Genomic DNA, 57,671 nt, shown 5'->3' with positions numbered 1-57,671 from the left:
CTTTGTCCATAACGCAGGCACCCGCTCTTACAACATTGACTCTCAGCACCACCACCATCGCTTATGATCTGCCGGTGACGTTCACCGCCAACGTCGCCTCGACTACCAGTGGAATACCGACCGGAACGGTCAACTTCTTCGACAACGGGACCCTGCTCAATTCAGCGACCGTCACAAATGGTGTTGCGACTTATTCCACTACCTCACTTCCAGTGGGAACACACACTATTACCGCCGTCTACAGTGGAGATCTCAACTTCAGCTCAAGCACCGCATCGGCCGCCTCCGGTGCCAACACGATCACCATCCTGCCTCTGGATTTCACCATCAAGCTCACCAGCCAGGCAACAGTTGAAGGAACCTATGGCACCACGCGACAGTACACGTTCCACATCACTCCTATTGGAGGAACCTACCCAGGAACCGTTCAGCTCTCCGCCAGTCCGACCGGTCCAATCCTGGCTACCTACACCTTCTCCCCTTCTGAGATCGATAAGTTCGGCGGACCAACCGACATTACCCTGACGGTGGCCACGCGAAAGCTCGCATCCCTTGAGTCACCGCAGGATCGTTCAAGCAGACTCTCTCACATTGCTTTCGGACTCTTCCTGCTACCGCTCCTCGGGCTACGCTACTCTCGCCGCTCAGGCCGTAAGCTGACCCGCCTCATCATTCACTCGCTCCTTATCCTCTCTTCTCTGGGAGCTATCGGGACTCTTACCGGCTGCGGCGCCGGCTACTTTGACCGCACTTATCCCATCACTGTTACCGCGGTCAGCAACGGAATTCAACACTCCGTGGCCGTAGACTTCCACATCGATCAATCCCCACAGTAAAAATCGCAGCCTCAAGAGAGACTACAAGCATGCCGAATTACTCGATCTCAAAAAAAGTACCGAAGGTAGCAGGAGACTGCTTGAGGCGACTAAAGCTCGCTCTCTTGGTCTTCGTTATCGGAGTCACCGGATGCCGCTTAAATGCGCAAGCCCTCCCAACGGCCACCGCAGCTGGAGTTTTGCAGATAGGCGGCACGTTCAACTACGCAGACTCTGACTATGCTCCGGAAAAGATCAAAGGCGGAGGCTTCTACGCCACCTTTGACTTCAAGTATCACTTTGGAATCGAGGGAGAGTTCCATCAGGTCAATGACCCAGAGCCGACCGTAGCCATTTACGAACGCACCTACGAGATTGGGCCCAGATATGTCCGGCACTACGGCCGCCTCGATCCCTACGTCAAGGTCATGTATGGCCGTGGAGTCTTCAACTATCCGCCCGTCTTCGACGATCCCAAAGGAGGAGCGGCGGCCAATTTGGCGTACAACCTGGCCGCAGTCGGGGTAGGAGTGGATTACCGCTTGCTGCGCTCCGTAAATGTAAGGGTGGAGTACGAATCTCAACGATGGTTCGGCTTTCCGCCAAACGGTCTGACACCCAGCCTACTGGGGATCGGCGCTGCTTACCGGTTTCATTGAGATTCAACAACAGCCCTCTTCACCTCCGTATCTTTGGCAAGCAGTTCTTAGTCATCTCTTTGTTCTCAGGAGACGTACCGCATCACCTTATCTTTACCGCGCAACAATCTCCAATTCACCACCTTCAGCCTTCTCAGGTAACGAGATCGTGAGCGAGCGAGAAGATACATCGAAATGGAATTTACTAATTGGCGCGCCGCTATAAGTAATCTTTCCCGGCGTCGCGTCCCAATTAAATATTGTTACTTCTATGTCACTCCACCACGGCTGAAAATGCCCTTCGCGCGTTCCTATATGCAGACGTAGGCTATCTTTCCCAGATTCACAATCGTACTTCACTCGAAGATAATCTTTGTCCCTGTACGCGAAGCTGATTCCATCATCCTGATAGAGTGAGCCCTCACATTGATCTCCTGGATAGACCTTCAACGTAAGAGGACCATTTGGCTTCTCTTTCGTGCTCTGTACCAGCGGGGCAAAGGGCAGGATCGAACCTCCACGCACAAACACAGGCAACACCTCTAATTGTGGCAGGATCTTAACTGACTGAAGCTCTCCAATACCGAGAGGCACCCCTGTGCTGACCGCCACCGCTTTGTGAGGTCCGTCCGTAATTTTTTTCCCAGTCCAGTAGTCGTACCAACTGACAGGTGGAAGTGTCACAAGGTAGCTGTCAGGCTGCTCAGGATACGGAGCCGGGGCGACTAGCAGACTTTGCCCCAGCATGAACTGATTTGGAGCATCGAGATCAAGCGGGTGTTTGTCGGCGGTGGCATCCGGAAACTCAAGAAATAGTGGCCGCATCATGGGGAGGCCCGTACGCGAGTTCTCCTCGGCGAGCGTGTAGAGATATGGCATCAGACGATATCTGTCTTCAATGTACTTGCGTCGGACCGCCTCTGCCTCGGGAGTGCCAACCCACGGCTCTTGATCAGCCGTAAACTTCTCGCTGTGGTCGCGATAGATCGGATTAAATGCTCCAACCTCCAACCATTTCGTCAAAAGATCGGACGTTGTGGAACCGGCATACCCTCCGATGTCATCACCGGCCATGGAAAATCCACTGAGGCCAAGACTCAGAAGCATTGGAGTACTCATGCGAAGATGATTCCAGGTGCTGGAATTATCCCCGGTCCACGTCGCTGCGTATCGCTGCCCACCGGCGTAGGTCGCACGAGTCAACACAAACGGTCGCTGCTGCGGCTTCAGCCGAAGCAACCCTTCATAGGTTCCACGCGAATTCTCCATCCCATAGAGATTGTGAATCTCTTCATGACTTGCAAACCTAGAGACAAAACCAGGTTCCTCAATACGGTGCAGCAGACCAAGAGGCATGGTCTTCGACGGAACTTCAAAAACCGATGGCTCATTCATATCGTTCCAGAACCCAGCAGCTCCGTCTTCAGAGAACTCTTTGTAGAGACCACCCCACCAGTCGCGAGACTCTTTCCTGGTGAAGTCGGGGAAGACAGACGGTCCCGGCCATACCTTGCCGACGAACACTGATCCATCAGGGTTCTTAACAAAATGATTGCCGGCGATCCCCGTATCATAAGGTGCATACCCCTGATTAGGCCGATCCGCTATATGGAGATCCGTAATCATCACCAAGCTGAATTGCTTAGCTTTCAATTCCTGCACAAAATTGGGAAAGTTAGGAAAGGTCTCCTGATTCACGGTGAACGGAGCATTGCCAGCCTGGTAGTCGATATCCAGATAAAGTGCATCGCATGGAATCCTATCGGCACGCATACGGTCTGCTATCTCACGCACCTTCGCTTCGGTCATATAGGAGTACCGTGACTGCTGAAAGCCGAGCGACCATTGTGGAGGAAGCGGCGGGAGACCAGTCAGCCAGGCATACCCTTCAACCACCTGTTTTGGTTTTGGCCCATAAATAAAGTAGTAGTCCACTGGTCCACCATCGGCTCCGAAAGAGTAAGCCTTCGAATCTTCCTTACCGAAATCGAAGCTCGTCCTCCACGTGTTGTCCAGAAATACTCCGTAAGATCTTCCGGCATTATCAGCGAGAAAAAATGGAATAGCTTTATATAAGGGATCAGTGCTCTCCTGGAAGCGATACTGATCTGTGTTCCACATCTCGTATGCTCCGCCTCTACGGTCGAGCGGTCCCGTCTTGTCTCCCAAACCAAAATAGTGTTCCTGCCCAGGCATCCGCTTGTAGACCCTGAATCTATCGTCGTAAAACTCGATCGGCGCTGCATCCTGCAGCAAGAATCTGCCGCTTTGATCGCTGATCGTCATACTTAAGGTCGATCGATCGATCAAAACCTTGAGAAGTTTAGTGTGAAAGCCCACAGTACCGCCTTGGGCATCATAAGTCGTCGCGACAGAGCTAGTCCTAGCGCTGGGCAACACGGCCCACGAGGCATCTTCAGGCAACTTCTCTGTCTTTGAAATTCGGATTCGAAGGACATCTTCGCGCAATGCAGTGATCTGCATACTCGCTTTACCAGCCTTGAGTTCCACTCCGTTCGACAACGCTGCGGCCCCCGTAACATGGTCAAGCAGAGTCACACCGACTCTTTGAGCCTTTGCGCCCTGCGCAAACAGTTGCGGAACATTAAGTGGAAGGCACGACAGGCCCAAAGCGGCAACTAGCTTTCCGAATCGTCGTCTATTCATATCTTCCATTCAATCAACAGGAGTGGGGATTAGATTTTACAAAAGCTTCCGAATCGTACAGAAACATTATGCAACGCTGATCCAGAGCATGCCGACCGACCCGGTGGTCGAGGAATGAAAGCATAGAGAAATCAGTTCTTTGTGAGCCTCAGGGCACGGTATAACATCTCGAACATCACCGACACCGACGCGATGCTCCGCATAGCGGCGTACTATCGCAGATCGACGATAAGAGTGTCTGAGCAGTCTTTACTGTAGTTACAACATTATGGGTTGTGGAATTTCGGCCTGAAGCCGCTGTCAAGGGCCGCGCTCAGCATTTTTTACCATCAAAGATATCGATCAACGACTCGCTGACGCGAGGCCATCACTAAACGGTAGTGAGTATCTTCGAAGATACTTACTAGGTGAACGCTCTGGAGACAACTGCAAGGAGACAGATCAGAAGCTACATTATGGCTGCGTATGTAATTCGAGCTTATCGAGAGTCATCTTGTCTCATGGAACGACACCTTGCGTTGATCGAACTAGTCGGACCTCATCGCAAAGGAGAAAGATGATCCAGATCCATATTCAATAACAATACGTTCACCCGCGGCTCTCCTAAAAACCCAAACTGCCGACCTTCCGTATGCTGTGCCACAATGCGACGCACCGCATCTTCGCTCAAGTGACGTTCCTTAGCGATTCGGACCACCTGAAACTCCGCAGCCGCCTGCGTAATATCTGGATCTAGCCCTGACCCTGAAGCGGTAACAAGGTCGATTGGTACATCAGCGTTTGGATGATCGAGCTGAAACAACGCCACATCTCCAGCCACCCGGTCGATCAGCTTTTTGTTAGTTGGACCAAGGTTCGAGCCGCTCGAGTTGGCAGCATCGTACCCGTTGCCAGCTTCGGAGGGCCGTGAGTGAAAATATTGCGGAGCCGTAAAGGGTTGGCCGATAATCCGTGAGCCCATCAGTTGTCCATTTTTGTAGAGAAGCTGTCCGTTTGCCTTGTCATGAAACAACGCCTGTGCCAGTCCAGTCACGACAAAAGGATAGATCAGGCCAAACAAAACTGTTGTGATAAATGTGTAAAGCACTGCGGTAACTAAATTGCGACGCATAAAAGTTCCTTAGGCCAGATGAATGGCAGTAATGAGAATGTCAATCAGCTTAATGCCTAGAAATGGAGCCACCAGCCCGCCAACACCATAGAGAAGCAGGTTGCGGCGCAGCAGCGATTCCGCAGACATAGCTTTGTAACCAACGCCACGCAGTGCAAGCGGAATCAATCCGACAATAATCAACGCATTGAATATCACCGCAGAGAGAATCGCAGACTCGGGCGTCCGCAAATGCATGATGTTCAGTGCATTCAACACAGGAAACGTAGCCGCAAACATGGCAGGAATAATGGCAAAATACTTCGCAACGTCATTCGCAATCGAGAATGTTGTCAGCGCGCCACGCGTCATCAGCAACTGTTTTCCTATCTCCACGATCTCGATCAGCTTCGTCGGATTAGAGTCAAGATCAACCATATTCCCCGCCTCTTTCGCTGCCTGCGTTCCTGTATTCATCGCAACGCCTACATCTGCTTGCGCAAGCGCTGGAGCGTCATTCGTCCCATCGCCAGTCATCGCGACCAGCTTGCCCTCGGCTTGCTCGCGGCGGATCAGGTCCATCTTGTCTTTGGGCTTTGCCTCTGCCAGAAAGTCGTCGACACCCGCTTCTCGCGCAATCGCCGCAGCAGTCAGCGGGTTATCGCCTGTAATCATGATGGTCCGAATGCCCATCGATCGAAGCTGAGCAAACCGTTCTTTCATCCCACCTTTCACAATATCCTTCAGGTGAATCACACCCAACGCCTGCCGATTCTCGGCCACCACCAGCGGCGTTCCTCCACTGCGAGCAACCGTCTCCACCGCCGCACGAACCTCATCCGGTAAACTTCCGCCATTCTCCTTCAAAAATGCAGCGATGGCATCGGTCGAACCTTTTCGTATGATCCGCCCATCAAGATTCACGCCCGACATTCTTGTCACTGCGCTGAACGGCACAAACTCGGCCTGTAGTTCACTCAGCTCTCGCCCGCGAAGACCATACATCTCCTTCGCCAACACCACAATGCTGCGACCTTCTGGCGTCTCATCAGGCAGCGAAGACAACTGTGCTGCATCGGCAAGCTGATCCTTGCTTACTCCAGGAGCAGGAATGAACTCTGAAGCCTGACGGTTGCCCAGCGTAATCGTTCCCGTCTTGTCCAGCAGGAGAGTATTGACATCTCCAGCCGCTTCCACAGCGCGTCCTGACATCGCCAGCACGTTATGCTGCACAAGCCGATCCATTCCTGCAATCCCAATCGCTGAAAGCAGCCCGCCAATCGTTGTCGGAATAAGACAAACCAGCAGAGAGATTAATACAAAAACTGATTGTGGCGCAGTGGAATAGATCGCAATCGGCTGTAGCGTCACTACGGCTAGCAGGAAGATAATCGTCAATCCCGCAAGCAGAATATTCAGAGCAATCTCGTTCGGAGTCTTCTGCCGCTCTGCTCCTTCCACCAATGCAATCATTCGGTCCAAAAATGTCTCGCCAGGATTCGAAGTAATCTTCACCTTGATCTGATCTGATAAACACCTTGTTCCGCCTGTCACCGCGGACCGGTCTCCCCCCGCCTCCCGAATCACCGGAGCGGACTCACCCGTAATCGCAGATTCGTCCACGGAAGCGACACCTTCAATCACTTCACCATCGCCTGGAATCATATTGCCGGAGATCACGAGAACCTGATCTCCCGCCCTCAGATCCGAACTGGCGACTTCTTCCGTAGTACCGTCCATGCGAAGCCGCACCGCCGTCGTCTCCGACTTCGCACGTCGCAGCGCATCAGCCTGAGCTTTGCCTCGACCCTCAGCCATCGCTTCGGCGAAGTTCGCGAACAGTACGGTGAACCAGAGCCACAGCGTAATCTGCAGATCGAAGCGAAACGAACCATGATGAGATACCGTGTCACGAAGCAGATAGATTGTTGTAATGACGCTGCCGATCTCAACGACGAACATGACTGGATTTTTCATCATCGTGCGTGGACTCAGTTTCGCAAGTGCATCAATCAGAGCACGCCGTACGATTTTGCTATCCCATAAGGAGCGTTTGCCGGTATTTGCCATAGTTTGTCTGCTTTTCTTCTGGACTAGAAACTCTTGCCAGCGTGCATCATGAGGTGTTCAAGAATTGGTCCAAGGGAGAGTACGGGGAAGAAAGTAAGTGCCCCGACGATGAGGACGACGCCGACGAGCAACACCGTAAATAGAGGCGTATGCACAGGAAAAGTTCCCGGAGAGGGAGGTACCAACTTTTTCTTTGCCAAATTGCCTGCGATCGCAAGCATGGGAACGATCATCAGGAACCGCCCGATCAACATCGCAGCAGCCAAAGACAAGTTGTACCAATGAGTATTCGCATTGAGGCCCGCGAAAGCGGACCCGTTATTTCCTGTTGCCGAGGTGTACGCGTACAGGATCTCTGAAAGTCCGTGAGGCCCGGAGTTCGTCAGAGAGGATAGGCCTAGTTGCGGCATCATCAGCGCCACCGCTGAAAGCCCAAGAATTGACAGGGGAAAGATAAGCACATACAGCATCGCCATCTTGACGTCATATGACTCGATCTTCTTTCCCAAGTACTCGGGCGTACGCCCAACCATTAGCCCTGCAATAAAGACCGCCAACACAACGAAGATCAACATCCCGTAGAGTCCAGCTCCCACTCCCCCGAAGATGACCTCGCCCAGCATGATGTTCACCATTGGAACAAGGCCCCCCAAAGGCATAAAGGAGTCGTGCATTCCATTGACGGCGCCGCAACTGGCGTCGGTCGTCACGGTCGCAAACAATGCAGAATTCGCAATCCCGAATCGTACTTCTTTACCCTCCATGTTGCCGCCAGCCTGTGTTGCCGAAACATGCTGGTCAACCGAATGGAGGAGAGGATTTGCCTGTGCCTCTGCGTAGTACGCCACGAAGACCCCGACAAAAAAAAGAGCTGCCATCGCTGCGAATACGGCCCATCCATGTCTCGGAGATCGAGTCATCCTCCCCAGGGCCACCGTCAATCCAGCAGGTATTAGAAAGATCGAAAACATCTGCATCAAATTCGAAAGTGGTGTCGGATTCTCGAAAGGATGAGCACTGTTCGTGTTGAAAAACCCTCCTCCATTCGTCCCAAGCATCTTGATTGCCTCTTGTGAAGCAACCGGGCCCTGCGCAATGCTCTGCGAAGTCATAACTTGCGTCGATACTTTTCCATCCGTCCCTGTCACAGTGACCGCTTGTGACTGCACGAGCTTCGCTTGGTCGTAAGGCCGAAAATTCTGAACTACACCCTGCGAAACAAGTAACAGAGCATAGATGAGGCACCCAGGCAGCAGTATCCAGAGGGACGCTCGCGTTGCATCTACCCAAAAATTACCGAGTGTCTTAGATTCTCGCCGGGCAATACCTCGGATGAGTGCAACCGCTAGCGCCATGCCCACTGCGGCTGAGAAGAAGTTATGATAAGCAAGTGTGAGCATCTGGGTCAGATAACTCATCGTTGTCTCTGGCACATAGGACTGCCAGTTAGTGTTTGTCGTAAAAGATGCGGCAGTATTGAGTGCAAGATCAGGAGCCACCGCCGCGAGATGCTGCGGATTGAGCGGCAACACATTCTGCAGGCGCTCTATGGCATAGGTCACCAGCATAGAAACCACACTGAAAATCAACATTACAACGGCATACTCGGTCCATGCCATCTCGTGTTTCTCGTCTATGCCAGTTAGTCGATAAAGGAGCCGCTCGATCGGCCTGAAAATACTATCTGCCCAGGTGCGTTCCCGCTCGAAGACGCGAGCCATGTAAACGCCCATTGGTTTTGCGCACACGAGCACCAAGGCAAAAAAGAAGAAAATCTGAAACCAACCATTCGCCGTCATGATGACTACTTCCTCTTAGAACTTTTCGGGGCGCAGCAGCGCATACACCAAATAAATCAGTAGCAGCACGGTTGTAAGACCAAGCAACAGTGTCTCGATCATCCTTGTTTCTCCTTGATGCCCAACCGTTCGCATACCATCGCATAGCCGATTGCGATCATGAAAAACAAAACGCTCGCGCTAACGCATCCAAAATCCCACATCGCTCGACCTCCGGCCGAAGTCCAAATTCATTGCAGATTGCGGTTGAATTTGAGCTCACTGCGTTACTAATCATTCAAGCAGCCGATAAATAAAGAAGTTGTAGAAAAACCATAAAGAAGTCATATGTGTCACCTCTGTATGGGCTTTCGGACTGCTTTTCCATGAAGTCCTAAAGTTCAATCGCTCACTAGGGGCATGCTGTAATTACGCGATGCCTCCTACATTCACCTCCTATGCGCCTTACAAAATAAAGAGAAAACGGGGCAGAGCTCTCGGCTAGACTGGTTCTGGATCAATGCCCATGCAACGAGAGAAGTCTCCCCTGTCACCTGACGGTCGCCGAGTAAGCCTGAAGATGCTGGCGGAGCATTTGGACTTGAGTCCAGCTACGGTTTCATTTGTCTTGAACAATGCGCCGGGCCGCTCGATACCGCCGGCCACCCGGGAGAGGGTGAAGATAGCGGCAAAGAAGTTCGGCTATCAGCCTAGCTTCATCGCACGATCGCTACAGGGCTTGAAGACACATACCATTGGTATCCTCATTCCTGAACTGGGTGAGGGATATCATTCGCAGGTGCTTAGCGGCGCCGCAGAGGTTTTGATGCAGGAGGGTTATTTCTTTTTCACAGCACATCATCGCCATAAAAAGGATCTAGTTGCAGAGTACCCCAGGTTATTGCAAGCCCGCGGAGTGGACGGAATTCTGGCGATCGATACGCATCTTGAGGAAGCCCCCTCATCCCCCACAGTTTCTGTCGCCGGCCACTTCGAATTGCCGGGGATCACAAATGTGATTCTCGACCATCATCGTGCTGCAGAACTTGCCTTAGGACATCTGTACCGTCTCGGGCATCGACGGATCGCATACATGCGCGGACAGCCATTCAGCTCTGATTCACAGAAACGATGGGAATCAACCGTACAGGTTTCAAGAGCACTTGGCCTTTCAATTCCTAAGGACCTCGTCATTCGCCTGAATAGAGATATGAACTCTCCCGAGCTTGGCTATCCAGGAATCCAACAGCTACTGATGAGGCGCAGAGACTTTACCGCCGTGCTCTGCTTCAATGATGTCTCTGCAATCGGCACCATCCGAGCCCTACATGATGCAGGATTGAAAGTTCCATCTGATGTCTCGGTCTTTGGCTTTGACGACATTCAGGCAGCGTCCTATGTCGTTCCTAGCCTTACGACCATCAGACAGCCCCTGCAATATATCGGCGCTTTGGCTGCGAGTTCGTTAATTAAAAAACTTGCCCAAGAAAAGGTACCCGGAGTTATCAAAGTTGATCCTGAACTAGTAGTACGCGAATCGACAGCATCAGTTCCTATTTCGAAATAGAGAGCCGTTTGAGGACTGCACACTAAAACCGACGATAGCCTCGAACTTCTAGTTCTAGTGCTGTCTTTCCGTACCAGGTGCCGGCGATGCCTTTTCTGAGACAGGATTAGGAGCGGCTGTGACAACAGGCTGCCGAAGATGATCGAAGTTTAAGATCGCATTGAAGACCAGGGCATAGCTTCCGATGGTCTCACCGCGATAAACGGGATTATTCGCAAAAAGCAAAACATTACCCGACCCAAGATGAGCGTTGACTACGATGGCATGCTCTGCGATGGAGGCCGCTTTGTCCAACAGACCGGAGAGCAGGAGGTTTTTTTGATCTTCGAACCGAAGAATTACCTCGGGACGCAAAGGAATGGGGATGACCTGCAGATTATTACGTATCTGATCCTCATTCAAGGGTTTAGGCTGCCATGGCTGTTGTTTTAGAAGAGTTTCAGGCTCAGCTGGCTGGCGACCCTGCACAATATCGTTTTCGTCTGGACCACCACGACCTGTAGGGCGGTGTTCGTAAGGATCCATCAGCGTACGGCCACCTTGATGACCGAGCGTATCGCTTACATTGAAGGCCGTACCATTGGCGCTCATCACAGGCAACGTCGAGCCATAGCCATTCGCAATCGGGCTTGTAGGAGCGACGAAGACGCCGCTGAGGACGCTTCCCACAACGCGAACGTCATCGTGTGAAGCCATACTAACCCCTGGCGCCAAGCCACTATCGATCGCAAACTGCGCAGTGTCTTCACAAGTGATGAGCAGGCCGCCATGCTCGACAAAAGATCTGAGATGCGAAAGTCCCTCATATCCAAGTCCCGGACGCATATCAGGAGTTGAATCGAGCATGCCGAGATTTGGAGTTAGTTCAGTTTTCTGCCAAGGAAGAGCATTTCCCCACTGAGGCATCCCGTCAATGATCTCTCGCGAGGAGCTGCGGCCTACTGGGGCGAAGACAATGACATCGTACTTATCGTGCAGGTCGCTCTGGGCTGCGGCTTGAGTGCTGATATAGCTGTAAGGGATACCCGCCTTATCAAATGCCAGTCGCCACCAGCCTTCCGTTTGGGTATCAAGCCAAGTGTGCATAAAAGCAATCCGGGGCACACGTACCACGTGTTTTTCTACATCAGGCAGCGAACCCAGCCGAACGGCGTCTAATGAAAATCTTTGCAGGCACGCAACGAGACGCTGCTCATCCACTTTAGTGATAAAAAGAGTGCCACCAGCAAAATGCCTTCCCTCCGCGTCGAAGGATCTGTCAGCTGTTTCGATGCGTGCTTCTTTCAAATTATAGATAAAGGGCAAGATTGAGGTCTGGCCTGTATTCGCGATAGCGTAGACCGTGCCTGCCCCGGTTATCTTTCCGGTAGACTCCGAAAGGTTCTCCATCGAGGTCATGGGCGCATGGAGGATGGCGGGATCTGTGAGACGTACAGCTTTCACGTTGAAGAGTTGGCTGAACGACCACCCAGTATCGTCGTAAGGATGTCTCTGCGGGTCATCCGGCGCCCAGTATTGCCTATCGAGCAGAGCATCGGCGACTCTAGAGAACGGTTGATCGAGTCGGATGACATAGCTTCCCTCCGGGAACGTCTGGGTCGTGGGTTTGTCGTCGCGTTTCGCCGCCGGAACAGAGCTAGTAACAGACGAGGTGAGCTGCTGTACTTCAACATGCTGCAGCTTCAGGACCGCAAGAAGCTGCAGTTGACGATTGAGTTCGGCAGGATTAGCCGGCAAGAGATACGCGGAAGGACCGTCCAGAATAGGCTTTTGGATGGCGCGCTTGCTCTTAAAGTAATAGTTCTCTAAAAAATGATGCGTGTTGTGTGAGAAGTACGCCAGCGTGGAGAGGAGAGCACTCTCTTCGTAGTTATTATTGTCACGCTGTGACCATACGACCGTAGGTAGTGGCGGATTCTGACGATACCAAGTCCTGGAGTATTCTTCTGGCTGAAGAATCCGCTTTTCGGTATCTGCGCCTCCGTTGCCAAAGGTCTCATAGAGACGACTGATGCCATTATGCAATCCCGCAAGAAACATGAGGTAGCCGGGGCTCCAGGTGTCGAAGTCGCCGTGAGTAAACACGCCTGGCATACCAAAGGACTGCATCTGGGCAACGTTGTTCCAACCAAGTTCGGCCCATTCGTCGGCGAGCGTGGGATCGATCCAGGCGTTGTAGGGTCCGTCGCCGACTGTGTTGTCATAAAGAAATGGGACCGATTCATGAAGATCGTGCAGTACCTGCGCATGCCAGCCGAGGTAAGTATTCAGCACATTCTTGGTGAGATTGAGCGTCATGCCCATCGCATCTCGATTGTTGTCATGAGCCACATAGTGGCCCCAATACGCAAGGCGCGGCCAGTCTTGTCCAGGATGAGCCTTATGCCACCTGTATGTGTCGACCATGCGGTCCCTGCCATCGACCTCGACTACTGGCGTGATGAGAACAATCATGTGTGAACGAATGTATTTGATGTAAGGAGCATCATCCACCGCCAGGCGGTAGGCCAACTCCATCAGGGCTGTCGGAGCCCCCGTCTCCGTCGAATGGATCGTTCCCGTAATGTAGTACACAGGATAAGACTGGTCGATAAGAGGCTGCGCTTTACTATCATCGAGCCCCAGGCTTCGCGGATCGGCCAGTTTCGCCAGCCGAGCATCATTTTCCTTCTGAGTTTTTAGCAGGGATTCATCTGCAATCGCGACAGCTATCATCTCCCTACCCTCTTCTGACTGGCCGACGGATACGACTCGAACCCGTGGAGAAGTTGCCTGGAGCTGACGGAAGTACTTGTAAACCTCCTCAGCATAGGGCAGCATGTCAGGGGCGCCCGCAATATCCCCCAGAGCCTTAGCCGGAGTCGGTACCTTGTCCGAAGCAGGAAGGTAGTCGACTAAGTGCGACAAAAAACGAAGGTCGGTTGTGTATTTACGAATGGCGTCGGTATAGGACTGATCAACTCTTTGATGGCTGTCTCTGGCGAAAGTATCGTTCAGGCTGGCCTGAGCATCAGCATCAGAAGTGGCGACGAATAGTATCACCGCGAGGAATGGAGAGGACAGCTTGAGGGTCGGTCTCATAGTTTTTCAGAGAAGCTGTGTCAATTCTATTTCGAATCCCGCCACCGACAGCAGGCGAAAAGAATTTCCAATAGGGAAAGATCTCTTCGAACTCATGCACTGGATCTAATCTCCGATCAGACTCCGCCGACGAGGGTCTAATTCGAAAGCGCGCCTAAGCTGCAGCAAGTTGACATTCACTTGTCACCTTCTCGTGCTAAATCACGGATCGATGCCCTCCCTTTGTCGTGTCATAAAGATCCGAATCCTAAATCTTCATCGTACTGAATGTAAGGAAAAAGGATTCGAAAGGCTCTTCATAAATCATCAAAGATAAATAAGCGATTGTCGCGGGGCAAGGAAGCGCATCAATAGGCGAAATGACTCAATGAAGAAACAATCTCATAGCGTAGTAATCGTTGGAGCAGGTCCCGGTGGACTAGCAGCGGCCATGTTGTTAGCCAAATCCGGAGTTAAAGTTACCATCGTTGAAGCGCGCGGTCAGGTTGGCGGCCGAACTTCGACACTCACGCAGGATGGCTTCAACTTTGACATCGGCCCTACCTTCTTTCTATATCCAAAGGTTCTAAGAGAGATCTTTGCGGCTGCGGGCTATGACCTAGATATCGAGGTTCCAATGGCTCGACTCGATCCCCAATACCGACTCGTCTTCGGAGCTGGCGGAGAGCTTCTTGCTACCCCGGATGTTGCCCGGATGGAGCAGGCAATCGCCGCCATCTCCCCCGCAGATGCAAAGCAATTCAATAGCTTCATCGTGCACAACAGGGCAAAACTGAAAAAATTTCTCCCCTGCCTGCAGTCTCCTTTTCAGAGTTGGAAGGATCTGGCAAAGCCGGAGATGTTGAAGCTTCTTCCCTTGCTGGCGCCCTGGAAATCTCTAGATCAGGATCTCCAGTCTCACTTCAAGGATGAACGAATTCGGCTAGGCTTTAGCTTCCAGTCAAAGTACCTCGGAATGTCTCCGTTCCGGTGCCCAAGCCTATTCTCCATACTTTCGTTTCTCGAGTACGAGCATGGTGTCTTTCATCCAATCGGTGGCTGTGGAGCTGTAACCAGAGCGATGGCAAGGATAGCAACTGAGATGGGCGTCAAGATTCTTCTCAATGAGCCAGTCGACCGAATCATAGTTGATAATGGCAGAGCAATCGGCGTCAAAACATCAACTCGAACCCTCCCATGCGACGCTGTCGTCGTCAACGCAGACTTTGCTGGAGCCATGAACAAAATGGTGCCCAACCATCTGCGAAAGCGGTGGAGCGATAAGACCATCGCGAGCAAAAAATACTCCTGTTCCACCTTCATGATGTATCTCGGAATAGAAGGAAGTTATGAGAATCTTTCTCACCACACAATCTATTTAGCTGAGAACTACAAGGAAAACCTACGCGACATCGAGACCGTGCACCAACTCTCAAATAACCCCTCGTTTTACGTGCAGAATGCAGGAGTGACGGACAACACCCTTGCCCCGCCTCACCACAGTACTTTGTACGTACTTCTTCCGGTCACACACGAGACTTCGAAGGTGAACTGGGTTACGGAAGCGCCGCGATACCGTGCCCTTGCGCTAAAGCAGTTGGAGAAGATTGGCGTCACAAATGTTGAACGTCGCATTCGGACTGAGCGAATCATGACGCCGACTGGATGGCATGACGAATTTAACCTTTACAAAGGTGCTACCTTCAGCATGGCTCATTCGCTCGACCAGATGCTCCATCTTCGACCACAAAACCGTTTCACTGACATTGAGCAAATGTATCTGGTTGGCGGAGGCACTCATCCCGGCAGTGGGCTGCCTGTAATCTTTGAGTCGGCAAGGATTTCTTCCCGACTTTTGCTAGAAGATCTCGGAATCGAGCCTCATTGGGAGACCAACGTTGAAATATCTCGACCAATATCGCAAGACGAGTTGGTCGGAGTCACATCCTAGAAATGCGAGCGGCGATAAAAGGCAACACAAACCCAACGGCAATCGGATCCCCGACATCCGCTCACCATCGGGAACGTTATGATGCTGATGGTTTGAGGATCCACTTGAGCGAAACGCAGACAACTTGGGCAGCCACGCCGGTCGTGGAGCGCCTCAAAGTCATTAAGGCTACCCGTCACGCTATAGCAGAGAGGACTGATCAATTTTGCACGGCAGTTACGTCTAACCTTGCGCGAAATCATGCGGATACTCTAGCTGCGGAACTACTGCCACTCCTAGCGGCGGCACGCTTTTTAGAGCGACAAGCAGCGAAGATTCTGAGAGCTCGGCATCTTGGACGTCGAGGACTTCCGTTATGGTTGGGCAGCATCCATAGCGAAGTTCATCGTGTTCCTTTTGGAAAAATTCTCGTAATCGCACCCTCTAACTACCCTCTCTACTTACCCGGAGTCCAGGTGCTGCAAGCTCTCGCTGCGGGAAACTCTGTCATCTGGAAGCCGGGAATCGGTGGTGCTCCGATCGCTCAGCTCTTTGCCTACACCATGAAGGAAGCAGGACTACCGGAGAACCTCCTGCGCGTGACCGATGAATCCGTAGATGCAGCGAAGAATGAGATAGTCGAAGGAGTCGATAAGGTCTTCTTCACTGGCTCTACGAATACTGGACGCGCACTCCTCCATCAACTTGCAGAGACCCTGACGCCCTGCGTAATAGAGTCGTCAGGGTGCGATGCAGTAGTGGTCCTTCCATCGGCAAATTTGTCACAGGTTATCAAAGCCCTCACGTTTGGAATGCGCCTCAACGGATCAGCAACCTGCATGGCCCCGCGTCGTATTCTGCTTGTCAATCTAGAGGAAAAAAGACGTGCGCTGCTTGTCTCTCAATTGCAACAGGCATTTTTAGACACTCCTGGGATAACAATTCCACTAAATGCGAGACAACAACTGACAGCGCTGGTAGAGGAAGCAAAGGCATTAGGGGGCAAAGTATTGGGAGAGCTACACGCTGAAAGATTGCAGCCAATCCTCATAGTCGGCGCCAACCCTTCGATGGAGATCGCGAACGCAGACATCTTTGCCCCGGTACTGATGTTGCTGCCGGTCGAGGGCGAAGGAGGAGTATTGGCCGTACAGGAAAGCTGCCGTTTTGCTCTCACCGTTTCTATCTTCGGTGACGAGCGCGAAGCAAGAGCACTCGCATCGAAGATGATCGTCGGGACAGTCCTAATCAATGACCTTATCGTGCCTACGGCAGATCCACGCATCCCATTTGGCGGCCGTCGTCAAAGCGGATTTGGTGTAACCCAAGGTGCGGAAGGTCTGCTGGAAATGACAGCCATAAAGACATTAGCGGTGCGCAAAAGTGCAAACAATAGTCACTATGAGCCAACCACCGAAATGCACCAAAGCTTATTCACCGGCACAATCCGTGCAGCCTACGGCGGCAAGTGGCGGGATCGACTTCATGGCCTACGGCAAGCACTCGCAACAGCACGGAAATTGAAGGGTCAAGGGGATCATTGAGATGGCGGAGTCTAAGAAAAAAGTTGGCGTCGTGGGTTCGGGCCTTGCTGGGCTGGCCGCAGCTTGCACGCTGGCGGCACGTGGACATAGTGTCTCAGTCTTTGAGAAGAATCCCTGGCTAGGAGGTAAGGCAGCCCAACTCTGCGAAAAAGGTTTCCGGTTCGACATGGGACCGACAATTTTGATTCAGCCTTCAGTGGTGGAAAAGATCTTCCACGAAGCCAATCGCAAACTAAGTGATTACATAACTATGGTGCGGCTCGACCCACAATGGAGATGCTTCTTCGATGATGGCAAACGAATGGATCTAAAGGATGATCCACAGGAGATGGCTGCGTCATTGGACGCCCTTTGGCCTTTGATGGGTGCCGGCTATCTGAAATTTCTTGAGACTTCGAAACAACTTCACTCGATCAGTGACCGGTTCTTTTTTTGGCGATCGATTGGCTCCATGAAAGACACCATGGATATAGGCGGAGCTTTCGACATTAGCGTGCTAAAAGACGTGATGCGAATGCGGCTTGGCAAGACTGTCGCCGGCACAATTCGAGAGTTCATCCCAGACCCCAACACAGCACAGATGCTGGATCACTTCGTCCAATACGTCGGCAGCTCGCCTGACGCATCTCCCGCTATCCTTTGCGCCATTGGTCATATGCAGATGGAGGAGGGAATCTGGTATCCGATTGGGGGGACTCGCGCTATACCTGAGGCACTCATCAAGCTGGCAAAAGAGCTCGGAGTTATCTTCCACACAGATACAGGTATCTCACAGATCCTCACCAACAATCCGACCCACGGAGGAGCTCCCGGCGGCGTTGTTACAGGACTCGTCACAACGCGTGGCATCGAGCATCGGTTTGATGCAGTCATCTCAAACTCAGATGCTGTCCGCACCCATCGTGAGCTCGTTGGCGGAGCAGCAGCTCGAACCTTCGATCACAAACGCAGTTATGAACCCGCATGTAGTGGGGTCGTGCTCTATCTCGGTTTAAATAAGAGGTACGAACATTTTGCCCATCACGACTTTGTCTTTTCAAGAGATGCTCACGAAGAATTTCATCACATCTATGATCTTGGCGAGCCCGCACCCGATCCAACCTGTTATCTCGCTGCAACGGCATCCACCGATCCAACTTCCGCACCTGCGGGTGGGGAAGCTTTGTACGTCCTAGTGCACACCCCCTACCTCCGACCTCATCACGACTGGAAGAATATGTTTCCCCCCTATCGACAGGTCATCCTGGACAAGCTGAAGCGTACCGCCGGCATGGAAGATATCGAAGATCGAATCGTCTTCGAATCCGCACTAACACCGCAAGATATTCATGAGCGCTACCGTGTACTAAATGGAGCCATCTATGGGATCTCCAGCCACGGAATCTTTCAAGGGGCTTTCAAACCGGCGAACCGCAGCAGAGAAGTAAAAGGGATGTATCTTGCAGGCGGAGCTGCCCATCCTGGTCCGGGTATGCCTATGGTTATGATGTCAGGATGGATCGCCGCCGACTGCCTGGATCAGGATGCGCGAGTTTAATGTAGGCTTGTGCCACGAACCTCATGAACACTCCCACAATTTCGCTCCCGATGCTCAGATTCTTTCGGAGAATCGTAAGCGGATACTTTCGCCGGCACTTCCACGCAGTACGCATCAGCGGAGCTTCGAGATTCACGCACGATGGCAAACCTCTAATCGTCTATGCCAATCACACCTCTTGGTGGGATCCAATGGTCTCAATACTTCTCGCCGAGGAGCTGATGGCTGAGAGAAAACATTATGCGCCCATGGATGCAGAGGCTCTCGAAAGATATCCGATCCTTAAGCGTTTGGGACTCTTCCCCATCGAGATGAAGACGGCACGTGGCGCGGTGCAGTTTCTACGAACAGGTCTTGCCGTGTTGGCGAGCGGTGGTGTGCTTTGGGTTACCCCGCAGGGTCGGTTTTCGGATCCACGAGAGCGACCTCTTCAGTTCAAACCTGGCCTTGCGGCGTTAGCAGTACGGACGGGATCATGCAATCTGCTTCCATTGGCAATCGAGTATCCATTCTGGGACGAGCGACTGCCCGAAACATTACTCCATTTTGGTGATGCAGTTTCAGTTGTCCCTGGCGACAGCGAAGCAGCAATTGAAGAGCGACTGATCACAGCGCTCGAAGCAGCGATGAGACACTTACAGGCTCTGGCTATAACCCGCAGAGCAACCGCCTTCACGACACTCGCCCGTGGAACTGCCGGGACGGGAGGCTTCTATGCACTGTGGCGAAGAATGAGAGCTGGATTCCAGCCACAGACCTATCGCCCTGAGCACACGGTAGTTCAAGAAGGGACCAGAATGCGGGAAGGTACCAAATGATACTCGAAGCCTTTGCCCTAGCGATGATGCTGTGCGCGCTCTCACCTGCTGTCCTTTTCTGCGTAAACCTACGACGCTATCTGCCGCCAGGGGCAGCAAACGACCTTCTTTTGCCAGCGATATCTGTCCTGATCCCTGCGCGCAACGAAGAGGAATCGATCGGGGCTGCCATAGAAAGTATTCTGACAAATACAGAAGTTCTCTTTGAATTGATTGTGATGGACGACGGTTCTACCGACCGTACGTCAGAGATCGTCTCTGCTCAAGCACTGAAAGATCCTCGTGTAAGGCTCGAACAAGCTCCAATACTACCGGCAGGATGGAACGGAAAGCAGCATGCGTGCTGGGCTCTGGCCAAGAGCGCAAAGTGCGAGCTGCTCTGTTTCATCGATGCCGATGTAAAACTCAAAGCAGATGCACTCAGCCGAATGGCCGCATTCCTGACCCGCGGGGATGCAGCGCTTGTCAGCGGTTTTCCACGACAGATCACCGAGACGTGGCTCGAGTGGATGCTTTTGCCTATGATTCACTTCGTACTGCTCGGATTTCTTCCCATCATGCGGATGCGAAATGGGACCGATCCTGCCTTCGCAGCGGGCTGCGGGCAATTCATCCTGGCGCGACGCGACGCGTATTTCGTAGCCTGCGGCCACTCCAAGATTCGTAGCACCATGCACGATGGTCTCCTTCTTCCCAAGAGGTTTCGTCAGTGCGGCTACAAAACGGATCTTGCCGATCTGACAGAACTCGCCACATGCAGGATGTACCGAAACGCTCGCCAGGTATGGCAAGGATTGGCCAAAAATGCAACTGAGGGTCTGGCTGCTCCAGTGAGAATTGTACCGATCAGCATTCTTTTCGTCATGGGGCAGATACTGCCCTTTGGTGTTGCCATCTGGCTTTGGCAAACCCGCGCTTTCACAACTCCTGTATTCGTCTACGTCCTGATCGGCATAGTTGGTGCATGGCTACCTCGCGTTCTGGCTGTCGGACGGTTTCGGCAGGATTGGCGTAGCGCTTTGCTGCATCCAGCAGGCATGGTACTTCTTCTTGCTGTGCAATGGCATTCCTTCGCACGTAAGCTCATGGGCGGCGCAGTCAGATGGAAAGAGAGGTCGTACGCAGGAGAATAGTTAACTGTGGACCTATCCGCTCTCCCCTAAACCCGGTTTGAATCTCCGCTCATCTTTAGTTGCTCTCGCAACAGATCATCGACATCTCCGATTTTTTCGTTAAGAAGATTCAACTTGCTCGATAGGGTTTGAATCTCCGCTTCGGCGCGAAGGTTCACATCGTAGTCCAGCTCGCCTCGTACCCGATCTTTTGTGTCCTGACGATTTTGGCTCATCATAATGACCGGCGCCTGTATGGCGGCTAGCATGGAAAGAAATAAATTGAGCAAGATGAAGGGATAGGGGTCCCATGCTCTACCCCTCAAAATGACGTTCACCGCGGTATAGGCGAGGAGTACGGCTCCGAACAGAATAATGAACGTCCAAGATCCTCCGAATCTCGCAACGGAGTCGGCGATCCGGTCTCCAAAACTCATCTCTTCTTCAATGACATCGTTTGAATTGCGGCTAGCTCGAAGCCGAACTAGTTGCTGGGAAGCGTGAAATTGACGGCTTACAACCGTCAGCATATCCATTCCTGCCATTGGCTTCTGTTGTACCAGAGCGACGATATCGTCTCGGCTTACCTCGACACAGGTCGTCTCTTCCATGGCAAGTGCGGTAGTTTGATGGGGTGTATCTTCAAGCATCGAGGCGAAACCGAAAAACTCGCCGTCACGTGGTTCGTCTACCAGTACCTCCTGATGATCTTGATCCACAGTCGTCACCCGGACGATGCCTGACATCATCACATAGGCATGTTTTCCTGGTTCTCCCAGCTTGTAGATCCGTTGGCGCGGAGCGAACTTTCTAATCTCCACCTGTGCAGCCAAAACCGCAATCTCTTCATCGTCGAGTAGGGCAAAGAGCGGTATCTGCCGCAGTTCTTCCGCTTCACAAGCCATGGTTCACCTCGTCTTGATCCTCTGCTATTTTGCACGGCGAACAGGAGTTTCGCACGCCATCTTTGATCTTCAACATTAAAAGAGTAAAAAAGAGCAGACGAGGTTCTGCTTGGTTTTAGCAGATGAATTTCGCGGTTCCGGAACCGAAAAACATCGGAGCTATCCAGCAAGAGGCAATCGGAGATCAGCCTTGCACCCATGATGACCATCTGTGCGATTAGCCAATTGGACAGAACCTCGATGAGCCTGTGCTATTTGCTGTGCCAGAACCAACCCCACTCCAGTTCCACCAGGTTTCGTCGTATAAAACGGAACAAAAAGATTACCTGCGTTAGTCAATCCCGGGCCGTTATCTAATATTGCGATAACAACCTCTGTATCGGTGACCTCCCACATAATCTCTACGTAAGGATCCTCCCCATCAAGTACATCGGGACTCAACGTCGCATCCGCCGCATTGCGTACTAGGTTGATTAAAGCTTGTTCGATGTGATCCGCATCTGCTTGCACTATCACATCTGCCGCTCCTTCTAATGTCACGGCGACTCGTCTCTCCAATTGTGCAACTCTCTGCGCTAAAGCTGCTATCGACACCGATGCCAGTTTCGGTGCTGGTAGTCCCATCAATTGACGATAGGCTTGCAAAAAGCGATTGAGTGACTCGGAGCGATTTTCGATGACCTCAAGACCGCGCTCGAAATCGGCGATTTCCTCCAGCCTATCATTCAACGCAGAAACTCGGGCCCGCAAGCTTCCTGCAATTGATTTGATAGGTGTCAGAGAGTTATTGATCTCGTGCCCCAAGACACGAATCAATCTCTCCCATGCAAGCCGCTCCTCCTCGCGTAATGCAACACTGACGTCCGATAGTACGAACAGAATATGAGGAATACCACGCAGCCGAAAATTTGTCCTCTTCACCACCCATCGAACCGACTTCTGTCCATTGCCCAGCGTAATTACGTCGTCATCCGCCGCCCTAAGCAACTGCTCTAGATTAAGCTCTGCAACAGGCTGATCAGGTCCCATCCGAACCTGTAATCCGAAAGCTCGCTCGCCGGCTGCGTTCAATAACTTCAATCGGCCTTCAGGATCAAACGCCAACACCGGCGATTTCATAGACTCCATCACACGCTCAGCTAACGCCACGGCTTCTAAGGCGCCTGCACGCTGCCCCTGCAGCATTCCGGCAAGTCGATTGACCTCGAGTGCTAGATCTCCCATCGCATCATTTCTCCTACCGCCTCGTGCTCTGAAAGAGAAATCGTCCTCCCTTAAAGCCGCTACAACATTTGCGAGGGTCTGCAAAGGACGAATGATCTGTTCCATCACCACAGAGACCGCAAAGACCCAAATGAGAACTAGACAGATCAGCACGATCGCTTGAAAAAAGACTTCTGTCGAGTGTTGCCTCATCACAAGCCAGCTAAGAAGCGCCATGGGCAAACCGGGAAGGTAAAGCCACAAACGTAGCCTCTTTTCAAAACTCACCCGGCGCGCTGACCTGCCCAGCGGTACGCGGGTCCGTTTTGGGCTAGTACTTGGTGACTCTGCGGGCGAATCTGATGGATCTTCAGAGACCATATTTTTCGATGCGACGGTAGAGCGCTCCTCTGCTCAACCCAAGAGCATCCGCAGCGTGGCTCACATTACCACCTGCACGAGCAAGCGCCTTACGAATCAGAATAGCCTCCACAGCCTCCAGGCTCATATCGTCCATGCTCTGCACAGCACCCCGATGTGTATTCAAACCTAGATCTGCCGCCTCAATCCGTTCTCCCCGCGCCATAAGGACAGCTCGTTCTGTAGTATGGTCAAGTTCGCGTACATTGCCCGGCCAACCATATTGCAACATCATTTGAAGCGCAGCCGACTCCAGTCCTTGAATGGGCCTGCGATAACGGGTAGCGTAGCGCGCTATAAAGTGGGCCGCCAGCGCGGGAATATCCTCACGTCGTTCCCGCAATGGGGGGAGGCTGATCTCTACAGTGTTGAGCCGAAAAAGCAGATCCTCTCGGAATCGTCCGGCCGCACACTCCGCACGCAGATCGGCATTGGTCGCCGAGAGCATTCGCACATCTACCTTCTGTGTCTTTGAAGACCCCACGCGCTCCAGTTCTCCGGTTTCCAGGACACGTAGCAATTTCGCTTGCTGTCGCACTGGAATATTCGCGATCTCATCCAGAAAAAGCGTCCCTCCACTCGCTAGTTCGAAGCGGCCAATACGGTCCGCACGAGCATCGGTAAAAGCTCCTTTGACATGCCCGAACAGCTCGCTCTCGAAAGTCCCCTCCGGCAAAGCTCCAGTATTCACCGCCACCAATATTCGCTCCGCACGCGTCGATAAACGATGCAGCGTCTGCGCCACAACCTCCTTGCCCGTACCGTGTTCACCTGTAATCAAGACGTTAGCATCTGACGGACCTACTCGCGCCATCATCTCCAGCACTGGACGCATAGACGACGCCGAAGCAATAAAATCCGGAGTACCCGAAGCCCGCAAGATGCGATTTTCGGCTTCCAACCATCGCATCTTATTCTGGCTTCGATACAGCTCCATCTGTGTCCGAAGAACACTTAGCAGCCGCGCGTTCTCCCAAGGCTTCTGGATGAAGTCTCCAGCACCACGGCGCATTGCCTCCACTGCAAGATCGATATTTCCCCACGCCGTCATCACCACGACCGGCAGCTGCGCGTCAATCTCTCTAACCCGAGCCACAAGATCCAACCCTTCCTGTCCCGAGGTCGTATCTCGGGTATAGTTCAGATCAATGAGTACGCCATCGAAGCTCTCATGCGCAAGTGCATCAAGCGCCAGCGCAGGAGTCCGCACCATCTCCAACCGGTAGCCCTCCGGCTTCAACAGCAGGCGTAGCGCCTCTAGAATATGTGGCTGGTCATCGGCGATCAGGAGTTTGTATGACAACTCTCTCTCTTCTATACCCAACGCGTCCTTACCAATCTGCTCCGCCAACATTATGACCTGCTTCTGCGCACTACTGCCCGCTCGGGACAATACCCAGCTTCGCTGATTCTATCGAAATATCATTTGCCTCCAGCGTTGACCCGACTGCGCGATCTACCTCGATCTTAGCCTTTTGATATGCAGTCATAGCGGCAACCAGAGTGGATTCCGCGGCCGCTAGATCACGGCGCGCAGTGAGCGTCTGGTAGTTTGATCCCGCCCCTAACTCCTGCTCTTTAGCTGTTATATCAAACGTCTTCTGCGCCAGATCGCGACCTTTACGAGCTGAAAGCACCCGCGCCTCACTTTGTTCGAGCGCATATTGGGCGTTTCGTACTTCAATACGAATCTGCTTCTTCAACTGCTGCAACCTAAGCTCCGACTGCCTCGTCTCAAGCTCTGCGCGGTACTGATCGGACTTCGCTACCCTATTTCGCAGCGGCACGTTCACGGTCAAACCAACATAATAATCGGGAGCGCTATTGTTGAACGCAGTTCTAAGCGCTCCTCCATAGTCAAGAGGAGAGGTCGAGATTGTGCCCGACGCGGGATTCTGTAATCCGGCCAATCCCGAACCGCCGTAATACGCCGTCAAAGCAACTGTCGGTAAAAGAGCATTGCGGGCTGCATCCCGACTTAGGCGACGGTTTTCAAGATCAATGTCCGACTCACCCAGCTCTAGCCTGTCCTTCAAAGCTCGCGCGGCCATGTCCTCCGTAGGGCCTTGTGAGCTAACATCCGTCATCGTGCTTTGATCCACCGGTCGTACCGGCATCGCCTCAAGGATGGGATCGTCGAGGTTCTTGGTAAGCGCATTTTTTATCAATAGCTCTTGAAACTGTAGTGTCGTCTTTGCAATCGTCAGATCTTGTTCGCGGCTTGCTTCCTCTGCCTCGTCTTTCATAACGTCCATTGCAGGAATCGCCTGAAGTGCAAGCTGTTTGCGTCCGCTTTCGAGTGCTTGGCGGGCAAACTCAAGAGACCTATTCTTGACGCCCTCATCTTCGTAGGCGGCTACCAGATCCCAGTACATATTCGCAATCTGCGTCACAGTCGTCACAACCTGCAGCTTGAAAGCTACGTCAGAAATGCGCTGATTATTCTTGGCGATCCGCAAGAATCTCAGGTTAGGTCCAAGGCCGAAACCGGCTAATAGTTGCTGTTGAAATGCAAAGTGGTAGTAGGTGTTTAGAGTAGGGTTTAAAAAACTTTCCGGGCTGTTCGTCGTTCCGCGATTATTATCGAAAACTGCCGAAATACTGGTTCCAGTCGGAAATGCCTGCGAATAGCCTATATTTCCAGTCGTCGTATTTTGTTGCAACGTCGGCACTCCATAGACAATCGTATTCGATAGCGGCTCCGCATAATGTTCAATGCTGAAGGTTCCCGATATCGCAGGATCATACGAGGAGACGTTCGTTCCCGTACCAAGCGTGGATGAGACGAGCCCAGACGCTCCAGATCCCGCACCTCCTGCACCACCTGACGTTCCTCCCGCGCCAGCCCCACTTGACCCCGAACCGAAACCTCCTACGCCGCCCCCGGGTGTATTTTGCACGACACCCGTATTGACTCCGCGAAACGATCCGCCGGCCTGCGTGCGTAAAACATCAGCCGCTGCGATCGGAATGTTGTAGCGAGCGATCGCAATATCGAGGTTATTCTCAAGAGCCAGTGAAATCGCATCCTTCAAACTTAATTCGAGAATGCCATCCTTTACCAAGGAATCGATCCGCGACGAGTTCGCCAGATTCGGACGAGGCACCAGCGAGGCCCGGTAGGTGTTCAAGGGATTATCTGAGTGCGGTATATCGAGACGCAATGCGGCCTGTGGAGACGCGGGTACACCTTGAATCCCGACAGCTTGTTGCACCTGAGCAACTAAGGGTAACTCCAGCAATATCATCATGCCGAAGCTGCGAAGCAGAGAAAGACTCCTCCTCATGCCCGCACCCCCGCGCTTTCACTCGTCGCCAAGGCCGCCGTGTCACGGGCAAACCACCCATCTCGCAGTTCAATTGTTCGCGTTCCGTACTCCGCATTTTGCTCGGAGTGTGTCACTTGAACCACTGTAGTGCCCTCTTCATTTAACTTGCGAAACAGTTGCATAATCTCTTTTGCCTGCTCCGAATGCAGGTTTCCCGTCGGCTCATCAGCAAGCAGCAGATCGGGCCTATGGATGACGGCCCGGGCAATTCCTACCAGTTGCTGTTGTCCTCCCGATAGCTGATTGGGAAACAGATCTTTCTTCCCAACAATATTGAACCGATCCAGCGTATCCGCAACTAAAGCCTGCCGCTCCGGCCTGGGAATATCTTTATAGGACAAGGGGAGATCAATATTTTCCGCCACCGTGAGATCGTCCAGTAAGTGATAGCTCTGAAACACCATTCCGACTCGTCGCCGAGCCAACTCCGCCCTCTGCTTGCGATTCATCGAATGGACTGCCTCACCGGCAAAATAAAACTCACCCTTCCACTGATCATCCAGCATAGCCAACACATTTAAAAGCGAAGACTTGCCTGCTCCAGAAGGACCCATGACGGTTACAAATTCGCCTTCACGAATATTGAGATGAATGCGCCGTAGCACCCACGTCTCAGTGTGACCCGTCTTGTAGCTCCGTTCCAGGTTCTTTAACTCAATCATTCTCCGCTCCGTCTTCAAATGCATCTTTCTGTTCATCTTTAGCCGCAGTACCGCACACTTGCATCCCCCATTTCATCTGCTCAATCTCTCGGTTCCTATCAGAGCTGACAGCCCCATGCTTTTCGAGACCCAAAACTCATTGAGCCCTTTTATCTGCTCTACCGCGGTGCCCGCACTTCGCAATCCCGAAGAAAGGCCGTCGACCCAGGTGCTCGCTACACACCATCCGCGCTGACCTCTGCTGACCGTCCTAACCGCCGAAGACACTACGTTTCGCATGACCTTCAATTCAGCCCGAGCTGCACTGCGGAGCGCCGTCTTACGGCTGGCAGGCCGCTCTTTTGTCGTCCATATGCTCTCAACCGTACTGAGGGCTAACGCATTCAACAAGATGCCCAGTACAACTACGGGTACAACGTTCCCCGCGGTGCTAGATCCGAGCGCGTCGCACCAATGACGCAAGAGCAATCTCACGTCCTCAAGCAGCGTCATCATCCCTCTACCTCCGCTAACAACCGATTCAGCTCGCCCTCCGCTACAACCTTCCCGTCGAACAAGTGCACTTGGCGCTCCGCGTGCGCTGCAAATCTTGGATCGTGCGTCACCATGCAAATCGTCGCACCCTCAGCGTGCAACTCCTGCAGCAACTTCATCACGGCCTCGCCATTCTTCGAGTCAAGATTTCCGGTCGGCTCATCGGCTAACAGGATCGAAGGCGAACCTGCCAGAGCCCGTGCCACTGCAACCCTTTGCTGCTGCCCACCTGAGAGCTGCGCTGGATAATGCCGCATCCTGTGCGCCATATTGACCCGCTCCAAGGACTCCTGCACTCGCTTCTTACGCTCTGTTGCTGGCATCCCCGCACGATAGGTCAGGGGCAGCTCCACATTTTCCGCAACCGTCAGGTCTCCGATCAGATTGAAGCTCTGAAAGATAAACCCAATCTCCTGATTTCGAATTCTGGAGCGATCCGCGAAGTTCAGATTCGCGACCTCTTTACCGTTCAACGTGTACCGGCCGCCCGTCGGTGTATCCAGTAAACCAATAATCGACAACAGCGTGGACTTCCCACACCCTGACGGGCCTGACATTGCAACATACTCTCCCCGGTTGATGTTCAAATGCACACCGGATAAAGCATGAGTCTCAATCTCATCCGTGTAAAAGATCTTTTTCAAATCCTCGATCTGAATCATCGTCTCCGTTGTTGCCATCTCTCGCTCTCCTTTGTCTGACTATCGTCTGGCCGTATCTAGTTCAACCGAATTCGATCCGTATTATCCCACCGACTCATGTCCGAGAGAATCACCGTATCTCCTTCTTGAAGCCCTTCCAGCACCTGAATGCTGTTTACTGAGGCGCGTCCTACCTTCACCGGAACTCTTACCGCAGTCTTCCCCTCAGGAGCGACCTTGAAGAGACTGATCGTACTGTTCTCGTTTCCGAACGCTGGCCTGCCGACATACAACACATCTGTCATTCGATCTAGATCGATCGTTCCATCAACACTCAAGTCCGGTCGCGCCCCCTGCGGCAAGGCGCCTGCAAGCTCTACGTCAACTGTCACCGTTCCGTTCAATACCGCCGGGTCAATGCGCATTACCTTACCGTTGATCACGCCGTTATGAGTATCAACTTCGGCGGGCTGTCCGATCTGAATATCCCGTGCCTGCGTCTCGGCAATCTTCAGGCTTGCCTTGAGCTGATCCAACTGGACGACCTTTGCCAACGTAGTTCCAGGTGCAACGTGTTCGCCTACCTGATGCTGCAGCTCAGCCAACACTCCGCTGATCCCAGCCTTCACACTCAGCGCATCCAGCTGCCTTTGCTTCAACCCCAGGAGAGCTTTTGCCTGATCCACCTTAGTCTGCTGTACGGCGAGCTGCGTCTCGATCGTCTTCTCGTTCAGAGTCAGTCGCTGCTTCTCCAGATCGTTGCGTGTCGTCAGCTCATCGGCCTTCCCCTTCGAAGCGCTATAGGTCAGCCCACTGATCACACCCAGATCAAACAGGGACTTATCTGTCTGCGCCTGTAACTGAGCCTGGTTATGATCCGCACCCACAGTAGCGGCCGCGGCTTTTTGATCCATCAGATCACTCTGCACCTTGGCACGCGTATTGATGTAGTCCGCCTGTGCCCCTTTCATCTGCAGCTGCGCATCCAGTAACTCCTGCTGCAGCTGAGGATCGACAAGGTCCATCAAAATCGTGTCCGGTTCAACCTTCGCACCGGGCAGCACGCGAATCCGCACAACTGTAGCCTCAGTCTCAGATGGGATAAGTCGAATCTTGTCTTCTCGAGGGACAAGAGACCCCGGACCTCGTACCTGGCGCAGCAAGGGGCCGCGCTTTACCACGTCAGTCCATACAGTCGCCCGATCCACTTCGGGCGCAGCTGGCTTTAGTCGAGTCACAAAAAATGCAATCCCTGCAAGCACTACGAGGGAGCCACCAGCTGCAATCCACTGCCGACGTATCTTATTCTTTTTTATATCCGGCCTAGAGATGTCCATTGCAGCCTATGTATTGCAAGCACAAGGCCAACTTTATCTACCTGTTTTCAGCGAGTTAGATGGCCCCAAAAAAGCATCACGTCCGTAATTGAAACAAACTGTCCGTTATTGGACATCCTTTTCTACTTTGAAGCCGTTATCTTGAAGGTTTCCAGAATCGTCGGCGTAATCCGTTGTCGCGATTTCAAAAGCTGTTTCCACGGATCGCGAGTAAGCCTGCTCTTCCAATATTCAAAATCCGCAACATGAGCCATCGGCCGCTCCGTCAACTTCAGATCGATCCAATCGAGCGGAAGCGAAACCGCTGCACCTGTGCGGGCTCGTGGAGAGAAGGCGGCCACCGCCGTCGCGCCCCTCTCATTCCTTAAATAATCGAGAAATATCCGCCCCTTTCGCGCCGCCTTGCTCATCTTTGTCAGATACAGCTCAGGCTGAATTTTTTCCATCTTCAATACCACCTCATGGGCAAACTGTTTGATCACCGACCAGTCGTACTCCGGCACAAATGGCACGACTACGTGCAGTCCCTTCCCTCCTGTACTCTTCAAAAAACTCTCCAGTCCAAGAGCCTTGAACGCCTTGCGGACCTCTGCTGCACTCTCTGCGAGTCGCGGCCACGAGATAGGGGCATCCGGATCAAGATCGATGATGATCCGGTCCGGATGCTCGAGGTCGTCATTGCGCGATCCCCACGGATGCACTTCAAGAACTCCTATCTGGGCCAAACCAGCGAGCGCCTCGGCCGTTGAAAGTGTAATGTACGGTTCCATCTTTCCCGTTTTCTTGTCTGGTACATCGACTGAGGTGATCCCCGGCGGTAGCAGGTGATTCACATGCTTTTGGTAGAAGCATGGCTTCTCGCTTCCTTCTGGGCAGCGTACCAAAGACAGGGGACGACCCTCAATGTGTGGCAACATCTGCGATGCAACCGCCCAGTAATAATCGGCCAGTTGCTGCTTCGTAAGCTGCGTCTCCGTGTCGAGAATTTTTCCAGGATGCGTCAGCCGCGCCGGAGCATGGTCCGAAACTGTTTTTTTTGCAGCCTTCACGATCTTCGCTTGTTTAACGGCTGCTTTCGAGGCAGTAGTCTTCGCCGCAAGGGCTGCAGATGCGGAGTGTGAAGCACTCTTGGCTTCACGCGCCCGCACTGTAACGGTCAGCTCTTCTCTCCGAACCTCGCGGGCAGGTTTATCCTCCCGCAATCCTTTGAAGGAGGCCTGTCGAACCAGGTCATCCGCAGTCCAGGTTGCAAAGTTGACTTGCGCTACCAAATCCGGTTTCACCCAGATCGCCCCCCTTCGCGCCTCCGCGGGTGGCCTCTCAAACGGGATCTCCTTTTGCCGCAGCTCTTCAAGCTGGTTCCGAAGAACACGATGGGTCTTCTGCGTAAAACCAGTTCCGGTGCGCCCCGCATAGATCAGTTTCTCACCGTCGTAGTACCCCAGCAGCAACGCCCCCACTCCATGGGTTCCATTCGATGGCAGAGTAAACCCACCTATAACAAACTCCTGCTCATGGATGCACTTCACCTTTAGCCAGCTCCCGCCTCTTCCACTCGAATACCTGCTGGCAGCGCGTTTGGAGACAATTCCCTCCGCGTGCAGGTCACACGCCTTTTCAAAGATCGCCACGCCGTCCGACTCAAGATGCTCGCTCAGGTGTAGAAACTCGCCGCCACCCTCAAGAAGGGTCGCGAGCAGACTCTTTCTCTCAACGAGCGGAAGCCCACGCAGGTTATGACCGTTGAGGTGCAGCAGATCGAAGACAAAATAGCTGAGTGGTTTCTTCACGCCCTCTTGAAACGCCGCCTGCAAATCGGCAAAGCTCGTCGTCCCGTTCTCAGCCAGCACAACAACCTCGCCATCAAGAATTGCCCTTTCAACTGGTAGCGCGTCAACGAGTGCCGCAATCGTCTTCATTCGGTGTGTCCAATCAAGCCCGGTCCTTGTCAGCAGCTGAACCTTCTCTCCATCTTTGCGAGCTTGAATCCGATAACCATCAAGCTTCAGCTCATGCAACCATCCGGCACCACTCGGCGGCGCCGTCGCCTGCAACGCCAACTCCGGCTTAATAAATTCAGGAAGGCTCTCCATGGGCACATCTATTGGCACCGTCAAACGGTTCGTTACGCCCTTCGTCTTGCGAGCTCTAGTGGTTTTATCGATCGAAACTTTTTCCGCAACTACTTTGTTCTCTCTCGCCGCTCCCGCGTCTTTGCGATACCACGCGTTCCCTTTCGCGGTCTCCTTGGAATTCCATACATGATCTTCATTACGAGCAATTTCATCGAGACTGCGTCCCGTAACCACGCTATTCGGCTCTTCATCCGTTACAGCTGCATCGTCCTTCGTCCGCTCAAAGTCATCGTGCTCCTTGATCAGCAGCCAGTTCGGCTTACTCTCATTCGCAGCCTTGCCACCCATCCGAATCAGAGCCCACTTGCCCTTCATCTTGGTGCCATGCAGGACGAACTTCAGCGAGCCTGTTCTTAGCCACATATCCACATCAGTGTGCCCCGCTTGCGGCTCCCACGTCCCCTGATCCCACACCATCACAGTACCGCCGCCATATTGACCTTTAGGGATAATTCCTTCGAAGCCGCCATAGTCGATCGGATGATCCTCCACCTGCACCGCGAGCCGCTTGTCTCCAGTAAAGTAGCTCGGCCCCTTCGCCACTGCCCAGCTCTTCAACACCCCATTCCACCCAAGTCTGAAATCGTAATGAAGCCGCGTTGCTGCATGCTTCTGGATCACAAAAGGAAGTGGTTGATCGTTAAAGAATCTCTTCTTCGCCGAACCGCTCGGCTCTCCGGTAATTTCGAAATCCCGCATCGACTGGTAGAGACCAAGCTGCTCGTCGACTGCATCTGCCGCCGACGTTGAAGACTTCGACTTAGCTCTCTTCTTCACAGCCATGACTGATTACGCCGATTTGCGCGGCTTATGTGCCTTCGCGGGCTTCACCAACTCAATCCCCTTTTGAGCTGCCGCGGTTGCTGGCGCCTTCTTCTTACCTGCAACTGCCTCGTCACCCTGTACACTCTTTCGCAGCGCATCCATCAAATTAACAACCTTGCCTGACATCGGCGCTGGCTCCTCTTGTGAGATCGGGGCATGCTTCACCTTCGCCTCAATCATCTCGCGCAACGCCGTTTCGTACTCATCCTTGAACTTCTCTGGATCAAACTTCGATGCCTTGCGCTTGATCAACTCCTTCGCCAGCGAAAGCTGATCCTCGTCCACAGCCACTTTCTTAATATCTTCGAAGAACTCCTTCGGCTTGCGTAGCTCCTCGCTGTATCGCATTGTGTAAGCCATCATGCCTGGCAACTTGTCGTCAGTTCCGGCAGATACCGCAACGAGGTGTTCGCGGCCGCTAAATGCGATCTTGCCCAGCGCAATCTTCTTTGTCGTTTGTAAAGCCTTACGAACCACCGCGAACGCCTCTGCCTGCACATCATTCTCAGGAACAACGAAGTAAGGTTTCTCGAAGAACTCGGGGGCAAGCTCGTCCAGATCGACAAACTGTGTCACCTCGAGGGTGTGCTTGGAAGGAATTCGAATCTGTTCAATCTCCTCCGGTTCAATCGTGATGTACTCGCCTTTGCGGTACTCGTACCCCTTCACGATGTCAGAGCTTTCCACCTTACCCTCATCGCCGGAGACCTTCTGGTGTTTAATCCGCTCGCCGGTCTTTCGGCTAAGCTGATGAAAGCGAACCTCACTCTTCGATTCTGTCGCCGTAAAGAGTTTTACGCCAAAAGAAACGAGCGAAATCTGTATCTGACCTGACCAATACGGACGTGCCATAAGGGAATTCTCCAGTCTGATTGGAAGCAAACAAGGGCCCGGAAGATGCTTGTATCACTAGAAAGCCCGCGAATACAAGCCCTAAGACGCAGCAGCCGACTCAATCAAGCCATTACTCACACATAAAACACCTGTACTGAAGCGCAGCGGATGTTCACCTTACCCAACCTTTTAGCAACTGCCCACGCACTAATTCCATTCTGTCTGCTGCCTTCTTCGCTGAACACTTCGTTAGCGTGTCCGATCTTTGCCACCTTCATCCGCCTCCTGATACCAGCACCCTAATCTTTCTTTATCTTCTTGTTAGTTTGCCCACACTACCCTCCATTGGCATTCGTTCGCTTTCAATGCTCTGGCACTATGTTCTGCTCGCCGGCATTGCAGGCGTCTTCTACGGGAGAGCACGGGGCAGAACTGTCTGCGTCGGAGCATCAGCCACCACCAATGCAACCGTCGACACCCTATGGCTTATCTGGTTCAGGTGACGCAGCACATGAGGCTGGTATCTCAGGTACCCCAGCCCCACTCTCATGTTGTGCTGCACCGATGCGGGCAAAGTCACCGCAACGCAGATTCCAAGAATGGCATGAGACATACCCAGCGTAAACAGGTTGCGATAACGCAGAAAAATAAGACACCCCACCACACCCCACACCAGAGTCATTGCCGTCAGCACCGGATTCGGCAGATGCGCCAACGCAAACAGTCCTGCAGAACCCATCACCGCAACCCGACGGTCTTTGGTCAGCCTCAATAATCGCTGCAAAACAAAATCGTTTAGCAAAAATTGTTGAAAGAACGACCAGACAGCATAGCCCCAGAATCCGTGCACCAGCCTCGATACACTGTGAGGCGCATGCAACGTGTGCTCCCGCGCGGCAAAGATCACGGCAGCAGCCACAAGACAAAGTGTGACCCCCACGACCCAGATCGAACGAAAGAACCCTCCGAGCCGCACCCCCATTGCATCCCAGCTGCTAAAGGAAGTCCAAGTTGAGTATGCGATCCAGCCAAGCGTAACGAAATAAAGAAAAGTCCGCAGCGGCACTGGCGTCCAGATCACTATCAGAATCAGTGCATAGCCTACGATCAAATCGAGCATCGCGCGGCGTCGCCAGCCGGCAGGACTGTGGCCCACTGCTCCGGCGAAATCCAATGCACTTGCTATACTGGAACTCATAGAACTTGATCCGAAAAATTCACCGAGCTTTTATACTAGCCCGTCGAGCCCTCTGACAGCTTACGAATCCTCTGCACCGTCATCAGCAGGCTGCTTCGCGCTCGCCAAAATCTTCTGCGCCAGCATCGCGGGCACCACCTCATAGTGATCCATCTCCATACGAAAGCTCCCCCGCCCCTGCGTGATCGAGGTCAGCGTCGTCCCGTAGTTCAGCATCTCGGCCATGGGCACCTCGGCTCTCACCGTAGTCCCCGCGCCGCCACTCTCCATGCCCTGCACTCGTCCGCGGCGCCCGTTGAGATCGCCAAGGAGCGCCCCCGCAAAATCATCCGGTGCTTCGATCTCTACCTTCATCACTGGCTCCAGCAGCACCGGCTTCGCCTGCTCCATGCACTTACGAAACGCCAGCCGCGCCGCCATCTTGAACGACATTTCGCTCGAGTCAACATCGTGATAGCTACCATCGAACACAGTTACCTTCAGATCCACCACCGGATATCCCGCCAGAAACCCACGCGCTGCCGACTCCCGAACGCCCTTCTCAACCGCCGGCACATACTGTCTCGGTATCGCTCCTCCGAAGATCTCATTCCCAAACACAACCCCACTTCCCCGTGGCATCGCTTCGATACGAACCGTGCAGTCTCCGTATTGCCCATGGCCCCCGGTCTGTTTCTTGTACCGCCCCTGTCCTTCCGCTCGTCCCAAAACCGTCTCCCGATATGGGATCTTTGGTGCCTTCAACGTCACGTCCGTGTGATAGCGCCGCTTCAGCTTCGATACCACAGCCTCGATATGCTGTTGTCCAGCACCCGCCACCAGGAATTCATTCGTCTGCTTATCGCGAAAGAACTTTACCATTGGATCGTCTTCCATCACCTTATGCAGAGCAGGCCCAAGCTTGTCTTCATCCGCGCGCGACTTCGGTTCGATAGCATAAGTAATCGCCGGCTCAGGCATCGGAACCGGCTCCAGGTAAACTTCGTGCGCCTTGTCACCGAGCGTGTCGCCTGTCAGTGTCACGCGTAGTTTGGCTACAGCGCCAATATCTCCTGCATGCAGCTCCTGCACCTCCACTGCCTTTCGGCCCTGCATGATCGAAAGGTGCGAGAGCCGCTCCGGCTCATGGCGGGTGAAGTTCTGCACCGTCTTATCGGTCGTCATCATCCCGCTCACTACCTTGAAGAACGAGATCCTGCCTGCGAATGGATCGGTCATTGTTTTATAGACATAGAGCGCCAGCGGCTCCTTGTCATCAACCTTGCGCATCACAATCTCGTCCTGATCAACCGTCCCACCATTCACTTCCGATGCAGTCGTATGCAGAATCCCTCGCGTCGCCACCGGCTCTCTCTCTGTCGGCGCCGGCGCATAAACCTTGAGGAAGTCCAGCAGGTGATCTGTCCCTACATTCCTCAACCCGCTCACATACAGCACAGGAAAGATCCTGTCCTCGCGAATAGCCTCATGGAGCGCCACGATCAGATGCTCTTCCGGAATCGTCCCTTCGCGAAAGAACTCCTCAAGCAGCTCGTCTTTCCCCTCAGCTACAAGCTCCACCAGAGCCTCGTGTGCGGTCTTCGAGTCTGCCTTTAGAATCTCAGGAATCACACCGACCTCGCCCCTGCCATCCCCATCCGGTTTATAGAAGTAGGCTTTCATCGTCACCAGATCCACCACTCCATGAAATCCATGTTGATCTACGATAGGCAACTGCACCGGCACCACTTGCCGTCCCCACTTCTCCTGCAACAGTTCAATCATATGTTGCCGTCCCAATCTACTATCTGCCTTGGGATGGTCCACTTGGTTGATCACCAGCACACGCGGCAGGTTCACCTCCGCAGCATACTTCCACACTCGATCCGTAACAGCCTCAGCTCCCGTCTGCGCATTCACCACCACGAGTGCCACCTCCACCGGCAGCATCGCCGCACGCGTCTCATGCACAAACATATGAAACCCAGGAGTATCGATCAGGTTGACCTTGATGCCGCTCCACTCTGCAAATGCCACCGCATTCGACATCGTCGTCCGACGCGCCACCTCTTCTTCGTCATACGCCGTCACCGCCGATCCGTCCTCGACCCGGCCTCGCGTCATCGTCATCTTCGCGGCATGCAGCATCGCGCAGATCAACGTTGTCTTCCCGCTATGCGCGTGACCCACGACCGCCACATTGCGAATATTCTCTCCCACGTAGACCTTCATATCAGACTCTCCTTGACGATCTGAATTGATAAATCTCCATCGGTTACAAATGATCTCCTGAAAACTGGCTATCGCTCGCATCATCCCGAAAGTAGGGGCGGCTATCTTAAGCCATCGAGTTCAGCTCCTTCAAGGGCTGGTATCTCGAGGAGCAGGGATGCTATCACAAACCGCGTCCCGCTTCCTGTCTGTATTTTCGCTAGAGAACTCTCCATGGAAGAAATCCCAGGCCGGCATTGGAAGAAGGTAGATATCAGCAACGACATCACCAACTGCGGCATCTAACCAACACGATTGGGATGTTCAGTTTCTCTAAATTTCGGCAGAAACTACAACGTTTGCGTTACTTTCACACGATTCACAGCGCCCGGGGAGTCTACTCTTCTGGCAAAAACGTACGATAGAGAGAATGAGCATAAGCGCCTCGACTCCGCCTAAAATTACTCGACGCAGCGCGACGAAGCTCCTTGGCGGAGCTATTCTTTCAGGTTTCGCAACCTCTACGCTTACGGCACAACAAGCAACCCCTCCCCAGCCAGCCTATTCCAGACTTCTGAGTGATGAGGATCTCCTCTTCCTTGAAGAGATGGAGCGTGCCGGCTGCCTCTACTTCTCTGAGCAGGCCGACCCTGCCAGTGGGCAAGTTCTCGACCGTGCGAAGAACAAAACTTCGACGGGAGAACTCGATACTCAATTTGCCTCCAGCATCGCCGCTACCGGATTTGGACTCAGCGCTCTTTGCATCTCCGACAAACGTGGCTATCTCACAACTGATCGCATCAAAAAACAAGTCATAGCTACTCTCGACTTCCATCTCAACAAGATGCCGAACGAACACGGCTTCTTCTACCACTTTAACGACGTCAAAACCGGCAAACCTCTTATCAACGTCGAGGTCTCTTCTATCGATACGGCTATCCTTCTGTGCGGTGTCCTTACTGCTCGCGCCTACTTCAACGACTCAAAGATCACATCCCTCGCCACGCAACTTTACAATCGCGTCGACTGGCCCTGGATGCTCAATGGAGGCAAGACCTTCTCCATGGGATGGCACCCGGAGATCGGCTTCATCTCGACTCGTTGGGACCACTACAGCGAACTGATGATGCTCTACCTCCTCGCCATCGGCTCGCCCACCCACCCCATCTCCCCCGACTCCTGGAGCGCCTTTACCCGCCCTCCGGTGACTTTCAGCCCTTACTCTTACATCAGCGGGCGCGATCCTCTCTTCGTCCACCAATACTCCCACGCCTGGTTCGACTTCGCAGGAAAGCGCGACACCTACGCGGACTACTTCGCCAACTCAATCATCGCGACTCGCGCTCATAAAGCCTTCTGCCTCGGCCTGAAGCGCGGTTATACCGACGACTACTGGGGCGTATCCGCCTCTGACTGGGAGCACGGTTATACCGCATGGGGAGGCCCCCCCCTGATGGGCCCGGTCGATGGTTCCGTCGTCCCCTGCGCCACAGCCGGTTCGCTTCCCTTCCTACCCCGCGACTGCGTTCGCGTCCTTCGTGCGCTCCGGGACAACTTTGGCAAGGATGCATGGGGTCGCTACGGCTTCTGTGACTCCTTCCACCCGGAACTCCACTGGTATGACCCAGACGTACTCGGTATCGATCTGGGCATCAGCGTACTCATGGCGGAAAATCTCCGCAGTGCCTTCATATGGGACACCTTCATGCAGAATCCGGAAGCCGGGGCAGCCATGAAGGCCTGCGGCTTCCACAGCAGTAGGCAAGCTACCACACACCAGATGCCACAGCAGCCTGCCAAAACTTAGCCCGTAGGTGATTCTTTTTCCAGCAACTTCAGTAACCCAGCCTCGTCAAGCACCGCCACCCCCAGCGAATTCGCCCTATCCAGCTTCGAACCCGCCTCCTCCCCGGCCACCACATAGCTCGTCTTCTTACTGACACTCCCCGAGACGCGCCCTCCCGCAGACTCAATCTTCTCCTTCGCCGACTCTCGCGTAAGATTTGGCAGTGTCCCGGTCAGCACAAAAGTCAGTCCATCCAACGTCGTAGTGGTAGTCCGCTTTTCCGCAGTGAAAGTCAGCCCGGCAGCCCTCAGCCTTTCAACGAGTTCCTTATTCTTCGCCTCGCCAAAGAACTCCAGAATCGCCTGTGACACTCGCGGTCCCACCTCATTCACCGCCTCCAATTCCTCGGCGCTCGCAGCCATCAGGGCATCCATCGATCCAAAGTGCGCTGCCAGAAGCTGCGCCGTCCGCTCTCCCACAAAGCGCAGTCCAAGCCCAAGTAGAACTCGTGCCAATGAGGCTGACTTCGACCCTTCGATCTCATCCAGCAGGGCCTGGGCCGACTTATCTCCAACCCTCTCCAATTTCAGCAGCTGCTGCTTTGTTAGCCAATAAAGATCAGCGATCCCCTTCACATATCCTGCTACAAGCAGCTGCGCCACCATCGCATCGCCTAATCCCTCGATGTTCATCACGCTCCGCGCCGCGAAGTGCAACAGCTCCTCTCGTACCCGCGCCGGACAGCTTGCATTGACGCATCGCCAGTCGACCTCGCCATCTGCCCGCACCAATGCACTTCCGCACTCCGGACACAGCTTAGGAAACACAATCTCCGTCGTCCCTCGCGGATGAGTCTTATCGTCCACAACCTCCACGATCTTTGGAATAACGTCACCCCCCCGCTCCACCTGGACGTAATCCCCAAGACGGACTCCCAGGCGCGCGATCTCATCCGCATTATGCAGGGTGGCACGCGTGACCGTTGTCCCTCCAATCGAGACCGGGGCAAGCGCAGCGACCGGGGTTACCTTTCCCGTTCGCCCCACTTGAAATAGCACATCCTCCAACTTAGTGATGCCTGCGCGAGCTGCAAACTTATACGCAATCGCCCATCGGGGAGCTTTACCTGTAAACCCGAGTCGCCTCTGCTGCGCCGTTGCATCCACCTTGATCACAACACCGTCGATCTCATATCCCAGCGTATCGCGCAACGGCTCTGCATCAGCAATAAACGTCACCACTTCATCGATACTCTTCAGCGTCTTCGCATACTTGTTCACACGAAAGCCCGAGGTCTTCAGAGCGTCCAGCGTCGTCGATTGCTGCGGTAGCAAAAACTCTCCGTCCCGCAGTAAAAAGTAGGCGTAAAAATCCAGCCGCCTCTGAGCGACGATATTCGGCTCAAGCGTTCGTATCGTTCCGGCTGCCGCATTCCGAGGATTTGCCGCTGGGGCTTGGCCCGCAGCCTCTCTCTCTTCATTCAGCTTTACAAAAGCCGATTGCGGCAGAACCACCTCACCCCGCACCTCAAAGCTCTGCGGCAATCCCGCCGCCTTCAACTTCTCCACCGAAATACTCAGCGGTACCGACCGGATCGTCCGCACATTGCTCGTTACATCCTCACCGATTGACCCATCTCCGCGCGTAAGCCCCCGCTCCAGATGTGCCGTGCCATGCGCACCCGGACTATATTGCAGCGCCAGCGACAACCCATCCAACTTCAGCTCACAAACATACCGAACCGACTCTGTACTCGGGAGGGCGTCTCGCACTCTCTGGTCCCATGCCCTTAGCTCCTCTTCGTTGTAGGCGTTATCGAGCGAAAGCATCGGCCGCGAGTGCGGCATCTTCACAAATCCGTCTTTCGGTTTCCCTCCCACGCGCTGTGAAGGAGAGTCCGCAGCCACAAGCTCCGGATGCTTCTCTTCCAGCCTCTTCAGCCGGTTCATCAGAGCGTCGTACTGCGCGTCGGTTAGCTCTGGCGAGTCTTCAACGTAATACAGATATTCATGGTGACGAAGCTGGTCGCGGAGTTCCTGTATCTCTTGGTGAGGTGAAAGGGCTGAAGCCATAGCCAGAATTATAGAGAGAGCCGCGTGTTCTGCTGGTTAGGCCATAGCGTTGGGGCAGCCTCGGCTCGACCACCAGGGCCCTCTCTCTACTTCTGCCAATTGTGCATCTCACAGTCATGCCCTATCGCCTTCGCCGATATCCAGCTCCGGCCCCTGCTGCCATCCAAGATGCTCAAAAGAACCTCGAGCGCCCCAGCGCCCAGGACATCTACGAGCAGGTCGCCAACAACGCCCGACAGGAGCTTGGCCGCTCCGGCGTCTCCCTCGCTATCTCGGGTCTCGCGGGCGGTATCTTCATGGGCCTCTCCGCACTCGGCAATGCCATCGCTATCGCACTCCTCACCACACCCGGCACCACACCCACCAGCAAAATTCTCTTCGCCGCTAAGATGTTCTACCCTCTGGGCTTCATCGTTGTCATCCTAGGCCGCTCGCAGCTCTTCACGGAAAACACACTCTATCCCGTAGCCCTAGTCCTTGCTGAGAAAAAGCACTTCTGGAAGACCCTTCGTCTCTGGGCCACCGTTCTTCCAGCCAACATCCTCGGAGCCCTCGCCTTCGCCTCCATCGTGGCCCTCAGCAACGCTCTCAAGCCGGAGATCGTGCAAGCTCTCGCCAACCTCGGACTTGAAGCCATCCACAATCCCGCCGCCACTATCTTCTGGAGCGGTGTCATGGGCGGTTGGATCATCGCAACTGTAGCTTGGCTTGTCTCCGGATCGCACTCCATCACCGGTTCCGTCATGATCATCTGGATGCTGACCTTTGTCGTGGGCCTGGGAAACTTTGCTCACTGCATCGCCACCAGCGGAGAGATTCTCACCGCCATCCTCATTGGAAAAATCGGGTGGAGCAGCTATCTCACCTGGATCGTTCCCGCTGTAGCTGGCAATATCTGCGGCGGAGTAGGCATGGTCACCCTGCTCGAATACGGACAGGTGATCTACGGAGGCGATGCGGAGGCCGAAGCCATCGCTCGCCCGAAGGAAGAGTCGATTAATAAGGAATCAGCAGACTAGCCCTCATCTGCAACTAATCGTCTCGCTGGTCTGTGAGCTTGTCTTACTGCGGCGTTTTGTCCTCGCCGATGTTCAACAATGTATCCACGTTGCTTTTATCGATCAATGCAACCCCTGTGTCCAGAAATACGGGGACATGAGCAAAAGAATCCAATCTGTAGTCCTGTCCTAACGGCTTCACAGGATAGTGATGAACATCGTCCAGCGCCTTCAAACCCACCAGAGCCATCGTGAACGGCTTTTGTGCGATGGTCGAATCGATAGTTCCATCCTTTACCCCCTGTAGGACTGGCTGATCTGTATCCATCGCTACCAGCAGCCTGTCTTTCACACCTGCTCGCCGAAACGCCTCGGACACATCCCTTCCCGAAGCAGCCTCAAGACACACAATTGCATCGACCCTGTTCGCACCTGTTCGCGAAAGGTAGTCCCGCGTCTGATCCATCGCGACGCCGGAGTCACCCTTCATATCGAAGATATCTACGATCTTGATACCGGGATAGTTTGAGAGTGCATCTTTGTATCCCTTCAACCGCTCGTCGATGTTGGGCTGTCCAGGAATGGAAAAGAACGCCACATTGCCCTTTCCATTCAGCTTTGCTGCTACTCGCTGGCCACCTAACCGCCCTACCTGCAGATTATTGGTTCCGATAAAGTACAGCCGATCGCTTCCCGGCGCATCCGAGTCCATCGTGATCACAGGAATCCCCGCCGCCATCGCCACGTTTATCTCCGGTGTCATTAGCTGCGCATTTGCTACTGAAACCAGAATCCCTGCCGGTTTGCGGGCTGCCACTGTGCGGAACTCAGCCACTTCACCCTGCGGATCAAATGAAGTTGTGCCTCGCATCTCTGCCGTGACCCCGTATTGCATGGCGGCCTTCTGAAATCCAGCATTCGCGGCCTTCCAATAGGGCAGATTAATGTTCGTCGCGATGAGATAGTAGTGCTCGTCCTTACTATGACGCGTACAACCAGCTAACAAAGGCAACAACGACACCAAAAGCGTAGATAGAAACCGCTTTCTAAAAACACTCATGTAGCCCTCCGGCGAATACTTCCGGCCACGATCAAAAAAGTACTAGCCCGAGCTGCAAACTCTACTGATTCGACTCCCTCTGTTTCTTCATCACTGCATCCAGGTTAGTCTTATCCACCAGCGCAACTCCTGTATTTACGAAGGTCGGGAAGGGGGAATAAGGATCCAGCCCGAAGTCGGAGTCTAGTGGTTTGACTGGATAGTGATGGATATCGTCCAGAGCCTTAAGACCTAGATACGCCATGGTGTAAGGCTTTTGAGAGATCGTTGAATCAATCGTCCCGTCGCCTACCAGCCTCAACGTGTCGGAGTCCACATCCATCCCAATCAACAACCGGTCCGTGATATTTCTTCGCTTGAAAGCCTCCGCTACATTTACACCCGAACGGGAGTCGAGGCAGATAAACGCATCTATCTTCGCAGGTCCTTTTCGCTCTAGATATTCACCAGCTTTATCCAGCGCGTTGCCTGGATCTGCCTTGATATCAAAGGTCTCCACAACCTTGATCCCTGGAAAACCAGTAAAGATATCCAGATAACCCTTCTGCCGTTCGTCGAGATTAGGCTGCCCTGGATTAGAGAAGAACACCACGTTCCCTTTACCATTCAGCACAGCCGCTACGCGCCTTCCGCCCAGCCGCCCAGCCTCAAGGTTGTTGGTCCCGATAAAATACAGCCGCTTGCTCTCCGGAGAATCGGAGTCGATTGTGATCACTGGAATGCCTGCCGCTATCGCAGCGTCAATTTCGGGCGCCATCAGCTGCGAGTTCGCTACCGAGACGAGAATTCCAGCAGGTTTTCTCGCCACCATTGCCTTGAACTCTTCCACCTCAGCCTGCGGATTCAACCCAGCCGGGCCGCGTGTATCTACCGAAACCCCATACTCCGCGCCTGCCGCCGCAAATCCATTCGCCGCAGCCTTCCAATAAGGCACAGCCGTGTTCGTAGCAATCAGGTAGTACTGCTCACTCTTACTGTGTCGGGTGCATCCGCCGAGCAGTGGAAGGAACATCGCCAAAAGCGCAAAAAGATACCGCTTCCTCAATAAGTCCATGTTCATCCTCCGACAAGATCTCTGTCCGAAGCCGAAAAGACGTCGGAATCGGGCAGCGGCGCAGGCTATATTTCCTGCGGGAGCCAGATAGTACTCCAAATCACTCTACGCAGTAAACTCTTCCGATCCCGATGCTTAAAAATCAATATCCCTTACCGGAAATGCTGAAATATGAGATTAGGCTTTGCCTATTGCGTGTCACTAACGTTGGTGGTCAGGTCATTCGAAACTTCTTATTCCGTATCACAAACGATAGGCCCATCAATCCAGCCAATCTTCCCACCATATTGGGTCACCTTACCGCCGGGTTTCGGCTGATTACTACCGCGTCCGCTTTTGAGTATTATCGGGATGTCGTCCAGTTCTTCTCTAAAATCCTCGCCGCCAAGGACCCTATGCGCCTTCTCAATGCCCTCACTCTCGCTCTTCTGCTAGCCTCGCTGTCACCGTCCCACAGCAAGGCACAGACCAAGGTTCCCCTTACCGCTGCCACGCCCCCCATGGGCTGGAACAGTTGGAATTTCTTCGCAGGCAAGGTCACCGATAAGGACATACGCGATACTGCAGATCTCCTCGTCTCTACCGGCATGCGCGACGCCGGCTACGTTTATGTCAACATCGACGACACATGGCAGGGAGACCGCGATGCTCAGGGCGTCATGCACCCCAACAGCAAATTCCCCGACATGAAGGCTCTTGCCGATTACGTCCACTCCAAGGGCCTTAAGCTCGGCATCTATTCCTCACCCGGAGCCCAGACCTGCGCCCACTTTGGCGGCTCTCTTGGCCACGAGCAACAGGACGCCGACCTCTACGCCTCATGGGGCATGGACTACCTCAAATACGACCTCTGCTCGTATCGCCAGAACATGCTTGCCGAAGCCCCCAACGACATCCCGAAGCAGTACAAGATGATGCGCGACTCCTACGAGCTCATGCATCAGGCGCTCGCCAAAGCTGGACGGCCCATCGTCTATAGCCTTTGCCAGTATGGATGGGACGCGGTCTGGACATGGGGACCATCCGTCAACGCCAGTCTCTGGCGCACCACTGGCGACATATCCCCCAACTTCGACCGCATGAGTCTCATCGGTCGTGAACAGGCCGGTCTCGCCAGATTCGCTGGCCCGGGCCACTGGAACGATCCCGACATGCTCGAAGTCGGTAATGGCAAACTTACCCACGACGAGAACGTCACTCATATGTCCATGTGGGCTATGCTTGCCGCGCCCCTCATCGCAGGCAATAATCTAACCCTCATGTCGCCCGATATCAAATCCATCCTCACCAACTCCGAGGTTCTCGCCATCGATCAGGATCCGCTTGGCCATCAGGCTGAACGCATCTTCGCGGAAGGCCCCATCGAAATCTGGTCCAGACCCCTCAAAGGAGGCGCCACAGCTCTCGCCATCTTCAACTTCAGCGACAGTACCTCCGACCTCCACGGCATCACCCTTCACCTCGCCGAGGCTGGCATCAAAGGCTCACCCAAGGCCCACGAAATCTGGTCCGCCAAAGATCTCGGCCCTATCACCGACAACACCAGGTTCACTCTGCCCGGGCACAGTACGATCCTCCTGAAACTCACTTACTGATCGCCTTCAAGCATCCGCACGAACCTAATGCCCAACTAGGCCGGAACGGCTCATAACAACACTATGAGCCGCTCCGTGAGCAAACTGCCACGTGAACAAGCAGCCTCACTGTTTGAACGGTATCCTCCTGCCGATCTGCCCACGCTGCTAAAGTTAATCCAGCATGGTTCTTCCTTTCGTCCGCGAGCTCCTCGCCGACCTGGAGCATTCTGAAGCTTTTGAGCGTGTACGCCGCCACCTCAGCGGAGGCACGGGGCGCAGACGTGTCTCTGGACTCACCTTTACCGCCCGCGCCCTCTACCTTCCCTTTTTCGTTCGTGCCGCTCAGGCCCCTTGCGTCATCGTCGTCGCCGACAACAAAGCAGCCGAAGCCCTTCATGCCGCAGTCGTCAGTGCTTGCGAGTTCACCGGCGCCCTCCAGTCCGAATCCGTCCTTCGCCTCCCTGCTCACGATGTCCTTCCTTTCGAAAATCTCTCGCCCCATCCCGAGATTCAGGAGACACGCGCCGACACGCTCTGGAAGATAGCCACCGGCCAAGCCAAACTCGTCATTGCACCAGTAGAAGCCGCGTGCATGAAGCTGTTCCCGCGCGACTACTACCGCGCCCTCACTCTCCACCTCAAAGTCGGCGAAGAGTACATGCCCGACATGCTAGTCGAGCATCTGCTATCCGTCGGCTACACCAAAGTCGACGTCGTCGAGATGCCCGGGCAGGTCACCCTCCGCGGCGGCATCCTCGACGTCTACTCGCCAGAGATGGATCGGCCCATCCGCATCGACTTCTTCGGGGATGAGATCGAGTCTATCCGCCGCTTCGATCCCGACACCCAGCGCTCCGCCTCTACCCTTGACAACGCCTTGCTCCTGCCTCTTACGGAAACCCCAGTTACGGAAAAGATCCTCTCCGCGATCAACGCCCGTCTCACCCGTGCAGGCACCGCAGGCGCAACACTTGAAGGCGGCGAGGAGCCAGCCGAGCTCCTCACACACGTCAGCAGCCGCACCGGGGAGGCCACCATCTTCCCCGGCTGGGAGTTCTTCGCCCCCGTGGCCGGAGCCAACCTCACTCTCCTCGACCTCATTAGCGCATCAAGCCTCACGGCACCACGGGTTCTCCTCGAAGAGCCCGCCATGATAAAAAATCAAGGCGAGCGCTGGTGGAACAAGATTGAGCAGCGTCACGAGCGTTCCGGCATCGGCAACCTCGTCAGACCCGAGGATATCTACCTCTCCCCCTGGGATCTCGACGATCGCCTCCACAAGTTCTCCGGCATCGAGCTAGACCAGCTCGGCGCAGTCGATATCCTCGACGCCGACCGCAGCGACCTCTCCGAAGTCGACTTCGCCACTCGCCCGACCATGCGCTTCCACGGCTCCATTCCAGCGCTCATCGACAATCTCAACTCGCTCATCAAGCAGGAAGCTCGCATCTTCCTGACGGCCCCTAATCAGGGCGAAGTAGAGCGCCTCGCCGGTCTCCTGCAGGAGTACCAGATCCCGTACCGCCTCGGCTCACGCAACGAAGCCCCTGGCAGCTCTACCGTCTACACCGAGTCCAGTTACCTCGGTGGCAATACCATCGATCTACGCACCCCAGTTATCGTCAAGACACCCATCGCCGCCGGGGTCCAAATCCTCGACCTCCGCGATTCGCAAGCCAAAGCCACCGCAAGCCAGCTGGTCATCTTCGGGGCACAGGACCTCACCGATGATGCTGACGTCACAACCCGGCCCGTCCGTCGTGGCAAATCCAAAGCCGCTGCCTTCATCTCAGACTTCCGGGACCTCGCCGTAGGCGATTACGTCGTCCACGTCGAACACGGCATCGCGCAGTATTGCGGCCTCCGTGTCATCGAGGAGAACGATCAGCCGCCACTCGAGCTAATGATCCTCGAGTTCGCGGACGAAGCGAAACTCTACGTCCCGCTCACTCGCCTCGACCTCATCCAGAAGTACCGCTCCAGCGAAAGCGGCCCAGCGCCCGAGCTCAACAAACTCGGCTCCCAAGCCTGGCAAAAGACCAAAGCCCGTGTAAAGAAGGCAATGGCCGACATGACCGCAGAGCTGCTCAAGCTCTATGCGCAACGTCAGGCCGCCGTTGGCACACCCTTCTCGCCCGACACCAATATGCAGCATGAGTTCGAAGACGCCTTCGACTTCAACGAGACCGATGACCAGCTCACCGCCATCGCCGACATCAAGGCCGACATGGAGTCCACTCGCCCCATGGATCGCCTCCTCTGCGGCGACGTCGGCTATGGAAAGACTGAAGTAGCCATGCGCGCCGCCTTCAAGGCCGTACAAGACGGGAAACAGGTCGCGGTGCTCACGCCGACAACCGTGCTCAGCTTCCAGCACTATGAATCCTTTAAAAAACGGTTCGCCAACTTCCCTGTCAATATCGAGATGATCTCTCGCTTCCGCACCGCTAAAGAGAAAAAGATCATCCTCGAAAAAGCCGAAGCCGGAAAGATCGACATCCTCATTGGCACCCACGCGGTTCTCTCCAAAGACCTGAAGTTCCAAGACCTTGGTTTGCTCATCGTCGACGAAGAGCAGCGCTTCGGTGTTCGCCACAAAGAACGCCTTAAGCAGATGCGCGCCGCCATTGACGTGCTCTCCATGTCCGCCACGCCTATCCCTCGCACCCTGCATATGTCGCTCATCGGCCTTCGCGATATGTCAGTCATTGAGACTCCCCCCAAAGACCGCATGGCTATCCAGACCATCGTGGCTAAGTTCGATGAAAAACTAATCCGCACCGCAGTCGAGATGGAGCTAGAGCGCGGCGGGCAAGTTTACTTCGTCCACAACCGCGTAGAAACTATCTACGACCTCGCATCCAAGATTCGCGAGCTGGTGCCGCAGGCGCGCATCGTCATTGGCCACGGCCAACTTCCCGAGGCCGAGCTCGAGCGCGTCATGCTCGCCTTCATGAACCACGAGTACGACGTCCTCGTCGCCACCTCCATCATCGAAAACGGCCTCGACATTCCGCTGGCCAACACCATCATCATCAACCGCGCCGACCGCCACGGGCTCAGCGAGCTCTACCAGCTACGCGGCCGCGTGGGCCGCAGCAACCGCCGCGCCTATTCGTATTTGCTTATTCCGCCCGACACGGAATTAACCGAGATTGCCCGCCGTCGTCTGGCCGCGCTCAAGGAGTTCTCCGACCTCGGAGCAGGCTTCAAGATCGCCGCGCTCGACCTGGAACTACGCGGTGCAGGCAACATGCTTGGCGGTGAGCAGTCCGGTCACATCGAAGCCATCGGCTTTGAGATGTACACCACCATGCTCGAAGAGGCTGTGCGCAAGATGAAGGGCGAAGAAGAGAAGCCAGCGCATGCCAATACCGTTATCAACCTCGGCATCTCCGTCCGCATCGATTCGGACTACATTGCTGAAGAGAATCAACGTCTTCGCATGTACAAGCGCATTGCGGGCGCCGAGACGCAGGCCGATCTTACCGATGTGCGCGCTGAACTACAGGACCGCTACGGCACGCCACCGGAGACTGTCCTTAACTTGTTGGCAGCGGGGGAGATACGCCTGCATTGCGAACAGCTTGGCATATCGCAGCTGGACCGCAAACGTACGCAGGTGGAACTGCCTAGTCCCAACGGGAATAAGAAGCAGTCCATCAAGGCTTTCGTCGAGATGCTGCATGTCAAATTTGCCGCGGTGAATGCTGATGCCGTTACGCTTGCACAGGCTCCTATCGATCCTGGCACACTGATGAAGCTGGTCAGCCGCAACTCCAAGCGGGGCGCGCAGTTTACGCCGCAGGGAACGCTCCGCTGGCCGCTGCCCTCGGCTAAGGCAGAGGAGGTTCTGGCTGAGACGCGCGCGCTGCTCGACGCTCTCGATGTTCCTCGCCCCAACTAATTTCTCTTTTCGTTTTCCTGGAAGGATATTTTTGGGGTGTGGTGGATGGCGATTTTGCAGGGGTTTTTTGCAAAATCAGGTAGCTTCGCCATGGTTTTTCGCTGGTGTAAACGTGGTGGATTGCGTGGCTGATGTGGTGCCGGAGCAACCACTTTTCGAGGCCTGAAAAAAGTGACATCCTTTCTAACTTTATTTTGAGATGGCGGATTTTTGTCGAGCTTCCCGGGAGAGAGAATGTCAATTGCCGCGCCTGTAAGACACGCCTGTTAGTCCCCCTTGCCGGCAATCCCATAAGGTTTTGTCTCCAGCATGCAAACTTTTGGTCTTTTTGTGGGTTTTAGCAGAAGAATGCAGGATCGGGCCCGTCTCAGAGGAAGAAGAAAGGGGATCACGCATGCATCACCCCATTCAAATCGGAAAGATCAGTATCACCTTCCTGCAGAGCCGCCACGAGACCGGCGGAGCGTTCGACCTGTTCGAGCTCATCGTCCCGCCTAATGCCTTTCTCAATGTGCCGCACCTGCACCGCGACTACGATGAGACGATCTTCGGCCTCAACGGCATCGCCACGTGGACGATCGACGGGACGCAGGTCCAGGTGCATCCGGGTCAACAGCTCGAGATTCCGCGGGGCACGGTCCACTCTTATACGAACCTACACAGTGGTGCCGCCCGCATGATGTGCCTGCTCACGCCGGGTCTTGTCGGGCCCGAGTACTTCCGCGAACTGGCTACCGCACTCAATGCAGAGGGCCCTCCGGATATCGTGGGCATCAGCCAGGTGATGGCCCGCTATGGCGTAACTCCGTCCGGGTAGGCTGATGGAGACGGCAACTGCAGGTGTAGCAGCGACTGCGGATCACTACGGATAACAACAAAGGACATGCAACGGCAACTGCAACTGCAACTGCAGATCCCTACGGGATGACAACAAAAGAACGGGCAACGGCAACGGCCGCAGCAACGATAACTGCAACCGCAACCGCAGATCCCTACGGGATGACAACAAAAGGACAGGCAACGGCAACAGCCGCAGCAACTGCAACTGCAACTGCAACTGCAACTGCAACTGCAACTGCAACTGCAACTGCAACTGCAACTGCAACTGCAACTGTAGATCTCTATGGGACGACAGTAAAAGGACAGGTAAACTTTACAGTTTGTCTGCATATATGACATATTGATTGAGTGAGCAATCGAAAGTTATCTTCGCAGAGAAATCTCGCTTCGACACTTGCTGCCGAGATTCGTGCGACATCCCGCAAGCTGAAGCTGCGCTTACGCGAGCATGGCGGGCGCAGCGATCTTACACAGTCCCAAGTCTCTGTCGTTCTTCGACTGGAAAAGGATGGCCCGGCTACGGTTTCAAGCCTGGCGCGAGTGGAAGGCATGCGCCCCCAGTCCATGAGCGCTGTGGTGATGCCACTGCAGGAGACTGGCCTGGTCCGTGGTGCGCCTGACCCAGACGACGGGCGCCAAACCCTGATGTCTCTCACGCCCAAATGCCTGAAGTGGCTTGAGGAGGGCAGGGCCGCGAGACAGGACTGGCTCACTACAACCATTTCGCAGAGGCTCTCTGCCGGCGAGCAGGAAAAGCTTGTGGAAGCGCTGGAGTTGCTGAGGCGGCTTGCTGAAGATTAGCTCGCCCCTGCTTGTGACCGACTTTGATTTTTATACAAGGAGAAGAATTCAATGCCGCTTACTGCACTTGATCCCACCACCGCGTTGATTGTCATTGACCTGCAGAGGGGGATAGCCGATCAGAAGCTCCTTCATCCTATTGGCGAGATCGTTGACCGGACGCGGGAGCTGCTGGATGTCTTCCGCGCAAAGAACCTTCCCGTGGTGCTGGTGAATGTGACGGGGCGTGCACCGGGCCGCACGGAACAGGGTCCGCGCGGCAACCTCTCGTTTTCCGAGGGATGGGCAGACCTTCTGCCGCAGCTGGATCAGCAACCGAGCGATATTGTCATCACGAAACGAAGCTGGGGCGCATTCGCAACGACAGATCTTGAGCGCCAACTGAAGGCGCTAGGCGTTACCCAGGTTGTTGTGACTGGAGTGGCAACATCGGTTGGCGTTGAGGCGACCGCCCGCCAGGCCTACGAGCAGGGATTCCATGTGACCCTTGCACTCGATGCGATGACCGATCTTCGGGAGGAGGCGCACGAGTACAGCATCAGGAGCGTCTTCCCTCGCCTCGGCGAGACTGGATCTACGCAGGAGATCATCGCGCTGCTGGAGAGTTCGTTGGGAAGAAAGAGCGCAACACTATGAATTGGCCTTGGCTTGTGTCGTATTTTTTCGGGGCAGTTTTTGCGGTAAACGCCATCCCTCACTTTGTCTCCGGCATGATGGGACGCGCCTTTCAAAGTCCCTTTGCAAAACCGCCCGGTGAAGGGCTCTCCTCCGCGACGGTCAACGTTGTCTGGGGATTCTTCAACGCGGTGGTTGGATACCTGCTGGTCGCGCGCGTCGGTGCTTTCGATTTGCGGGCTACGAGCCACACTCTTGCGTTTGGCCTGGGAGCGCTGCTTATCAGCATCTTTTCTGCGCGTCACTTCGGCCAGTTTCATGGGGGCAACGCGCCGGAACGCACATGAAGAACCATGTGGCCGGTACTTTTCGCTCCCTGAGAAGCTTCAACTTCCGCTTGTGGACGGCAGGCTCTCTGGTGTCGAACGTCGGGACGTGGATGCAGCGCGTCGCGCAAGACTGGCTCGTGCTGACTCAGTTGACGCATCATGACGCGTCGGCGCTGGGTATCGTGATGGGCCTGCAGTTCGCACCGCAGCTTCTGTTCCTGCCCTGGACGGGCTCGGCAGCAGACCGGCTGAATCAGCGCAAGCTCCTGATGCTGACCCAGGCTTCCATGGGAGTGCTTGCGCTTGCCCTGGGAGCTCTTACGGTTGCAGGAATCGTCCGGCTGTGGCACGTGTACGTGTTCGCCTTCCTGTCCGGCTCTGCCGCCGCGCTGGATGCCCCTGTGAGACAGACCTTCGTTGCGGAGATGGTGGGCGATGCGGATCTCTCTAATGCCGTCGCATTGAACTCAACTTCCTTCAATGCTGCACAGATGATCGGTCCCGCAGTTGCTGGCCTTCTTATCGCAAAGGTCGGCATTGGATGGGCCTTTCTTCTGAATGGGTTTTCGTTCGGAGCGGTCCTCCTCTCGATGTCTTTCTTCCGCCTTACCGAACTGCATGCGAGCGCCAGAGCGCATCGCACGACGGCTGGATTTCTCAAGGGTTTCCGTTACGTGTGGAGAGAGCCGGATCTCAGGGCGATCCTGATCATGCTGTTTCTGATCGGCACCTTCGGGCTGAATACTCCAATCTTTATCGCGACTATGGCCGTGAACGTCTTTCACTCCGACGCGCGTGGCTTCGGCTTGCTCTCCTCCATCATGGCAGTGGGGACTCTGTCAGGAGCGTTGTTTGCTGCCGGCCGGAAGAGACCAAGCTTAGCGTCGCTGTCGATAGGAGCCGGTGTCTTCGGGCTGGGCTGTACGCTTGCCGCACTCGCGCCGGGATACTGGTGGTTTGCGGCTGCTCTCGCGGTCAGCGGCGCAGCTGTACTGACCTTCACCAACGGCACGAACAGCATCATGCAGCTCTCGACAGAACCTTCGATGCGCGGCAGGGTGATGGCTCTCCGAGTCGGCATTGCACTTGGTGGAATGACGATTGGCGCTCCGATCGTTGGCTGGGTTGCCAACCACTTTGGCCCGCGCTGGTCGCTCGCTGTGGGTGCCGGGGCAGGCTTTACCGCTGCGCTGGTCGCAGTCTATATTCTGGCCCGCCGAAGAGAGCTGCGTTTCGCGAGTAGCTAGTTCGTCGATGCCGGCTTGAGGAAGTAATTCGAACAGGCTCTGGGCGGCGAGTTTCGTACAGCAAATTTGCTGCAGGTTGCCGTAGACTCATTAGCAATGTCAATGAGACGCCCGTTCCTTTCGACTCTCCTGCTTGTAACGTTCCTCCTCTCACCGGGGCCTGTGGCTCACGGCCAGCGCGTCTCTGCCGATGGCGGCGGCCAGACGTTCAACTATGTGGCGGACCAGTACTTCTCCGATGTTTACTTTCACTTCGGGCCGACCAACGGCACCGCGAACGGTCTACACCAGTACGACACCCAGCTGGAGGACTACTCCGCAGGGAACATCCAAAGACAGGTTGCCGCTCTTCATGCGTATGAGAAGAAGGTTGAGGGCATCGATCCGTCGGCCCTGGATGCCTCGGTTGCCGCCGACCGGCAGATTCTGCTGAACAGCATCCGCAGCACGCTGCTGACGCTTGAGGTGATACGCCCGTGGGAGAAGAACCCGGACAACTACTCCTCCGGCATCACCAGCGCTGCGTTCGTGATTATGGAGCGGCCTTACGCGCCTGCCGATGTTCGTCTGAAGGCTCTGGTGGAGCGCGAGAAGCAGATGCCGCAGGCTCTGCAGGAGGCGCGTAAGAACCTGAAGAATCCTCCCCATATCTATACCGAGATTGCGCTGGAGCAGATCGGCGGCGACGTCAGCTTCTTCCAGAACGACGTTCCGTCTGCGTTCACCGACGCAACGGATGCAGGCACGAAGGCTGCCTTTGCGAAGTCGAACGCTGCCGTGATCGAAGCGCTTCAGTCCTACGGGGCGTGGCTCAAGTCGGACCTGCTGCCGCGCTCGAACGGCGACTTCAAGTTCGGCGCTGAGACGTTTGCGAAGAAGCTGAGCTATGACGAGATGGTGGATACACCGCTCGACCGCCTGCTTGAGATCGCCTATGCGGATCTGCACAAGAACCAGGCCGAGTTTGCCCGGGTGGCGAAGGAAGTGGACCCGAGCAAGACTCCGCAGGAGGTTCTGGCTGAGCTGGCGACGATTCATCCTGCGCCCGACAAGCTGCTGAGCACCTTCAACGATACGTTTGCAAGCCTGATCGAGTTCATCAACACGCACCACATCATCACGATCCCCTCGAAGGTCGAGCCGACGCTCGAAGAGACACCGCCGTTTGAGCGTGCTACGACCTCGGCCTCGATGGACCCTCCGGGCCCGTTCGAGACCCACTCCACCAAGGCGTACTTCAATGTGACGCTGCCTGAAAAAGACTGGACGCCGGAGCACATCGCCGAGCATATGGCGGAGTTCAATGTCGGTACGATCATCAGCACGAGCGTGCATGAGGCTTACCCCGGCCACTACATTCAGTTCCTGTGGACCCCGCAGTTTCCTTCGACCGTTCGCAAGGTTCTTGGAGCGAACACGAATATCGAAGGCTGGGCACATTACACCGAGCAGATGATGCTGGACCAGGGCTACGGCCAACCGGGCACAGGCGCGAAGGATGAGCGCGAGGCGAAGCTGATTCGCCTGGGCCAGATTCAGGATGCGCTGCTGCGCGATGCGCGCTTCGTCAACTCCATCAAGCTTCACACGGGCCAGTTCACCTTCGACCAGGCGGTGAACTTCTTCGTCACCGATGGGTACCAGTCTCACTCGGTGGGCCTGGTTGAGACCAAGCGCGGCACTGCCGATGCGACGTATCTGTACTACACGCTGGGTAAGCTGGAGATCATGAAGCTGCGCGCCGATATGATGAAGAAAGAGGGTGCAGCCTTCAATCTGCAGACCTTCCACGACAACTTTATGAGGCAGGGATTTGCCCCGATCAAGGTTGTACGGAAGGCCATGCTTCATGACGACTCGCCGGTGCTGTAGCGGCTCAATATATGCGGCAGGCGACATGGTCAGCCTAATCGTTCGCCGCAGAGGCTGAGCCGTTTTACCCGACCCGATTGGGTCATGCAATTTTTGATGCTGCCCTGCTAGCATTTCCAGTAACCGTGTTTGCATCAAAGGAGTTGATGACCGAAACCATGACTCGCCAGAAGATTCGTAAAGCAGTCTTTCCTGCCGCAGGTATGGGCACGCGCTTCCTTCCCGCCACCAAGGCCACCCCCAAAGAGATGCTCTGCCTCGTCGACAAGCCTTTGATTCAGTACGGCGTGGAGGAGGCCGTCGCGGCTGGATGCACCGAGATCATCATCGTGACTGGACGGGGCAAGTCCACGATGGAGGACCACTTCGACTCCAGCCCAGAGCTTGAAGCCTCGCTTGCGGCGAAGAATAAGACCGCGCTGCTGGAAGTTGCGCGTTCGGTCTCGAAGCTGGCCAAGATCACGTATACGCGGCAGCCTGCGCCGCTGGGACTGGGCCATGCCGTGCTAATGGCGAAGGAGCTCGTTGGCGATGAGCCGTTCGCCGTTCTGCTTCCGGACGACATTGTGGATGCCGCCATTCCGTGCATGAGGCAGATGGTGGAGGCCTTCAACGAGACGCAGGCGATAAACGGAGAGATGTCGAGCATTCTTGGCTCCGAGGTTGTCGAAGGCGCGGCTATCCAGAACTATGGCTGTCTCGACTGCACGCCTGATCCGAAGAATCCGCGTCTGCTGGCCGTGAAAAACATGGTCGAAAAGCCGAAACCTGAAGACGCGCCCTCGCAGAACGCCATCATCGGCCGCTACATCCTTACGCCTCGTATCTTCGACATGCTGGAGCACATTACGCCCGGCGCGGGAGGCGAGCTGCAACTTACCGACGGCATCAAGGCGCTGCTGCAATATGAGAAGGTTTACGGCTTCGTCTACGAGGGCAAGCGGCACGACGCCGGCGATAAACAGGGCTTTCTGCGGGCTACCGTCGAGTTTGCGCTTAAGAATAAGGAACTTGGGCCTTCGTTTCGCGAGTGGCTGAAGGCTTTTCCGATCTAGAACTAAGCCGCAGCATTCTGCCGGCCTCACGTCAGGAGTTTGACGTGAGGTTTTAGTTGCGTTCTCTCCTGCGCGACGGTCAGCTTGCCCGTTGCCGGCATGCCATAGAGAAAGATCAGCTTCATCGCATCCTGCTCCTACCTTAACCGTCTTTGGGGTCAGTATATTTAGTTTCCCTTTTGGGAAACAGTATCAGGACGTCATAAACTCGAGGCTGGCTTCGTGCATCTCAGACAACAAAAACGAAAATTTACTGGAGAAGACATGTCCGACAAAGCAAGTGCATCACCCGCCATCACGCGCGAAAAGCTCATCGATCTACTCAACGAAGATCTCTCTCGCGAGTACCAGGCGATCATCGCCTATGTGAACTACTCGCAGGTACTGAAGGGCGCGCAGTACATGAACATCGCCGACGAGCTCGCCGTCCACGCGGCCGAGGAGCTGGCCCACGCCATCGCGATCGCAAATCATGTGGACTATCTCGGCGGCATGCCTTCAGTTGTTCCCAAGCCGGTCAAGACCTCCGAGAAGGCCGAGGAGATGCTTCGCTTCGATCTCGAAAATGAGCGTGAGACGATTGCCAACTACCGCCGCCGCGTGAAGCAGTGCGACGAACTGAACGAGTTCGCCATCGGCGAGTCGATTCGCGAGATTCTGATGCAGGAGCAGGATCACCTTACCGCTCTTGCCACGGCGCTGGGCATCGACCCACCCAATCCCGGCATTGCCGACTAACTTCTGACCGCAAAAGCAACGGCGCCGAATCGTCTGATCCGGCGCCATTGCTTTTTGCGAATTACGAAGTCTTTATTTTCCGAGCTTCAGGTCGATGAAAAATTGATTCTTGTTGTCGAATGAGCTGATCGTCTTCACCGCGCTCTTTTTCCCGTTGTTCTCAGCCCAGATCTCGTAGTCGGTGTTTTGCGCGAGTTGTCCGAAGCGATATTCGCCTTGCTCATCAGAGAAGTAACTCTTGACGGAGAGGCTGTGGTCGTCCTTGAGATAGACGATGGCACCCTTCACAATCGTCCCCCCGGTATCGGTGACCTTGCCTTGAACCACGCGCTGGACAGGGCCACGCTGCTCCGCAAGCGCAGAGACAGACGATACTGCTCCGGAGAGTATCAGCATCGAGCAAGAGGCCAGAATGACCTTCCCGGCAAATGAACGGAACAAAAGATCAGTGCGCTTCATAGCTTTCAGTATACGGCTATCTCCATCCAGATCCGCCGTTACTCGTCTTCCTCGTCGCCGGCGTGGGTTGTGTCTTCGTCGTCATAGCCCGCCTCGTCGACGGCTGCCAGCTCCAGCGGATCGACCGAAACTACTTCAAGGTCGATGCCGCACTCGTCGCACTGCAGGGTCTCACCCTCTTCCACTTCATCCGGGTCCACGACAATCGGGTTATCGCACTCAGGACAAACAACAGCCATGATCTTGCCTCCAGGGTCTTTGGGTCCGCTCGCCCGTCTATTAGGATTACAGGGAACATCCCCGCGGGCGCCCTTGCTATTTATTTAGCGACCGTCCCGCCCATTCGTCAAGCATACGATCTATGCAGCACTTCGGTTTTTTGCACAAGGAGAATATTTTCGTGACCGCTGTCTCTCTCGTCC

Annotated in this window: 45 protein-coding genes (2 of these 45 cut by a window edge); 22 read left to right on the top strand and 23 right to left on the bottom strand. The window is 54.5% G+C overall.

Annotation, left to right across the window (positions count from 1 at the left end; genetic code table 11):
- Together GSQ94_RS06090 and GSQ94_RS06085 are read left to right on the top strand one after the other, a co-directional pair.
- On the top strand, window positions 1-836 hold part of the coding region annotated (locus tag GSQ94_RS06090) for an S-layer family protein (protein ID WP_174240884.1) (this coding region is incomplete at its 5' end). The annotated region extends 4,011 nt beyond the left edge of the window; 836 of 4,847 annotated nt are visible.
- 80 nt (window positions 837-916) lie between these two features.
- On the top strand, window positions 917-1,474 hold the full coding sequence (locus GSQ94_RS06085) for an outer membrane beta-barrel protein (RefSeq protein ID WP_158942472.1): 558 nt from the start codon (window positions 917-919) through the stop codon (window positions 1,472-1,474).
- A gap of 93 nt (window positions 1,475-1,567) precedes the next feature.
- Here GSQ94_RS06085 and GSQ94_RS06080 read toward each other — a convergent pair whose 3' ends face one another.
- From GSQ94_RS06080 to kdpF, 5 genes are all read right to left on the bottom strand, one after another.
- Window positions 1,568-4,120, bottom strand: a complete 2,553-nt coding sequence (locus tag GSQ94_RS06080) for a glycoside hydrolase family 31 protein (protein ID WP_158942470.1) — start codon at window positions 4,118-4,120, stop codon at window positions 1,568-1,570.
- 538 nt (window positions 4,121-4,658) lie between these two features.
- The gene (gene kdpC, locus GSQ94_RS06075) at window positions 4,659-5,231 is read right to left on the bottom strand and encodes a potassium-transporting ATPase subunit KdpC (protein WP_158942468.1); all 573 of its coding nucleotides are present in this window, start codon (window positions 5,229-5,231) and stop codon (window positions 4,659-4,661) included.
- 9 nt (window positions 5,232-5,240) lie between these two features.
- A complete protein-coding gene (gene kdpB / locus GSQ94_RS06070) occupies window positions 5,241-7,280 on the bottom strand; it encodes a potassium-transporting ATPase subunit KdpB (protein ID WP_158942466.1) in 2,040 nt (679 codons plus the stop codon).
- A 23-nt stretch (window positions 7,281-7,303) separates the two neighbouring features.
- A complete protein-coding gene (gene kdpA / locus GSQ94_RS06065) occupies window positions 7,304-9,079 on the bottom strand; it encodes a potassium-transporting ATPase subunit KdpA (protein WP_158942464.1) in 1,776 nt (591 codons plus the stop codon).
- A 15-nt stretch (window positions 9,080-9,094) separates the two neighbouring features.
- Entirely contained in the window at window positions 9,095-9,181 is an 87-nt protein-coding gene (gene kdpF, locus GSQ94_RS21780) for a K(+)-transporting ATPase subunit F (RefSeq protein ID WP_158942558.1), read from the bottom strand.
- Between the two features lie 403 nt (window positions 9,182-9,584).
- On the opposite strand from kdpF, the gene GSQ94_RS06055 reads away from it, so the two are divergent.
- Window positions 9,585-10,625 (top strand): LacI family DNA-binding transcriptional regulator, encoded by a 1,041-nt coding sequence (locus GSQ94_RS06055; protein WP_371417453.1) that lies wholly within the window; start codon window positions 9,585-9,587, stop codon window positions 10,623-10,625.
- 54 nt (window positions 10,626-10,679) lie between these two features.
- Here GSQ94_RS06055 and GSQ94_RS06050 read toward each other — a convergent pair whose 3' ends face one another.
- Window positions 10,680-13,706 carry a M14 family zinc carboxypeptidase gene (locus GSQ94_RS06050; RefSeq protein ID WP_158942462.1) on the bottom strand — a complete coding sequence of 1,009 codons (3,027 nt, stop codon included), beginning with the start codon at window positions 13,704-13,706 and terminating at the stop codon, window positions 10,680-10,682.
- A gap of 367 nt (window positions 13,707-14,073) precedes the next feature.
- Between GSQ94_RS06050 and crtI the strand changes: the two genes are divergently transcribed.
- From crtI to GSQ94_RS06025, 5 genes are read left to right on the top strand one after another with little or no spacing between them, the layout of a single operon-like run.
- Window positions 14,074-15,636 carry a phytoene desaturase family protein gene (crtI, locus tag GSQ94_RS06045; RefSeq protein WP_158942460.1) on the top strand — a complete coding sequence of 521 codons (1,563 nt, stop codon included), beginning with the start codon at window positions 14,074-14,076 and terminating at the stop codon, window positions 15,634-15,636.
- Between the two features lie 2 nt (window positions 15,637-15,638).
- Window positions 15,639-17,159, top strand: a complete 1,521-nt coding sequence (locus GSQ94_RS06040) for an aldehyde dehydrogenase family protein (protein ID WP_254063676.1) — start codon at window positions 15,639-15,641, stop codon at window positions 17,157-17,159.
- 1 nt (window position 17,160) lies between these two features.
- Window positions 17,161-18,696: an NAD(P)/FAD-dependent oxidoreductase gene (locus GSQ94_RS06035; protein WP_158942456.1), complete on the top strand. Its 1,536-nt coding sequence runs from the start codon at window positions 17,161-17,163 to the stop codon at window positions 18,694-18,696.
- A 23-nt stretch (window positions 18,697-18,719) separates the two neighbouring features.
- Window positions 18,720-19,514, top strand: a complete 795-nt coding sequence (locus tag GSQ94_RS06030; RefSeq protein WP_158942455.1) for a lysophospholipid acyltransferase family protein — start codon at window positions 18,720-18,722, stop codon at window positions 19,512-19,514.
- Window positions 19,511-20,647, top strand: coding sequence for a glycosyltransferase family 2 protein (locus GSQ94_RS06025; RefSeq protein WP_158942453.1), 1,137 nt, complete (start codon window positions 19,511-19,513; stop codon window positions 20,645-20,647). The genes GSQ94_RS06030 and GSQ94_RS06025 overlap by 4 nt, the downstream gene beginning before the upstream one ends.
- A 26-nt stretch (window positions 20,648-20,673) precedes the next feature.
- Here the strand turns inward: GSQ94_RS06025 and GSQ94_RS06020 are convergent, their stop codons facing one another.
- The 11 genes from GSQ94_RS06020 to fusA all read right to left on the bottom strand — a co-directional run bounded on the left by GSQ94_RS06020 (window position 20,674) and on the right by fusA (window position 36,860).
- Window positions 20,674-21,531 (bottom strand): DUF1003 domain-containing protein, encoded by an 858-nt coding sequence (locus GSQ94_RS06020; RefSeq protein ID WP_158942451.1) that lies wholly within the window; start codon window positions 21,529-21,531, stop codon window positions 20,674-20,676.
- A gap of 159 nt (window positions 21,532-21,690) precedes the next feature.
- Window positions 21,691-23,022, bottom strand: a complete 1,332-nt coding sequence (locus GSQ94_RS06015) for a PAS domain-containing sensor histidine kinase (RefSeq protein ID WP_254063675.1) — start codon at window positions 23,020-23,022, stop codon at window positions 21,691-21,693.
- 82 nt (window positions 23,023-23,104) lie between these two features.
- The gene (locus GSQ94_RS06010; protein ID WP_158942447.1) at window positions 23,105-24,508 is read right to left on the bottom strand and encodes a sigma-54 dependent transcriptional regulator; all 1,404 of its coding nucleotides are present in this window, start codon (window positions 24,506-24,508) and stop codon (window positions 23,105-23,107) included.
- A 19-nt stretch (window positions 24,509-24,527) separates the two neighbouring features.
- The gene (locus tag GSQ94_RS06005; protein WP_371417452.1) at window positions 24,528-26,285 is read right to left on the bottom strand and encodes a TolC family protein; all 1,758 of its coding nucleotides are present in this window, start codon (window positions 26,283-26,285) and stop codon (window positions 24,528-24,530) included.
- A gap of 152 nt (window positions 26,286-26,437) precedes the next feature.
- Window positions 26,438-27,145 carry an ABC transporter ATP-binding protein gene (locus GSQ94_RS06000; RefSeq protein ID WP_158942442.1) on the bottom strand — a complete coding sequence of 236 codons (708 nt, stop codon included), beginning with the start codon at window positions 27,143-27,145 and terminating at the stop codon, window positions 26,438-26,440.
- A 491-nt stretch (window positions 27,146-27,636) separates the two neighbouring features.
- Window positions 27,637-28,359: an ABC transporter ATP-binding protein gene (locus GSQ94_RS05995; protein ID WP_158942440.1), complete on the bottom strand. Its 723-nt coding sequence runs from the start codon at window positions 28,357-28,359 to the stop codon at window positions 27,637-27,639.
- 38 nt (window positions 28,360-28,397) lie between these two features.
- Window positions 28,398-29,657 (bottom strand): efflux RND transporter periplasmic adaptor subunit, encoded by a 1,260-nt coding sequence (locus GSQ94_RS05990; protein ID WP_158942438.1) that lies wholly within the window; start codon window positions 29,655-29,657, stop codon window positions 28,398-28,400.
- A gap of 122 nt (window positions 29,658-29,779) precedes the next feature.
- Window positions 29,780-32,575: a DNA ligase D gene (gene ligD, locus GSQ94_RS05985; protein WP_158942436.1), complete on the bottom strand. Its 2,796-nt coding sequence runs from the start codon at window positions 32,573-32,575 to the stop codon at window positions 29,780-29,782.
- A gap of 6 nt (window positions 32,576-32,581) precedes the next feature.
- Complete coding sequence (locus tag GSQ94_RS05980) at window positions 32,582-33,469, bottom strand: Ku protein (RefSeq protein WP_158942434.1); 888 nt, start codon at window positions 33,467-33,469, stop codon at window positions 32,582-32,584.
- A 391-nt stretch (window positions 33,470-33,860) separates the two neighbouring features.
- Window positions 33,861-34,649 carry a CPBP family intramembrane glutamic endopeptidase gene (locus GSQ94_RS05975; protein ID WP_254063674.1) on the bottom strand — a complete coding sequence of 263 codons (789 nt, stop codon included), beginning with the start codon at window positions 34,647-34,649 and terminating at the stop codon, window positions 33,861-33,863.
- Window positions 34,650-34,709: 60 nt separating this feature from the next.
- A complete protein-coding gene (fusA, locus tag GSQ94_RS05970) occupies window positions 34,710-36,860 on the bottom strand; it encodes an elongation factor G (protein ID WP_158942432.1) in 2,151 nt (716 codons plus the stop codon).
- A gap of 409 nt (window positions 36,861-37,269) precedes the next feature.
- Between fusA and GSQ94_RS05965 the strand changes: the two genes are divergently transcribed.
- On the top strand, window positions 37,270-38,646 hold the full coding sequence (locus tag GSQ94_RS05965) for a glucoamylase family protein (protein WP_158942430.1): 1,377 nt from the start codon (window positions 37,270-37,272) through the stop codon (window positions 38,644-38,646).
- Here the strand turns inward: GSQ94_RS05965 and ligA are convergent.
- Window positions 38,643-40,697 carry an NAD-dependent DNA ligase LigA gene (ligA, locus tag GSQ94_RS05960; protein ID WP_158942428.1) on the bottom strand — a complete coding sequence of 685 codons (2,055 nt, stop codon included), beginning with the start codon at window positions 40,695-40,697 and terminating at the stop codon, window positions 38,643-38,645. The genes GSQ94_RS05965 and ligA overlap by 4 nt on opposite strands.
- Window positions 40,698-40,813: 116 nt before the next feature.
- On the opposite strand from ligA, the gene GSQ94_RS05955 reads away from it, so the two are divergent.
- Window positions 40,814-41,716, top strand: coding sequence for a formate/nitrite transporter family protein (locus GSQ94_RS05955; protein WP_158942426.1), 903 nt, complete (start codon window positions 40,814-40,816; stop codon window positions 41,714-41,716).
- Between the two features lie 43 nt (window positions 41,717-41,759).
- Here GSQ94_RS05955 and GSQ94_RS05950 read toward each other — a convergent pair whose 3' ends face one another.
- Window positions 41,760-42,755, bottom strand: a complete 996-nt coding sequence (locus tag GSQ94_RS05950; RefSeq protein ID WP_158942424.1) for a substrate-binding domain-containing protein — start codon at window positions 42,753-42,755, stop codon at window positions 41,760-41,762.
- Between the two features lie 61 nt (window positions 42,756-42,816).
- Window positions 42,817-43,809: a substrate-binding domain-containing protein gene (locus GSQ94_RS05945; protein ID WP_158942422.1), complete on the bottom strand. Its 993-nt coding sequence runs from the start codon at window positions 43,807-43,809 to the stop codon at window positions 42,817-42,819.
- Between the two features lie 191 nt (window positions 43,810-44,000).
- On the opposite strand from GSQ94_RS05945, the gene GSQ94_RS05940 reads away from it, so the two are divergent.
- The 10 genes from GSQ94_RS05940 to galU all read left to right on the top strand — a co-directional run bounded on the left by GSQ94_RS05940 (window position 44,001) and on the right by galU (window position 56,052).
- Window positions 44,001-45,404 carry a glycoside hydrolase family 27 protein gene (locus GSQ94_RS05940; RefSeq protein WP_371417451.1) on the top strand — a complete coding sequence of 468 codons (1,404 nt, stop codon included), beginning with the start codon at window positions 44,001-44,003 and terminating at the stop codon, window positions 45,402-45,404.
- Between the two features lie 163 nt (window positions 45,405-45,567).
- Window positions 45,568-49,293 carry a transcription-repair coupling factor gene (gene mfd, locus GSQ94_RS05935; RefSeq protein ID WP_158942420.1) on the top strand — a complete coding sequence of 1,242 codons (3,726 nt, stop codon included), beginning with the start codon at window positions 45,568-45,570 and terminating at the stop codon, window positions 49,291-49,293.
- 394 nt (window positions 49,294-49,687) lie between these two features.
- A complete protein-coding gene (locus GSQ94_RS05930) occupies window positions 49,688-50,110 on the top strand; it encodes a cupin domain-containing protein (protein WP_158942419.1) in 423 nt (140 codons plus the stop codon).
- A gap of 107 nt (window positions 50,111-50,217) precedes the next feature.
- Complete coding sequence (locus tag GSQ94_RS05925) at window positions 50,218-50,469, top strand: hypothetical protein (protein WP_158942417.1); 252 nt, start codon at window positions 50,218-50,220, stop codon at window positions 50,467-50,469.
- Window positions 50,470-50,481: 12 nt separating this feature from the next.
- On the top strand, window positions 50,482-50,934 hold the full coding sequence (locus GSQ94_RS05920; protein ID WP_158942415.1) for a MarR family winged helix-turn-helix transcriptional regulator: 453 nt from the start codon (window positions 50,482-50,484) through the stop codon (window positions 50,932-50,934).
- Window positions 50,935-50,985: 51 nt separating this feature from the next.
- Window positions 50,986-51,570: an isochorismatase family protein gene (locus GSQ94_RS05915; RefSeq protein ID WP_158942413.1), complete on the top strand. Its 585-nt coding sequence runs from the start codon at window positions 50,986-50,988 to the stop codon at window positions 51,568-51,570.
- Window positions 51,567-51,896 (top strand): hypothetical protein, encoded by a 330-nt coding sequence (locus GSQ94_RS05910; RefSeq protein WP_158942411.1) that lies wholly within the window; start codon window positions 51,567-51,569, stop codon window positions 51,894-51,896. Before GSQ94_RS05915 ends, GSQ94_RS05910 begins: the two co-directional genes overlap by 4 nt.
- Window positions 51,893-53,125 carry an MFS transporter gene (locus GSQ94_RS05905; protein ID WP_158942409.1) on the top strand — a complete coding sequence of 411 codons (1,233 nt, stop codon included), beginning with the start codon at window positions 51,893-51,895 and terminating at the stop codon, window positions 53,123-53,125. The genes GSQ94_RS05910 and GSQ94_RS05905 overlap by 4 nt, the downstream gene beginning before the upstream one ends.
- Window positions 53,126-53,227: 102 nt before the next feature.
- Window positions 53,228-54,997 (top strand): DUF885 domain-containing protein, encoded by a 1,770-nt coding sequence (locus GSQ94_RS05900; RefSeq protein ID WP_158942551.1) that lies wholly within the window; start codon window positions 53,228-53,230, stop codon window positions 54,995-54,997.
- Window positions 54,998-55,155: 158 nt separating this feature from the next.
- Entirely contained in the window at window positions 55,156-56,052 is an 897-nt protein-coding gene (gene galU, locus GSQ94_RS05895; protein ID WP_158942549.1) for a UTP--glucose-1-phosphate uridylyltransferase GalU, read from the top strand.
- A gap of 26 nt (window positions 56,053-56,078) precedes the next feature.
- Here galU and GSQ94_RS21065 read toward each other — a convergent pair whose 3' ends face one another.
- On the bottom strand, window positions 56,079-56,177 hold the full coding sequence (locus tag GSQ94_RS21065; protein WP_216843018.1) for an AAA family ATPase: 99 nt from the start codon (window positions 56,175-56,177) through the stop codon (window positions 56,079-56,081).
- A 139-nt stretch (window positions 56,178-56,316) separates the two neighbouring features.
- Here GSQ94_RS21065 and GSQ94_RS05890 point away from each other — a divergent pair, with 139 nt between their 5' ends.
- On the top strand, window positions 56,317-56,790 hold the full coding sequence (locus tag GSQ94_RS05890) for a bacterioferritin (RefSeq protein WP_158942407.1): 474 nt from the start codon (window positions 56,317-56,319) through the stop codon (window positions 56,788-56,790).
- 72 nt (window positions 56,791-56,862) lie between these two features.
- Here the strand turns inward: GSQ94_RS05890 and GSQ94_RS05885 are convergent, their stop codons facing one another.
- Complete coding sequence (locus GSQ94_RS05885; protein ID WP_158942406.1) at window positions 56,863-57,249, bottom strand: carboxypeptidase-like regulatory domain-containing protein; 387 nt, start codon at window positions 57,247-57,249, stop codon at window positions 56,863-56,865.
- A 38-nt stretch (window positions 57,250-57,287) separates the two neighbouring features.
- Window positions 57,288-57,488, bottom strand: coding sequence for a hypothetical protein (locus GSQ94_RS05880; RefSeq protein ID WP_158942404.1), 201 nt, complete (start codon window positions 57,486-57,488; stop codon window positions 57,288-57,290).
- 161 nt (window positions 57,489-57,649) lie between these two features.
- Between GSQ94_RS05880 and GSQ94_RS05875 the strand changes: the two genes are divergently transcribed.
- Window positions 57,650-57,671 carry the 5' end (the start) of a M20/M25/M40 family metallo-hydrolase gene (locus GSQ94_RS05875; protein ID WP_371417450.1) on the top strand. 1,553 nt of this gene lie beyond the right edge of the window, so the window shows 22 of its 1,575 coding nt (coding positions 1-22); it begins with the start codon at window positions 57,650-57,652; its stop codon lies off the right edge, out of view.

This window comes from Granulicella sp. S190 (assembly GCF_009766095.1).
Classification (GTDB): Bacteria; Acidobacteriota; Terriglobia; order Terriglobales; family Acidobacteriaceae; genus Edaphobacter.
The sequence above is the reverse complement of the archived record's forward strand: the minus strand, read 5'-3'. Positions and strand labels throughout refer to the sequence as shown.

Bases quoted from the DNA above. Each gene is read 5' to 3' on its own strand.
- GSQ94_RS05950 (WP_158942424.1), bottom strand. From the start codon at position 42,755: ATGAGTGTTTTTAGAAAGCGGTTTCTATCTACGCTTTTGGTGTCGTTG.
- GSQ94_RS05905 (WP_158942409.1), top strand. From the start codon at position 51,893: ATGAAGAACCATGTGGCCGGTACTTTTCGCTCCCTGAGAAGCTTCAAC.
- GSQ94_RS05975 (WP_254063674.1), bottom strand. From the start codon at position 34,649: ATGAGTTCCAGTATAGCAAGTGCATTGGATTTCGCCGGAGCAGTGGGC.
- kdpB (WP_158942466.1), bottom strand. From the start codon at position 7,280: ATGGCAAATACCGGCAAACGCTCCTTATGGGATAGCAAAATCGTACGG.
- GSQ94_RS05980 (WP_158942434.1), bottom strand. From the start codon at position 33,469: ATGGCACGTCCGTATTGGTCAGGTCAGATACAGATTTCGCTCGTTTCT.
- GSQ94_RS06040 (WP_254063676.1), top strand. From the start codon at position 15,639: ATGCGAGCGGCGATAAAAGGCAACACAAACCCAACGGCAATCGGATCC.
- galU (WP_158942549.1), top strand. From the start codon at position 55,156: ATGACTCGCCAGAAGATTCGTAAAGCAGTCTTTCCTGCCGCAGGTATG.
- GSQ94_RS06055 (WP_371417453.1), top strand. From the start codon at position 9,585: ATGCAACGAGAGAAGTCTCCCCTGTCACCTGACGGTCGCCGAGTAAGC.
- GSQ94_RS05900 (WP_158942551.1), top strand. From the start codon at position 53,228: ATGAGACGCCCGTTCCTTTCGACTCTCCTGCTTGTAACGTTCCTCCTC.
- ligA (WP_158942428.1), bottom strand. From the start codon at position 40,697: ATGGCTTCAGCCCTTTCACCTCACCAAGAGATACAGGAACTCCGCGAC.
- GSQ94_RS05885 (WP_158942406.1), bottom strand. From the start codon at position 57,249: ATGAAGCGCACTGATCTTTTGTTCCGTTCATTTGCCGGGAAGGTCATT.
- GSQ94_RS06010 (WP_158942447.1), bottom strand. From the start codon at position 24,508: ATGTTGGCGGAGCAGATTGGTAAGGACGCGTTGGGTATAGAAGAGAGA.
- GSQ94_RS06050 (WP_158942462.1), bottom strand. From the start codon at position 13,706: ATGAGACCGACCCTCAAGCTGTCCTCTCCATTCCTCGCGGTGATACTA.
- GSQ94_RS05925 (WP_158942417.1), top strand. From the start codon at position 50,218: ATGACAACAAAAGAACGGGCAACGGCAACGGCCGCAGCAACGATAACT.
- GSQ94_RS05915 (WP_158942413.1), top strand. From the start codon at position 50,986: ATGCCGCTTACTGCACTTGATCCCACCACCGCGTTGATTGTCATTGAC.
- GSQ94_RS05910 (WP_158942411.1), top strand. From the start codon at position 51,567: ATGAATTGGCCTTGGCTTGTGTCGTATTTTTTCGGGGCAGTTTTTGCG.
- kdpA (WP_158942464.1), bottom strand. From the start codon at position 9,079: ATGACGGCGAATGGTTGGTTTCAGATTTTCTTCTTTTTTGCCTTGGTG.
- GSQ94_RS05995 (WP_158942440.1), bottom strand. From the start codon at position 28,359: ATGGCAACAACGGAGACGATGATTCAGATCGAGGATTTGAAAAAGATC.
- GSQ94_RS06035 (WP_158942456.1), top strand. From the start codon at position 17,161: ATGGCGGAGTCTAAGAAAAAAGTTGGCGTCGTGGGTTCGGGCCTTGCT.
- GSQ94_RS05890 (WP_158942407.1), top strand. From the start codon at position 56,317: ATGTCCGACAAAGCAAGTGCATCACCCGCCATCACGCGCGAAAAGCTC.
- mfd (WP_158942420.1), top strand. From the start codon at position 45,568: ATGGTTCTTCCTTTCGTCCGCGAGCTCCTCGCCGACCTGGAGCATTCT.
- GSQ94_RS05965 (WP_158942430.1), top strand. From the start codon at position 37,270: ATGAGCATAAGCGCCTCGACTCCGCCTAAAATTACTCGACGCAGCGCG.
- GSQ94_RS05955 (WP_158942426.1), top strand. From the start codon at position 40,814: ATGCCCTATCGCCTTCGCCGATATCCAGCTCCGGCCCCTGCTGCCATC.
- GSQ94_RS06080 (WP_158942470.1), bottom strand. From the start codon at position 4,120: ATGAATAGACGACGATTCGGAAAGCTAGTTGCCGCTTTGGGCCTGTCG.
- GSQ94_RS05930 (WP_158942419.1), top strand. From the start codon at position 49,688: ATGCATCACCCCATTCAAATCGGAAAGATCAGTATCACCTTCCTGCAG.
- GSQ94_RS06025 (WP_158942453.1), top strand. From the start codon at position 19,511: ATGATACTCGAAGCCTTTGCCCTAGCGATGATGCTGTGCGCGCTCTCA.
- kdpF (WP_158942558.1), bottom strand. From the start codon at position 9,181: ATGATCGAGACACTGTTGCTTGGTCTTACAACCGTGCTGCTACTGATT.
- GSQ94_RS06030 (WP_158942455.1), top strand. From the start codon at position 18,720: ATGAACACTCCCACAATTTCGCTCCCGATGCTCAGATTCTTTCGGAGA.
- crtI (WP_158942460.1), top strand. From the start codon at position 14,074: ATGAAGAAACAATCTCATAGCGTAGTAATCGTTGGAGCAGGTCCCGGT.
- GSQ94_RS05990 (WP_158942438.1), bottom strand. From the start codon at position 29,657: ATGGACATCTCTAGGCCGGATATAAAAAAGAATAAGATACGTCGGCAG.
- GSQ94_RS06000 (WP_158942442.1), bottom strand. From the start codon at position 27,145: ATGATTGAGTTAAAGAACCTGGAACGGAGCTACAAGACGGGTCACACT.
- kdpC (WP_158942468.1), bottom strand. From the start codon at position 5,231: ATGCGTCGCAATTTAGTTACCGCAGTGCTTTACACATTTATCACAACA.
- GSQ94_RS05945 (WP_158942422.1), bottom strand. From the start codon at position 43,809: ATGGACTTATTGAGGAAGCGGTATCTTTTTGCGCTTTTGGCGATGTTC.
- GSQ94_RS06020 (WP_158942451.1), bottom strand. From the start codon at position 21,531: ATGGCTTGTGAAGCGGAAGAACTGCGGCAGATACCGCTCTTTGCCCTA.
- fusA (WP_158942432.1), bottom strand. From the start codon at position 36,860: ATGAAGGTCTACGTGGGAGAGAATATTCGCAATGTGGCGGTCGTGGGT.
- GSQ94_RS21065 (WP_216843018.1), bottom strand. From the start codon at position 56,177: ATGAAGCTGATCTTTCTCTATGGCATGCCGGCAACGGGCAAGCTGACC.
- ligD (WP_158942436.1), bottom strand. From the start codon at position 32,575: ATGGCTGTGAAGAAGAGAGCTAAGTCGAAGTCTTCAACGTCGGCGGCA.
- GSQ94_RS05880 (WP_158942404.1), bottom strand. From the start codon at position 57,488: ATGGCTGTTGTTTGTCCTGAGTGCGATAACCCGATTGTCGTGGACCCG.